General features: G+C 70.8%; 46 protein-coding genes and 10 pseudogenes (1 of these 56 running past the window's edge). 26 read left to right on the top strand and 30 right to left on the bottom strand.

Annotated features, from left to right (window positions below):
- Positions 1–210 precede the first annotated feature (210 nt).
- A complete protein-coding gene (locus IE242_RS28665) occupies positions 211–1161 on the top strand; it encodes an ADP-ribosylglycohydrolase family protein (RefSeq protein WP_189864267.1) in 951 nt (316 codons plus the stop codon).
- 31 nt (positions 1162–1192) lie between these two features.
- Here IE242_RS28665 and IE242_RS28660 read toward each other — a convergent pair whose 3' ends face one another.
- Positions 1193–1714, bottom strand: a complete 522-nt coding sequence (locus tag IE242_RS28660) for a hypothetical protein (protein WP_189864265.1) — start codon at positions 1712–1714, stop codon at positions 1193–1195.
- A gap of 290 nt (positions 1715–2004) precedes the next feature.
- Between IE242_RS28660 and IE242_RS28655 the strand changes: the two genes are divergently transcribed.
- The gene (locus tag IE242_RS28655; protein ID WP_189864263.1) at positions 2005–2148 is read left to right on the top strand and encodes a hypothetical protein; all 144 of its coding nucleotides are present in this window, start codon (positions 2005–2007) and stop codon (positions 2146–2148) included.
- A gap of 330 nt (positions 2149–2478) precedes the next feature.
- On the opposite strand, the gene IE242_RS28650 is transcribed toward IE242_RS28655, so the two are convergent.
- Complete coding sequence (locus tag IE242_RS28650; protein WP_189864261.1) at positions 2479–2655, bottom strand: hypothetical protein; 177 nt, start codon at positions 2653–2655, stop codon at positions 2479–2481.
- A gap of 770 nt (positions 2656–3425) precedes the next feature.
- On the opposite strand from IE242_RS28650, the gene IE242_RS28645 reads away from it, so the two are divergent.
- Together IE242_RS28645 and IE242_RS28640 are read left to right on the top strand one after the other, a co-directional pair.
- Complete coding sequence (locus IE242_RS28645) at positions 3426–4361, top strand: class I SAM-dependent methyltransferase (protein ID WP_189864259.1); 936 nt, start codon at positions 3426–3428, stop codon at positions 4359–4361.
- The gene (locus tag IE242_RS28640; RefSeq protein ID WP_189864257.1) at positions 4358–4870 is read left to right on the top strand and encodes a hypothetical protein; all 513 of its coding nucleotides are present in this window, start codon (positions 4358–4360) and stop codon (positions 4868–4870) included. Before IE242_RS28645 ends, IE242_RS28640 begins: the two co-directional genes overlap by 4 nt.
- A gap of 337 nt (positions 4871–5207) precedes the next feature.
- On the opposite strand, the gene IE242_RS28635 is transcribed toward IE242_RS28640, so the two are convergent.
- Both IE242_RS28635 and IE242_RS28630 read right to left on the bottom strand, forming a co-directional pair.
- Positions 5208–5480 carry a hypothetical protein gene (locus IE242_RS28635; RefSeq protein ID WP_189864255.1) on the bottom strand — a complete coding sequence of 91 codons (273 nt, stop codon included), beginning with the start codon at positions 5478–5480 and terminating at the stop codon, positions 5208–5210.
- 100 nt (positions 5481–5580) lie between these two features.
- Positions 5581–5787, bottom strand: a pseudogene (locus IE242_RS28630) (IS5 family transposase); the annotation flags it as partial.
- On the opposite strand from IE242_RS28630, the gene IE242_RS38690 reads away from it, so the two are divergent.
- Positions 5771–6190, top strand: coding sequence for a hypothetical protein (locus IE242_RS38690; RefSeq protein ID WP_308436792.1), 420 nt, complete (start codon positions 5771–5773; stop codon positions 6188–6190). The pseudogene IE242_RS28630 and the gene IE242_RS38690 sit on opposite strands and share 17 nt — an antisense overlap.
- Here the strand turns inward: IE242_RS38690 and IE242_RS28620 are convergent.
- From IE242_RS28620 to IE242_RS28610, 3 genes are all read right to left on the bottom strand, one after another.
- Positions 6148–6429, bottom strand: a complete 282-nt coding sequence (locus IE242_RS28620) for a hypothetical protein (RefSeq protein ID WP_189864253.1) — start codon at positions 6427–6429, stop codon at positions 6148–6150. The genes IE242_RS38690 and IE242_RS28620 overlap by 43 nt on opposite strands.
- Before the next feature lie 120 nt (positions 6430–6549).
- Positions 6550–7221, bottom strand: coding sequence for an HD domain-containing protein (locus IE242_RS28615; RefSeq protein WP_189864251.1), 672 nt, complete (start codon positions 7219–7221; stop codon positions 6550–6552).
- Positions 7222–7276: 55 nt separating this feature from the next.
- A complete protein-coding gene (locus IE242_RS28610) occupies positions 7277–7903 on the bottom strand; it encodes a TetR/AcrR family transcriptional regulator (RefSeq protein ID WP_229859571.1) in 627 nt (208 codons plus the stop codon).
- 45 nt (positions 7904–7948) lie between these two features.
- On the opposite strand from IE242_RS28610, the gene IE242_RS38105 reads away from it, so the two are divergent.
- On the top strand, positions 7949–8692 hold the full coding sequence (locus IE242_RS38105) for a 2-oxoglutarate/malate transporter (protein ID WP_229859569.1): 744 nt from the start codon (positions 7949–7951) through the stop codon (positions 8690–8692).
- Positions 8689–9684 (top strand): COX15/CtaA family protein, encoded by a 996-nt coding sequence (locus IE242_RS28600; protein ID WP_229859565.1) that lies wholly within the window; start codon positions 8689–8691, stop codon positions 9682–9684. The genes IE242_RS38105 and IE242_RS28600 overlap by 4 nt, the downstream gene beginning before the upstream one ends.
- Before the next feature lie 252 nt (positions 9685–9936).
- On the opposite strand, the pseudogene IE242_RS39320 reads toward IE242_RS28600, so the two are convergent.
- Positions 9937–10027: pseudogene (locus tag IE242_RS39320) on the bottom strand (transposase); the annotation flags it as partial.
- Positions 10028–10100: 73 nt separating this feature from the next.
- Entirely contained in the window at positions 10101–10322 is a 222-nt protein-coding gene (locus IE242_RS28590; RefSeq protein ID WP_189864245.1) for a hypothetical protein, read from the bottom strand.
- Between the two features lie 197 nt (positions 10323–10519).
- Between IE242_RS28590 and IE242_RS28585 the strand changes: the two genes are divergently transcribed.
- Positions 10520–11398 carry a polysaccharide deacetylase family protein gene (locus tag IE242_RS28585; RefSeq protein WP_189864243.1) on the top strand — a complete coding sequence of 293 codons (879 nt, stop codon included), beginning with the start codon at positions 10520–10522 and terminating at the stop codon, positions 11396–11398.
- 739 nt (positions 11399–12137) lie between these two features.
- Here IE242_RS28585 and IE242_RS28580 read toward each other — a convergent pair.
- Complete coding sequence (locus IE242_RS28580; RefSeq protein ID WP_189864241.1) at positions 12138–12788, bottom strand: FMN-dependent NADH-azoreductase; 651 nt, start codon at positions 12786–12788, stop codon at positions 12138–12140.
- Between the two features lie 125 nt (positions 12789–12913).
- Here IE242_RS28580 and IE242_RS28575 point away from each other — a divergent pair, with 125 nt between their 5' ends.
- Together IE242_RS28575 and IE242_RS28570 are read left to right on the top strand one after the other, a co-directional pair.
- A complete protein-coding gene (locus IE242_RS28575) occupies positions 12914–13267 on the top strand; it encodes a winged helix-turn-helix transcriptional regulator (protein WP_189864239.1) in 354 nt (117 codons plus the stop codon).
- A gap of 500 nt (positions 13268–13767) precedes the next feature.
- Positions 13768–13911, top strand: coding sequence for a hypothetical protein (locus tag IE242_RS28570; RefSeq protein WP_189864324.1), 144 nt, complete (start codon positions 13768–13770; stop codon positions 13909–13911).
- 62 nt (positions 13912–13973) lie between these two features.
- Here the strand turns inward: IE242_RS28570 and IE242_RS28565 are convergent, their stop codons facing one another.
- The 3 genes and pseudogenes from IE242_RS28565 to IE242_RS28555 all read right to left on the bottom strand — a co-directional run.
- Complete coding sequence (locus tag IE242_RS28565; protein WP_229859563.1) at positions 13974–14420, bottom strand: transposase; 447 nt, start codon at positions 14418–14420, stop codon at positions 13974–13976.
- Between the two features lie 74 nt (positions 14421–14494).
- A pseudogene (locus IE242_RS28560) lies at positions 14495–15088 on the bottom strand (FadR/GntR family transcriptional regulator); the annotation flags it as partial.
- A pseudogene (locus IE242_RS28555) lies at positions 15061–15436 on the bottom strand (transposase); the annotation flags it as partial. The pseudogenes IE242_RS28560 and IE242_RS28555, both read right to left, overlap by 28 nt.
- A gap of 2 nt (positions 15437–15438) precedes the next feature.
- Here IE242_RS28555 and IE242_RS39490 point away from each other — a divergent pair.
- From IE242_RS39490 to IE242_RS28540, 3 genes and pseudogenes are all read left to right on the top strand, one after another.
- Positions 15439–15606: pseudogene (locus tag IE242_RS39490) on the top strand (aldo/keto reductase); the annotation flags it as partial.
- Positions 15607–15756: 150 nt separating this feature from the next.
- On the top strand, positions 15757–16287 hold the full coding sequence (locus IE242_RS28545) for a GNAT family N-acetyltransferase (RefSeq protein WP_189864237.1): 531 nt from the start codon (positions 15757–15759) through the stop codon (positions 16285–16287).
- 651 nt (positions 16288–16938) lie between these two features.
- The gene (locus IE242_RS28540; protein ID WP_189864234.1) at positions 16939–17655 is read left to right on the top strand and encodes a hypothetical protein; all 717 of its coding nucleotides are present in this window, start codon (positions 16939–16941) and stop codon (positions 17653–17655) included.
- Between the two features lie 454 nt (positions 17656–18109).
- Here IE242_RS28540 and IE242_RS28535 read toward each other — a convergent pair whose 3' ends face one another.
- The 4 genes from IE242_RS28535 to IE242_RS28520 form a co-directional block, all read right to left on the bottom strand.
- Positions 18110–18427: an alpha-amylase inhibitor gene (locus tag IE242_RS28535; protein WP_189864232.1), complete on the bottom strand. Its 318-nt coding sequence runs from the start codon at positions 18425–18427 to the stop codon at positions 18110–18112.
- A 403-nt stretch (positions 18428–18830) separates the two neighbouring features.
- Positions 18831–19385 (bottom strand): hypothetical protein, encoded by a 555-nt coding sequence (locus IE242_RS28530; protein ID WP_189864230.1) that lies wholly within the window; start codon positions 19383–19385, stop codon positions 18831–18833.
- 89 nt (positions 19386–19474) lie between these two features.
- Complete coding sequence (locus tag IE242_RS28525) at positions 19475–19822, bottom strand: VOC family protein (protein WP_189864228.1); 348 nt, start codon at positions 19820–19822, stop codon at positions 19475–19477.
- Between the two features lie 336 nt (positions 19823–20158).
- Positions 20159–20905, bottom strand: coding sequence for an SDR family oxidoreductase (locus IE242_RS28520; RefSeq protein WP_189864226.1), 747 nt, complete (start codon positions 20903–20905; stop codon positions 20159–20161).
- A gap of 92 nt (positions 20906–20997) precedes the next feature.
- On the opposite strand from IE242_RS28520, the gene IE242_RS28515 reads away from it, so the two are divergent.
- The gene (locus tag IE242_RS28515) at positions 20998–21606 is read left to right on the top strand and encodes a TetR/AcrR family transcriptional regulator (protein WP_189864224.1); all 609 of its coding nucleotides are present in this window, start codon (positions 20998–21000) and stop codon (positions 21604–21606) included.
- A 335-nt stretch (positions 21607–21941) separates the two neighbouring features.
- On the opposite strand, the pseudogene IE242_RS38095 reads toward IE242_RS28515, so the two are convergent.
- Together IE242_RS38095 and pflA are read right to left on the bottom strand one after the other, a co-directional pair.
- A pseudogene (locus IE242_RS38095) lies at positions 21942–22301 on the bottom strand (IS5/IS1182 family transposase); the annotation flags it as partial.
- Positions 22302–23166: 865 nt separating this feature from the next.
- Complete coding sequence (gene pflA / locus IE242_RS28510; RefSeq protein WP_189864222.1) at positions 23167–23916, bottom strand: pyruvate formate-lyase-activating protein; 750 nt, start codon at positions 23914–23916, stop codon at positions 23167–23169.
- A gap of 119 nt (positions 23917–24035) precedes the next feature.
- Here pflA and IE242_RS38090 point away from each other — a divergent pair.
- The 3 genes and pseudogenes from IE242_RS38090 to IE242_RS38685 form a co-directional block, all read left to right on the top strand.
- A pseudogene (locus IE242_RS38090) lies at positions 24036–24575 on the top strand (Sua5/YciO/YrdC/YwlC family protein); the annotation flags it as partial.
- Positions 24559–25083 (top strand): annotated as a pseudogene (locus IE242_RS39310) (Kae1-like domain-containing protein); the annotation flags it as partial. The pseudogenes IE242_RS38090 and IE242_RS39310, both read left to right, overlap by 17 nt.
- A gap of 100 nt (positions 25084–25183) precedes the next feature.
- Entirely contained in the window at positions 25184–25309 is a 126-nt protein-coding gene (locus tag IE242_RS38685) for a hypothetical protein (RefSeq protein WP_268249503.1), read from the top strand.
- Between the two features lie 91 nt (positions 25310–25400).
- Here IE242_RS38685 and IE242_RS28500 read toward each other — a convergent pair whose 3' ends face one another.
- The gene (locus IE242_RS28500) at positions 25401–25646 is read right to left on the bottom strand and encodes an SHOCT domain-containing protein (RefSeq protein WP_189864220.1); all 246 of its coding nucleotides are present in this window, start codon (positions 25644–25646) and stop codon (positions 25401–25403) included.
- A 97-nt stretch (positions 25647–25743) separates the two neighbouring features.
- The gene (locus tag IE242_RS28495; RefSeq protein ID WP_189864218.1) at positions 25744–26655 is read right to left on the bottom strand and encodes a universal stress protein; all 912 of its coding nucleotides are present in this window, start codon (positions 26653–26655) and stop codon (positions 25744–25746) included.
- A 611-nt stretch (positions 26656–27266) separates the two neighbouring features.
- On the opposite strand from IE242_RS28495, the pseudogene IE242_RS28490 reads away from it, so the two are divergent.
- A pseudogene (locus tag IE242_RS28490) lies at positions 27267–27815 on the top strand (4Fe-4S dicluster domain-containing protein); the annotation flags it as partial.
- 58 nt (positions 27816–27873) lie between these two features.
- Here the strand turns inward: IE242_RS28490 and IE242_RS28485 are convergent.
- Positions 27874–28527 carry a TetR/AcrR family transcriptional regulator gene (locus tag IE242_RS28485; RefSeq protein ID WP_189864216.1) on the bottom strand — a complete coding sequence of 218 codons (654 nt, stop codon included), beginning with the start codon at positions 28525–28527 and terminating at the stop codon, positions 27874–27876.
- A 332-nt stretch (positions 28528–28859) separates the two neighbouring features.
- Between IE242_RS28485 and IE242_RS28480 the strand changes: the two genes are divergently transcribed.
- Both IE242_RS28480 and IE242_RS28475 read left to right on the top strand, forming a co-directional pair.
- Entirely contained in the window at positions 28860–30257 is a 1398-nt protein-coding gene (locus IE242_RS28480) for an MFS transporter (protein ID WP_189864214.1), read from the top strand.
- The gene (locus IE242_RS28475; RefSeq protein ID WP_189864212.1) at positions 30254–31480 is read left to right on the top strand and encodes an FAD-dependent monooxygenase; all 1227 of its coding nucleotides are present in this window, start codon (positions 30254–30256) and stop codon (positions 31478–31480) included. Before IE242_RS28480 ends, IE242_RS28475 begins: the two co-directional genes overlap by 4 nt.
- A 488-nt stretch (positions 31481–31968) precedes the next feature.
- On the opposite strand, the gene IE242_RS28470 is transcribed toward IE242_RS28475, so the two are convergent.
- Entirely contained in the window at positions 31969–32622 is a 654-nt protein-coding gene (locus tag IE242_RS28470) for a GNAT family N-acetyltransferase (RefSeq protein WP_189864210.1), read from the bottom strand.
- Positions 32623–32733: 111 nt separating this feature from the next.
- On the opposite strand from IE242_RS28470, the gene IE242_RS28465 reads away from it, so the two are divergent.
- Positions 32734–32991, top strand: coding sequence for a hypothetical protein (locus IE242_RS28465; protein WP_189864208.1), 258 nt, complete (start codon positions 32734–32736; stop codon positions 32989–32991).
- Between the two features lie 241 nt (positions 32992–33232).
- Positions 33233–33765 (top strand): annotated as a pseudogene (locus IE242_RS28460) (transposase); the annotation flags it as partial.
- On the opposite strand, the gene IE242_RS28455 reads toward IE242_RS28460, so the two are convergent.
- On the bottom strand, positions 33766–34377 hold the full coding sequence (locus IE242_RS28455; protein WP_189864206.1) for a TetR/AcrR family transcriptional regulator: 612 nt from the start codon (positions 34375–34377) through the stop codon (positions 33766–33768).
- Between the two features lie 120 nt (positions 34378–34497).
- Between IE242_RS28455 and IE242_RS28450 the strand changes: the two genes are divergently transcribed.
- Complete coding sequence (locus IE242_RS28450; protein WP_189864314.1) at positions 34498–35454, top strand: NAD(P)-dependent alcohol dehydrogenase; 957 nt, start codon at positions 34498–34500, stop codon at positions 35452–35454.
- A gap of 304 nt (positions 35455–35758) precedes the next feature.
- Here IE242_RS28450 and IE242_RS28445 read toward each other — a convergent pair whose 3' ends face one another.
- Positions 35759–37246: a carboxylesterase/lipase family protein gene (locus IE242_RS28445; RefSeq protein WP_189864204.1), complete on the bottom strand. Its 1488-nt coding sequence runs from the start codon at positions 37244–37246 to the stop codon at positions 35759–35761.
- 22 nt (positions 37247–37268) lie between these two features.
- On the bottom strand, positions 37269–38183 hold the full coding sequence (locus IE242_RS28440) for an MBL fold metallo-hydrolase (RefSeq protein WP_189864202.1): 915 nt from the start codon (positions 38181–38183) through the stop codon (positions 37269–37271).
- Between the two features lie 177 nt (positions 38184–38360).
- Here IE242_RS28440 and IE242_RS28435 point away from each other — a divergent pair, with 177 nt between their 5' ends.
- Positions 38361–41231, top strand: a complete 2871-nt coding sequence (locus tag IE242_RS28435; RefSeq protein ID WP_189864200.1) for a helix-turn-helix transcriptional regulator — start codon at positions 38361–38363, stop codon at positions 41229–41231.
- Positions 41232–41476: 245 nt separating this feature from the next.
- On the opposite strand, the gene IE242_RS28430 is transcribed toward IE242_RS28435, so the two are convergent.
- From IE242_RS28430 to IE242_RS28415, 4 genes are all read right to left on the bottom strand, one after another.
- Positions 41477–42007: a GNAT family N-acetyltransferase gene (locus tag IE242_RS28430; protein WP_229859561.1), complete on the bottom strand. Its 531-nt coding sequence runs from the start codon at positions 42005–42007 to the stop codon at positions 41477–41479.
- Positions 42000–42308 (bottom strand): FAD-dependent oxidoreductase, encoded by a 309-nt coding sequence (locus tag IE242_RS28425; protein ID WP_189864195.1) that lies wholly within the window; start codon positions 42306–42308, stop codon positions 42000–42002. The genes IE242_RS28430 and IE242_RS28425 overlap by 8 nt, the downstream gene beginning before the upstream one ends.
- 90 nt (positions 42309–42398) lie before the next feature.
- Positions 42399–42731: an aldo/keto reductase gene (locus IE242_RS28420; protein WP_308436791.1), complete on the bottom strand. Its 333-nt coding sequence runs from the start codon at positions 42729–42731 to the stop codon at positions 42399–42401.
- Between the two features lie 187 nt (positions 42732–42918).
- Positions 42919–43770, bottom strand: a complete 852-nt coding sequence (locus IE242_RS28415; protein ID WP_189864193.1) for an endo alpha-1,4 polygalactosaminidase — start codon at positions 43768–43770, stop codon at positions 42919–42921.
- Positions 43771–45043: 1273 nt separating this feature from the next.
- Here IE242_RS28415 and IE242_RS28410 point away from each other — a divergent pair.
- Both IE242_RS28410 and IE242_RS28405 read left to right on the top strand, forming a co-directional pair.
- Positions 45044–45610 carry a DM13 domain-containing protein gene (locus tag IE242_RS28410; protein ID WP_229859560.1) on the top strand — a complete coding sequence of 189 codons (567 nt, stop codon included), beginning with the start codon at positions 45044–45046 and terminating at the stop codon, positions 45608–45610.
- Positions 45611–45614: 4 nt separating this feature from the next.
- Positions 45615–46161, top strand: the 5' portion of a protein-coding gene (locus IE242_RS28405; RefSeq protein WP_189864190.1) for a response regulator transcription factor. Its footprint extends 206 nt past the window's final position; only the first 547 of its 753 coding nucleotides appear in the window; the start codon lies at positions 45615–45617; the stop codon falls past the right edge of the window.

Here is a 46161-nt window from a genome sequence, read left to right as displayed (position 1 = left end):
ACAGCCCGCACCCCGGTCGCATCAGGCACATCGCGAGAGATCACCCTAATGAGCCGAAGTCAGTATGTGACCTGTACGGGTGCTCAGACTCAGAGTGTCTCGGGCGGTACATCTGCCGTAGACAGGACGCGTTCGCCGCCGATGGTTCGGGGAGCCGAAGAAGGAAACAGGGCCGCGCGGCCGTCTGCGCGACACGGATAACCTGCGTGAATGATGCGGATTCAGCGGGCCGCCGGCGCGGTCGTCGGCTCAGCGGTGGGTGACGCTCTGGGCGGCCCCTTCGAGTTCGGTCCTCCGGGAGCGTTCTCCGCGCGGTTCCCCGAGCCTGGCGCCGGTGGCGAGATGTGCGGAGGCGGTGGCTGGGATCCCGGCGAGGCCACGGACGACACGCAGATGGCCGTCCTGGTCGCGGAGTTCCTGCTGGAGCGGGGCGGACTGGATCTGCCGGACGTCTTCGCCCGCTTCCAGCGGTGGGCGGCATCAGAACCCAAGGACATCGGCCTGCAGACCGAGGACGTCCTGACCAACGGCATGCCCTGGGACCTCGCCGCCGCGATCCATTTCCAGGTCAACCAGCGAGCAGCGGGAAACGGCTCCTTGATGCGGGCATCGTCCTCCGCGGTCCACTTCGCGGCCGCCGGCCAAGCAGCCACCATGGACGCGGCCCGCCGCATCGCCGCCCTCACCCACGGCGACCGCGCGGCCTGGGAAGGCACCGCGATCTTCCACGAACTCATCCGCCTCACGCTCGAGGACACCGACCCCCTCACCGCGATTCCGGACGTCCTGGCTCTCGTCCACCCCGACCACCGCGGCCGCTACGCCACCGTCCTCGCGCCCGCCTGGCACCCCGATCAGGCGACCGAGTTCAACGGTGCCGTCTGGCCCTGCCTGGGCTCCGCCGTCTGGGCCCTGCGCACCACCACCAGCTTCGAAGACGCAATACGCGCGGCGATCGACCTCGGTGGTGACACGGACACCGTCGCCGCCGTGACCGGAGGCCTCGCGGGGGCCTACTACGGGCTGGACGCAATCCCCGCCCGCTGGACCCGGCCGCTCCACGTCCCCCTTCCAGGATCCGACGGACGAGTGCTGCACCTGACAGACCTGCTCCACCTGGCACACCGCCTCGCAGAGGGGCTGTCGACGAGACAGGCGTAGTAACTACTGGGCGGCGATGCGGTCCTCCGTGCTACAGGACGTCACGCAGATCGACGATGGCCGTGTCGGCTCCGGAAGGTGTGCGGAGGTAGTTGCGGTAGCGCCCCTCGGCGAACACCTCATGCAGGAACATACCGGGATTGTCGAGGAGTTGCTCGCGGTCCGCCAGCGCAATGCGCACCCGGTAGTGACTGTCTCCGTCACGCACCAGGAGATCGCAAATCTGACTCGTGGGCGCTTCGAGCCCCGTAACGGCGATGTGATCGTCAGCCATCTGACCGCTGAAGGCCGCAATGTCTTCCAGAAGCCATGCCATGGTCATCCAGGCGGGGGCGTGGACGGCGGGCTGCCAATCGTAGGTACGGCGCCCCTGGCGGCTGGTGTCGGGCGGTTCTCCCTCCGCATAAAGAGGGGGCTGGAACGGACCGGGGATCAACGCGACCGTCATTCGACGCGAGGCCACGTCCAGATTCGTCAGCCGGAGGCGGTCCATGCCCAGGTCGAAGACGACCTCCGATACGTGAGAGAGGAACTCACCGTCTGTGCCGATCACGCGATCTCCTGAACCTGCTCCGTTGTGAGGGGGAAGTCCGGCGTGTGTCACATCTGGTATGGCGTCCCCACTCCGAGGCAGGCGTTCTCCCGGCTGGGTCCCGGCTTGCAGTCCGGACACAGTTCGCCTTCCGTCTCTGCGAAACACTTCATCACGCTGCTCCCCTTGCCTGGAAAGCCACGAGCCTGCCACGGACGATCACCGGCTGGCCAGAGCTTTCCCGTGAGGCGTCCGGCTTGGTGACCTCGCGGTCTGGCCATCGTCGGGGGTGACTTGTTCAAGGTGGGCCGGTGAGCAACACGTACCCCATTGAGATCACGGACGAGGTGCGCCAGTCCATGGGCACGGCCCGGCGGCAGGGCCTGCAGAGGGACCTGCGCACCCTCGCGGCCAGCATCCGGGGGCTTCGTATCTCAGTGTGGACGTCCTTCTGAGGTGACTGTGGGAGCCACCTCCTGGTCGAGTTCGCGGTGTCGGCTTGTTCTGACGTCACCCAGGGGCTTGCGATGGGGCGGATGAGTGTGCTGCCGCTGCAGAGGCCCGGCGTGGAGGGGGCGGGAGTGTGGGTGCACGCCTGGGACGTGCGATGACCGCTCCGCGCTGTCTGCGATCAGCGCGGAGCGGTCGCGGTGGTGCAGGGGCCGGCGGGCGAGGAGGAGTGCCCGATCATGCCCCGTCAGCGCCGGGTCAGAGGCCAACGACGGCGGTGGGGCTGGAGGCCTCGATGTAGTCGATGACGGACCAGTTGTCGGTGTGGCGCTTGATCATGCCTGCTCGCTGCCCTGGTGGTTGTCACCGGGGCCGGTGCCGGGAGAGATGACGGCGGCGGTGGGGCCGCTGATGTTGGAGGTCTGCTGACTCTTGTTGGTATCGGCCGCGGCGGCCAGGGCGACGGCGCCGGTCATGGCCAGCAGGGCAGTCGGGCGCAGGAGCACGTGCATGGGTTCCCCCTTCAAGGGAGGTTGACGCACAGGGTGGGCGGTGCCAGCACGAGGCCGAAGCCGGGCCGCGCGCGAAACGTCGGAGGGTCAGGGCAGCAGCCCGGCGATCGTCTCGACCTTGACGTGATCGACGACCGCGGTGTTGGCGGTGCCGTTTTTCACCACGTCCTGGCCGGCGACCTGGACGTTGCGGCAGCCGCCGACATCCGCTCCGGGCGAGAACCACGTTGCAGAGCATGGTGGATCTCTGGGTGCCGGTGGCGGTGTCGGCTGCCGCCACTCCCGCCCCTGCCGTGACCGCGAGGCCAGTCAGGGCTGCGGTCAGGATGGTGGCCGAGCCACGTTTTCAGAGCGCGGGCATACCGCATCGCGTCATGAGCTTCCTCTTTCGACTGGTGAGACCCGTGCGCCGTCCGGGTCTACCGGGACGACGGGAGCGGTGTTCAAGCGGTCCGCGCACGATTGATGTCATCGGCGGGTCGTCTTATGAGCACCTTTTGCGCTGATCAACGGCCAGACAGGCCCGAGGGGCACGGATGTGGAAGGCTCAACGGTGAGGCAGCCGTGTTGACGTCGGCTCAGCCGCGAACGCGGCCACGCGCTCCCAGTGACGTCGCCGGTTCGGGAGGCAGCCGGCACCCGCAAGCGAATCGAGATGTGCACGGGTCTCGACAGCACCGGTGTCGAAGGAGTGCGGGAGGTTGTGGACATTCCTCGGCAGGGGCAGCTGGCCCACGGGCCTCCGGGGGGAGGGCGTAGGGTTCTGCCCCGTGCACCAGCTTGAGATTTCCGACCTGATCACGGTGGTGGATCCGCACAGTGGTCACCGGCTCCCGGTCCGGCGCGCCGAGGTGATCCAGCAGCTCCGTGAGAGCGGAGACGAGCGCGCGGCCCGCATCGTCGCCGAGCTGCCCACGGACCGGGACGGCGTGCTCGACCCGCACGCCGTGGACCGCCTGCTCATCAGCGTCCACACCGAGCTCCAGCGCCTGAGCGAGGAGCTGCGGATCGGTGAACGGCTGGTCCACCTGCTCGGCCCGCTCTTCACCGCGATTCGGGAGACCACCGGGCAGCCCGGTCCGTACCGCCTGGTCGACGTCGGTTGCGGTCTGGGCTACCTGGTCCGCCGGCTGGCGACCACCAAGGCCCTCGGTACGGACGTCGAGCTGGTCGGGGTCGACCTCGACGCCGCGCTGGTCGGCGAGGCGGACCGCCTTGCCCGGGCGGAGGGGCTCAGCTGCCGTTTCGTCCGAGGAAATGCCTTCGACCTGCCGGAGGCCGCGACCGTCTACGTCTCCACCGGCGTGCTGCACCATTTCCGTGGTCCCGCCCTGGCCGAGTTCTTCCAGGCCCAGGCCGCCTCACCGGCGCATGCCTTCTGCCACTTCGACATCGCCGCAACCCGTCTCGCGCCCATTGGTGCCTGGATCTTCCATCGTGCCCGGATGCGCAACCCGCTCGGCCGCCACGACGGCGTCGTCTCCGCACGGCGCGCGCACAGCGACGAGACACTGCTGCGCGCCGCCGCGGTACCCGGCATCCGCGCACTGCTGTACGAGCCGCGCGGTGCGGCGAACCCGTTCTGCACCACGCTGCGCCCCATCATCGGAGTGCGCCCGCGACTGGAGGCGCCGTTTCGCCAAGCCCTCGGGCGGGACGCACACCGCATGGTCGGCCCGGAGCACCTCGCCGGGAGCATCCGATGACGCCCGCCATACCTCTTGTGCTCCTCGGTCTGGTCGACGCGGCGTTCAGCGGCTTCCGCGCCTATGCCGGCAGCGACGCCCGCATCCGTAAACAACGGGCCACCGCCCGAGCCGCCCTCCGCGGGCTGGCCGTCGGGGCCGTCCTGCTGCTCGCCCCCACGCTGACCGCCGCCCTCCTGCTGCTGACCGCAGGTGACCGGGCACGGACCTACGACACTCTGACCGCCGGCGGCCTCGGCTATCTGCTCCCGCTCACCGTCTACGCCCTCGCCGTACTGCTTTCACTCGCCGCCTACTTCGCCCTGTCGTTCCGCGCCGGCACCCTCGCGGTGGTCATCGGCCTCGGTCCACTGACCCTGCTGCGCCCGCTCGCCGTTGCCGCCGCCTGCCTCGGCGCGGTCCTCAACGGCGGCGGCGGGTCCGCCCTACTGGTCGGCGCGACCGCGGGCGCCGCTGTGCTGTGCGTCGAACCCGCGGTACACCGACGCTGGTACCACCACGTGCGGTAGAGGACCCGGGTGACGTCGTGCGGTTGCCACCGAGCGTCGCGGCGATGGCTGTGTGTCTCAGCGCGGGAGTCGTTTCGAGGTGACTGTGGAAGTCACCTCCTGGACGGATTCGCGATGGCGGTGTGTTTTGACGTCACCCAGAGGCTTGCGGTGGGACGGCCGAGTGTGCTGCCGCCGTAGAAGCCCGGTAGGGATCTCGGGTGTGGCAAGCATCGGCGCGCGCTGGGAGCATGCGGCGACCGGTCCGTGAGCCTGCGGACGTCGCGGACCGGTCACGGTGCTGCCGAGGCCGGCGCCGGGCGAGGAGGAACGCCCGATGATCCCCGTCAGCGCCGGGTCAGAGGCCCACGGCGACGCCCGAAAGGCTGGGGGCCTCGATGTAGTCGATGACGGACCAGTTGCTGGTGTGGCGCTTGATCATGGCCTGCTGGCTGCTCTGATGGTTGTCGCCGGGGCCGGTGCCGGGAGAGAGGACGGGCGCGGTGGGGCCGCTGATGTTGGAGGTCTGCTGGCTCTTGTTGGTGTCCGCGCTGGCGGTGCCGACGGCGGCCAGGGCGATGGCCGCGGCGGCCAGGGCGAGCGTGACCGAGCGCGCGATCGTCGTGTTCATGGGATGTGTCTGTCTTACGTATGGCTGTGGGCTGGGACGAGATGTGTGCCGACGGGCCGGGCGCCGCGACAACCGCTAGGGCCTGTTGTGAAAGTGCTGGTCACAGCCACTCGTTGATGGCTGCGACCAGCACGGTCGCTTCGTAGCGGACGGCGAGTTTGTCGTACCGGGTGGCGACGGCCCGGTGACGCTTGAGCCGGTTGATCCCGCACTCGACCGCGTGCCGCTGCTTGTAGTCGTCCTTGTCGAACTTTGGCGGCCGCCCGCCACGCGATCCGCGCTTGAGACGGTTGCGGACCCGATCCGCCGGAAAACGCATCACAGCGACCTTCGCCTACGCCGGCATCGACGTCGCCGCCACTCCCCTGTTCTCCGGCGTCCGCGGCGCCCAGCTCGCCGGCCCCCTCCCTGCCCGTCACGGCCGCACCCGGCCCTTCACCGACACCATCACCGACCTCATCACCGGCATGGAAAACGCCCTCGACCTCCACGCACACCGGCCCGGCACCTTCCGGGCCCACGCCCCCTACCTCCACCAGCGCACCGTCGGCCGCATCGGCAGCCTCGCCCGCCTCAACCGACAAGCCGCCGTCAGGAGCGACCCGAATCACCTGGCCAGAGGCGGCAGCACGACCGGCTCAGGGGTGCGCGGCACGGGCGGCGCGGCTCACGTGGCCGCCTGGGCGGTCCGGTTCTTCTCGGCGCGGTAGAGCCGGTAGGCGGCCCAGAAGCCCACGACGCCGACCGAGACCATGGCGGCGATCACCAGAGCCAGGGGCAACCGTCCGCAGTGGGCGGCGATCTCTGCCAGTGCGCCCGGGTCCCGGGCTGGGCGGGGGTCGTGGGGGTCGGCGCGGGTGAGGGCGTCGGCGATCAGGTCAGCGGCCGGGCCAGGTTTTCCCCGGGGCCTGCTGGTGATTCCGGCTGACGAGACTCGCGAAATGGGCAAGCGCCGCATCGTGGCCGTGCGCAGCCGCGTCGGCAACACCTGCGGAACCGACTGATGCCCCAGCCTGCTGGCCGGAACGACTGCGACGGCTACCGGTCGAAGAGCACCGGGGGTCTGTGATCACGTTCTCGGCTGGTAGCCGTCGTAGTCGTGCCGGCCGGAAGGCTGGCTCATCAGTTGTTGCCAGGTGGGCCAGGTCTCCTGGGTTCTCTGGCGGACGAGTTCGCCGGCCATGGTGAAGGGCGGGGCTTTGTGCGGCTTCTCGAGCGCCTGGCCGATGATCGTGTCGTAGAGCACGGCGGAGGCGTGCAGACGGGGCAGCAGGGCGTGGACGTGGTCGGTGCAGTCGGCCGGCAGGACGGGCGGGTCGTCGTCGCCGAGGTCGAGTCCGGCACCGGCCGTCACCAGGGCGATCTCGGGCCGTTTACGCACGGCGACCTCGTAGTGCAGGTGCAGGGCGACGGCGTCCCAGACGACCTCGATCCTCTCGGGCGACAGTCCCTGTTCGGTGAGGAAACGGGCGGCCAGATCGGCGCCGTCGATGTCGAAGGGCTGATCGCCGTTGCCCTCGGGGCTGAGGCCGGCGTCGTGCAGCAGACACCCCAGGAACAGCAGTTCGTCATCGTAGTCACGGTCGGGCAGCAGCCCCTGCCGCTCGCCGAGGAAACGCCCGTAGAGGTAGCTGCGCAGGCTGTGGTCGAAGATCGCCGGATCTTCGATGCCCTTCACGAAGTGCAGCGTGCTCAGCGCCACGTCGGTGCGCGGAAACGGTAATGCGTCGTATGCGTCCATCAGGTCGCTCCTTGAGAGAGAAACTGGGTCAGCCGGCAGAAAGGAAGGAACTGGGTCAGGCCAGGAGTTCGCGAACCAGCGCTCGTCCCCACCACTGCTCGACGCGGTCGGGTGACCAGCCGCGTTCGACCGTGAGCTCGGTGTAGACGTCGATGTTGCACAGGGCCCCGTAGACGTCCGCGGCGGACCGGACCTCCAGGCCGTGCCGGAGGACATCGGCCGGCCAGGACGAGAACACCTGGACGCGGGCCTCGTCGGCGCGCCTGCGGCTGTCGCGGTAGAAGGCCGCGAGCTCCGGATCGCTGCGTCCTGCCTCGCGCACCAGGGTGATGATGTCGCCCGCGCGCTGGAACAGCCGCCGGTCGAAGGCGGCCATCGCCGCCAGCTGGGAAGCGGGACCGGCAGCCGGGTCCTCCAGTTCCGCGACCAGCTGGGCCACGTCGGCCGAGAGGTCCGCCGCGTCGGCCAGCGCCCGGGTCAGTCCGGTCTTGTTCCCGTACGCCGCGTAGACGGTCGGTACGGAGACCCCGGCCTCACGCGCCACGTCCCGGACGGTGGTCGCCGCCCATCCTCGGGAGACGAACAGCCGCCGTGCGGCACGGGCGATGTCCGCACGTGTCTGCTGCGCCTGTGCTGTCCGGCGCAGCGAGTCGTAGCGGCGCCGGACCGGCTCATCGCTCACAACAACAGGCCTTCCCATTGAGTTTACGGTGCTTATAGTGAATACATGTTACGTCAATCACCTCCGCCGGTCATTCCCGCTACGGGCTTCTTCCGTATCAGCGGAATCGCCGCTCTCGGCTTCGCCCTACTGATCGTCATGGGCAACGTGATCGTGGTCCCCGCCGGTCTGCCGCGCACCGGCGCCGACCCCGATGCCGTCGACGCGTTCTTCAGCACGCGGGGCGATCTGGTCGGCATCGGATCCCTGCTCACGCCCGCCGCCTGGGCACTGGCCACGCTGTTCGGCGCGGGCGCGGTCCGCGCGCTGTGGCGGTCCGAGCGGGCGCGCACCGAGGCGTGGTCGCTGCTCGGATTCGCCGGCATCACCCTGCAGAACGCCGCCTTCGCCGGAGTGATCGCGATTCGTCTCGCCCTGGCGTCGACGGCCGCCGACGGCACCGAGGCGTCCGCGGGGCTGTGGGCTCTGCACGATGCGCTGTTCACCCTCAACGGCACTTTCCTGGCCCTCGCCCTCGTCGGACTGTCCATCGGCGGCCGGCACGCCGGAATCATCCGGCCCTGGCACCACGTCCTGGGGCTGGCCTCGGCCACCCTGCTGTTCACCTCGGCCACCCTCACCCCTCTGGTGATCGACCACAACGGCCCCTTGGGCCTCCTCGGCCTCGCAGGCTGGCTCCTGTGGGTCGTCTGGGTCGTCGCCTACGGCATCGTCCTGGTGCGCCTGGAACGGGACCGGGACGCGCGCTCCCGCGAGGCCGCTCGGCAGGCACACGGAGATGCCCGGTGACGGACAGCAGGCGCATGCGGACACCACTGTCCTGGGCGGCCGCCCACCACTCACTCGAGCCGCCCAGCGTCCGGCGGGCGTCGCTGGCCTCGGTCGTGGCGAGCGTCGCCATCATCGTCACCGGCGGCATCGTCCGCATCACCGGCTCCGGACTGGGCTGCCCCGAGTGGCCGGCCTGCGCGGACGAAACACTGGCTCCCACGGCCACGATGGGTCTGCACGGTGTCATCGAGTTCGGCAACCGGCTCCTGACCGGCGTTCTGTGTGCGGTGGTCGGCTGGGTCATCGTCACCGCCCGGCTGCAGCGCACTCCGGCGCCCTCGGTCCTGCGCGGCGCCTGGGCACAGTTCTGGGTCGTCGTCCTGAACGCGGTGGTCGGCGGAGTCACCGTGTGGATGCGGCTGGACCCCTACGTCGTCGCCGCGCACTTCATCGCCGCGATGCTGCTGCTCACGACCGCGGTCATCACCTGGGACCGCGCCCGCAGCCTGCGTACGTCCTCCGCGACGTCCTCCGGACAGCCCGCTGCGCCGCCCCCCTTCTGCCGTGCCGCCTCGGTCACCCTGCTCGCCGTGAACGCCGTGCTGATCCTGGCGGGGACACTCGTAACGGGCTCCGGCCCGCACCCGGGTGACTCCTCCGACGTACCGCGCATGCCCTTCGACTGGACGCTCGTCACGGGCGTCCACGGAGTGCTGGGCGCAGCCGTCCTGGCCGTCGGGGGCTGCCTCCTGTTCGCCCTGCCGAAGGACGGTTTCGCGGGCACCCGCCGGAAGGCAGCACTCCTTCTGGCGGCTGTCCTGGCCCAGGGTGCGTTGGGCCTGGTGCAGTCACTGACCGGCCTGCCCGCTCTGGCCGTGGGACTTCATCTGCTGGGAGCGGCGCTGGTCTGGGTCGGCGCTCTGCAGGTGCACCTCACCCTGCACGCGGAATCGGGGCGCCTGCCCCGTCCGAGCTGCAGCACCACCGATTCTTCCGTGATTCCCACATAGTCGGTGGTGAGCGCGGTGAATGGCTCTCCCTGCCGCTGCTGGCCACTTTCGACCGGTGAAGTCCCCGGCGGCAATGTCCCGGAAGGCCGGTGGCCGGCCCCGGCCGTCGCAGGCGAGGTGAGTCTTCGTGGTCAGTCTGCCTCGGGATCGGCCGAGGGCGTGATCAACAGGGCCCGGGCGAAGACCCCGTCGAGCGCGTAGCGGCGATGGGGGCGCCCCCGCGCGAGCGAAGCCGAGTGTGGGGGAGGGTGTGGACCGTCTGCCACGGCCCGTAGCACTCGGGCAGGTCACGCCAGAAGATCCCGGTCCGGACCTTGCAGACCATGCCGTTGATCACCCGGCGGGGCGCTCCTCCACACGCGGCCAACCAGCTAGCGATCTATGAAGACGGACCCTAGTACGGGGAAGCTTCAGGTTCAGCACTTGACCTGCGTTCGGGGCGCGTGAGGTGCGTAGCGATCGGCGATCCCTCCTTGGGCGGAGGTGCCTTCCTTGCGGACGTGCCACCAGATGGTGTCTCCATCGACGGAGGTGCCGTAGGTCCAGCAGTGGGCGTACAGGCCTGTGCCGTAAGCGATGCCGGCGATGGCGGTGCAGGAGGTGTGGGGTCCGGTGCCCATGTTGACGCCGTCGTACACGATCTGGTCTTACTGGGAGCTGGCGTTGCGCCAGGAGTGGCTGCAATCGAGCGCTGTCTGCGGTGCTGCCACGGCGTTCGATGTGCTGAGTCCGGTGGCCAGGAGGATGGCGGCTGCTGCGGCGTCAAGGGGACCCGGTTCGTCCCCGTCTTTGGTACGGGCTAAGGAGCGGACACCGGCCGGCCGATGACGACGGCATGGAACCACGTCCTCCCCTCGCCGCACGCCGCTGTGTATCCCGCCGCCGACTCGGGGCGGCCGCCGGGCTGCTCGCTGCCCGATGGGTGCTCCCCGAACCCTGGGCCGCAACGGCCGAGGCCGTCTCGCCGCCCCCGGCGGCGGCCGCGGACACCGCGGACACCGTGGACCAGAAGGGCCTACGGGCGCTGTTCGGTTCGGAGAACCGTGTCATCCGTACGCGCGAACGAATGGTCGCGGTGACGTTCAACGCGGCCTGGAACGACAACGGCCTGGACCGCATCCTCACCGAGCTCGCCCGCCGGCACACGCCCGCAACCTTCTTCCTCACCGGCGACTTCGCCGACCGGCACCCCGCAGTGGTGCAGAGGATCGCGGCCGCGGGACACGGGCTGGGCAACCACTCCTACAGCCACCCGCACTTCGCGAACGTGACCGCGGCCGTGAGACGCCGCGAGGTGCGGACAGCGGACCGGGCCCTGCGCGCGGCCGGTGCCGGAACGGCCCTGACCCCGTTCTTCCGGTTCCCCTACAGCGAGACCAGTCCCGCCCACATCAGGGAGGTCAACCGGCTGGGTTTCGCGGACATCGAATACACCACCGACACCAACGGGTGGAAGGGTACCGAGGGCGGCATGAGCGTGGACCACGCGGTGCGCAGAGCACTGGACGCCCTACGCCCCGGGGCGATCCTGCAGATGCACGTCGGCGCGTCCCAAGGCCGCACCGAGGTGATCGACGCCCAGGCCCTGCCACGGATCCTCGATGCGATCACCGCCCGTGGGCACCGCGCCATCGATCTGCGCGCCCTCCTCGCGCCTCGGGTGCACTCACCGTCGACCGCAGACCGATCGCGCGGGTTCTCTACCCTGCGGTGATGCCCTGATGTCCGCTGGGACGGATGCTGGGCTTCCTGCCGCAGCGCCGACGAAACCGCTGTCGCATCCGCCCTGGACACGGCCCGCACCAGAGGCTCTACGAGCCCCAGGCCCCCTGCTTCGAACAGGTGGGGCCGTGGCAGAAGCCGCCTCGGCCGCCGGGGAACATCTGCGCTGCCGGGGGTGCTGTGGAGGGCGTGGTGGTGAAGGGGACAGTGGGCTGAAGCCCTGCAGAGCCTTTCGCCGCGTAGGCGACCGCCCTTCACGACCGCGCCCTTCTGCTGGCTCGGTCCCGCCCGGTTCCAACCGGGCGGGACCGACTGCTGTGCCGGCGCCCCGATCCGGGGAGGGAGCCCCGGCGTCACCTGTCTTCGGCTCTTCGGCCTTGATCACCCGTTGCCCGTGTTGTACCGGTCCGAGAGCCGGGGAGGCCGGCTGGTGAGTCACCGTCGCGGTCCGGGCAGCCACCGGGGGCGTCGTGGAGTGCTGCCGGCTGAAGTTCCGTCAGCCGTCAGGGTCCTGCGGAGCGCCTGCTGCCGGCACGCTCGGCGGCGTGTCGAGCGACACGGTGCCGAGTACCACCCGCGCCATCGAGCACGCCGCCGAGGAAACGGTGGGGGCGCGGTGCGCAAGCTCTTCCCTCGTTTCGTTCCTCGCCAAGGGAACGCGGCCCAGCCGTCCGACGCCCTTCCGGAGGGGATGGACAGGGCGCGGGACGGTGGTCCTGTGGCCCTCCCGGTCAGGCGGGCAAGCGCGTGGTGAGCAGCTTGGCCTTGGCGGCGGCGTCCTCGAGGGCGCGGTCACGGGAGGCTTCGAAGAGCGGGACCAGCTCGGCCATCGCCGGGTTGTGCGGGGCCATGGTGAGTTCGGGGACGATGAGGTCGAGATCCAGGGCGAGCATGTCGACGAGGACGGCCTGCAGATAGTTCTGCACGTACTCGTAGCCCTCCTTCGGCGTGCCCGGCGCGTAGGAGCCGCCGCGGCTGGCGACGACCGTGACCGGGGTGCCCTGGGCAGAAGGGGCCTCGCCCGCGGTACGGCCGAACAGGATCACGTTGTCCAGCCACGCCTTGAGGGTCGAGGGGATCGTGAGGTTGTACATCGGGGCGCCGATCAGCACGGCGTCCGCCTGCTCCACCTCTTCGATCAGCTTGACGCGCGCGGCGAAGGCGGCGGCCTGTTCCGGGGTGTGGGCGGCCGGATCCGCGAAGCCGGCGGTGTGGGCGTCGGCGGTGATGTGCGGGACGGGGTTCGCGGCGAGGTCGCGGTAGATCACGGTGCCGTCGGGATGCTGCTCCTGCCAGGTCTTGCGGAAGGCGTCCGTGACGGCTCGGGAGGAGGAGGCCTCGCTCGGGAAGGCGGACGAGTCGATGTGCAGCAGGGTGGCCATGTGTATCTCCAGTAAAGAGGCGCCCCAGGACAGACCGCTGGGGGCTAAGTTTCCGTACCTAGCTGTCATTCACACTGTAGCTTACTTTTTTTCAGCCCCGCACGGCAGGGTAGTACGCTGGGGTCATGAAAGACGCACAGAGCCACGAAGCAGGGGCGTGCAAGCGGGTGGACGAGAGCATCACCCGGGTCTTCCAGCTGCTGGGCAAGCGCTGGACCGGACCGATCGTGGCCGTGCTGGTGGAGCAGCCCGCCCACTTCGCCGACCTGTGCCGGGCGATTCCCGGCATCAGCGAGCGGATGCTCTCCGACCGGCTGAGCGAGCTCGGCACCGCGGGACTGGTGGTGCGCCAGGTCGACGAGGGGCCGCCGCTGCGGGTCTCCTACCGGCTGACGGAGGCGGGGGCCGCGCTCAGGCCCGCACTCGAGGAGCTCGGGGAGTGGGCGAAGCAGCACCTGCCGGAAACTCGGCCGGTGTAACCGGGTCGGCCGCGTGCCCTCACGGCACCGGCTCGCCGGAACCCGTCCGGCCCCGCACACGGCCGCCCCGCAAGGCGATAAGCCCGGCCGTCGGCGCGCGTCCTTCACCCACGGCTCATCACCCCGGCGGCCGGCGTCCGCACCGCGACCCGGCCAGTGCCCCCGGCGTCGGCCGAAGGGCACGAGCCGGCCGGGCACCGCGCCGGCGGGCAACCGGGCCGCCGCCCCGCCGCGAAGAGGCTGCGGCAGGGCCGCCCGCGGCGGTCCTGGGCCTGCGATGTCCATCGCCCCCGCCACCGGCCTCCCCGTGGCTCTGATGCCCTGTTCCCCGGACGGGACCTGCCGGCATGTCCGGGCGGACAGTTCGACCGGCGGCGCAGGACATCGCCGGGGATCGCAGCCCCGCCACAGCTCCTCGTCGAGCCGGGTCCCAGCGCCGGTGGCGCACGCAGCGGTGCGGCCGCGGCGGGTGAGGCTTCCGCCAGGACCTGGACACCGAGGTGGCCCTGTTCCGGACCGGCGCCGTCCTGGCCGAGCAGCACGACGAATGGCAGGTCACCGACGGCCGCTACCTCTCCGAAGGGTCCATGGCCCAACTCGCCGCCGCAGAACCGGTAGCGGCCCCCGCACTCACCGACGCATAGTCGAAACACACCCTCTGAACGTCACGCGGCCAACCGAACTCCACCACTCAGCGGAACATGACCTAGCCTCTTCCGACCCGACCCGACCCGGGAGTTCTCCAGCACACTCTGGTCCGGCTGCCAGCCGTCCGCAGCCAGTGGCTGCGCGAGGTCCTCGAGAACCTTGCGGGTCGACGGCTTCGCCGGGCCGCCTTCCCGATAGACGAGGTCTGCACGCTCTGCGCGTCGATCACGGCCGCGGTCGGCTGCGGGCTGCGGCCGTGGGCTCGCCGGATCTTGTCCCGGAGCAGGCCGTGGACCTGCTGGGTGGTGCCGTCGGCTTCCCACTTGGCGTGGTAGTCGTAGACGGTCCTGTACGGCGGGAAGTCGTGCGGCAGGTACTCCCACGGGATACCGGTGCGGTTGACGTAGAGGACGGCGTTGACAAGCTCCCGCAGGTCGTGCACCCGGGCGACCGTGCCGGGCCCGGTCCGTCTCGTCCGCCAGGCGGCGAAGACCGGTTCGATCAAAGCTCCACCCTCCGTGCCGTGCCGATGAGGCGGCCGCGATCCCTCCGGGGACGTACTCCTTGGCTGCGGCCTGCTCAGTCCGACGCTGCGTTCTCCGTCCGCAGGTGTTCCCTCAGCCCCTGCTCGGTGCTGCTCACATGCAGCAGCGCCGCGGCCTGGCTGAGGGAGGCGTCCCGTGAGCTCAGCGCCCTGTAGACCGCTTCGTGTTCGGCGAGGGTTCGTTCGGCTGCCTGTGCGTCGACCAGGCCGCGCCAGATCCGGGCACGCAGGGTGCGGCCGGAAAACGCCTCCGGGAGAGCAAGCAGTGTGTCGTTGCCCGTGGCGGAGAACACAGCGCGGTGGAAGGCCGTGTCATGGACGTTGAGCAGCTCGACATCGTCGCGCGCTTCACGCAGGGCGTCCAGATGTGTCTTCACCTCGGCCAGCTGCTCGTCGGAGATCCGGGTCGCGGCCAGCGCGGTGGCGGCCGGCTCCAGCAGCCGTCGCACCTCCATCCACTCCCCCAGGGCCGCCGAGTCGCCCTGCAGCAGTTCCACCGCTCCGCCGAGGCCCTCGAACAGCAGACGGGGCTGCAGGCTGGTCACGTACGTGCCGTCTCCCCGCCGGATCTCCAGGACGCGAGCCACGGCGAGAGCCTTCACCGCCTCGCGCGCAGAGCGGCGACGAAGGAGTACGGCCAGCCGGGCACGAACTGGTCCGACGAGCGGCCGCTACGGCTGAATACGTGGCAGAACAGACGGTCTGCGCTGGTCGGCGCGTCCGGACGGAGCCAGTGGCTGATGTCGACCGCGAGAACCAGGCGCCCGTCGGCGGCCTGCGGCATGGGCAGCCCGGCCAGCACCTGACGCAGCCGCGACACATCGGCATACCCATGGTTCAGGGGCCTCGTACATGGCGCCATGCCCGCGTCGGTGCTCGGCCACCAACGTCAGGTCCACCGGCGTTCTCACCGGCCCCGTCCGCACACAGCATCGCGTCCACCAACCCTCGAACAGTTCGGTCCCACGCGCGGTCAGGCACCGCCCAGGTCCTGCTGGCGTGGACGCTGCACCGCGGCCCGCACCTCCTGGCCATTCCCGGCACCGGCGACCTCGACCACCTCGCCCAGAACGTGGCGGCCGCCTCTCTGCACCTTTCCAAGGACGAACCGGCCGACCTGAACTCCCTCAGCCACACAACCGTATGACCGAATACCGCCTCCGATCTGGACGCTTCACTGGCCGCGCTCGACCGCCACACCGCCGATCACCGAGAAGAATCCTCCGTCGCACCGGCAGCGTGATCAACTTTCGACAGGCTTTCGGAGCCGACCACTGCCGACCGCTAAGCTTCCGCCGTGATCGACACTGCGCATGACATACGCATCAGGCGCGGCGGCCTGGCCGACGCACCAGCCGTGCTGAACATGCTCGACTCCGCGGTGGCCTGGATGAACGCTCGCGGCAACACCGAGCAGTGGGGCACGACACCGTACTCGCAAAAGCCAGGCGGGGTGGCGCGAGTCGAGCGGTACATGACCGAAAACGCCCCGTACATCGCGGAGCTGGATGGAACACCGGTCGGAGCCCTGGTGCTGGACTTCGGGCCCAGCCCACAGATGCCGATCGCGCCGGCCGGGGAACCCGAGCGGTACGTCCGGCTGCTGGTCTCCGACCGACAGTACGCCGGTCGGGGCATCGGAGCGGCGCTGCTGGCCCATGCGGCAGAAGAGACCCGGCACGCCGGGGTGGCGTTGCTGCGGGTCGACTGCTGGGCGGGCGGCGGGGGTGAGCTGGTCGCCTTCTACGAGCGCAACGGCTTCACCCCCACCGACCGCTTCCTGTCCGGGACATGGCCCGGACAGGTGCTGGCCCGGCGGATCGGCTGACAGCGCGGGCAGGACACCCAGCGACAGGCTCGTCCGGCGGTTCTGGTAAAGGGTTCCGCCGGCCAATCCTGGGTGGTCGCGTTACTGAAGGGAAAACCTGACCACTACGGACGGACGACGACGGTCGGGTACGGCCATCACACCATAGGCCCCACGCTGCTCAGGGCGATCCCCAACAGATACTGATATCTCCTGCGACCAGTACAGCGCGGAGCTGTTCGTCGGCGACCACGCCCGCGCATGGCACGGCACGGCAGGGCATGGCACGGCAAGGGCATGGCACGGCAAGGGCATGGCACGGCAAGGGCATGCGTGCCGTGCTGCATGCCGCCTTCGCTGTCTTGCCGGCCGACCACTGCCTGCGCAAGGAGCAGTCAGTTGCGGTTTCTCGCCGGCGCCTTCCGCATTCTTCTCGGCTCGTCCGCGTTGATCCCGCATACCGAGCGATCAAGAGCACCCCTGTGCGACCGTGCCCTACGCGCATGTTGTTCGTTGGAGTGAGCGGGTCGCTTCGCGACGGCCCCGGCTGAGCGATGACGGCCCGTGACCGGCTTCGCCAGGAAGGCCGACATACGCCCCGCGTAATCGCCCATGACCACCTGCGTCGCCTCAGTCGGCGTCGGGTCACGGGACCGGCGCGGGAGCCACACGATGCGTCCTTCCAACCAGGCACGGGCCAACGAGGCCAGACGCCGTCAAGCCGAGACCGGAGAGAGCTACGCGTCCGCACTCGCCGCGGTGCGGCGAGATCGGCTGCGAGCCGCCGACTCACTCACAGCAGCTTCCGGCAAGCCCGGCGATCCTCCGGACTTCCATGACGTGCCTGTACCGCAAGAGCTGCCTGAACTGGTTCGTTACCACGCACATCGGATCGTGCGGTACCTCGCCCAAGCAGTCGACGAAGGACGCTGGGCGGACGGCGACTTCGCCGAATGGCAGCGCATGACCCTGTACAAGCTCACTGACGGGCTTGAACACCTGCACCTGCTGATCGGCACCATCAGCGCCTACCTCCGCGACGCCGACGTGCCACCCAGCCACCTCCGGCGATACCTGCAGGTCGGAGAGGACCGGCACGTGCAGGCCTTCCTCACCCCCCGCGTCGAGGAGCACCTGGCCGGTCTCACCCAGCGGCCGAAACCCGAGAACAGCATCGTCTGGCACAGCGTGGGCGCCGACATCGCCGCCAGGGAAGGCTGGTGCGATCCGGACCGGCACGACACCCTCGAGGTGTGGCTCAATGCGCTCTGCTCCAGCTATCCGGACGATCCACAAGCACTCGACCACCTGCCGCCCCGCCTCCGCGAGCGCGTGCTCGCCCTCGTCCCGCATCTGCGCATCACGGGCCCGGCAGAACAGGGCACCTGAGAATAGTGGGTCCCGGGGTTACCGCCGTCCCGCACGGCGCTGGTCCCGGGACGGGTCCACCAGCGAGGTCGGCAGTGCGACACACCCGTCGCAGAGGAGCCGAAGCACTACGTCACCGCCGTCTCCCGAACCTTGTATGAACACCCGCCCCTTCACGGCGCCCCCTGGGCCACGCGCTCCTCGAGACCAGGCGGCAGCTCCTGCACATCACGGGCGCCCCACTCGGTCTCGCGTACGTGACGCGCGGGTTGGAAAGGCTTCGGCGGCGCCGGCGAGGGCTTCAGCGAACTGCGCGTCGTCGAGGGAACGGCTGTCCTCGGAAATCTCGTACTCGGCCATGGGACGGATCTCCAGCAGTCCATCTTGGAGACCCGGCCCATGACCAGCAGTCGTCAGGGCTGCATCTTGGCCCGCAGGTGTCCTTGACGACCTTGCACGCGTCGATGGTTTGACGTCAGCAGACGGCCGTCCGGTCGTAGACGCCCGTGATGCCGCGGTAGGTGTAGAGCTTGCTGGCACCCGCTGACAGCGTGTAGCAGGAGCTGTCCGGGGCGTACGCGACAACGACCTGCACTCGCATGGTCTTGCCGCAGTTGTTCTCCAGGAGGACGGTGAAGCCGTCCGGATCGCCGTCGACGTACCGCCCGATGCAGGCGGGTGCGGTACCGCCTGCGGCGGGCGCTGCCGAAGCAGTCGGCGCCGTGACGGCGAGACCCACGGTGGCCGCTGCTGCGGCCACCGTACAGGCGGCGATCTTCCTACCGATACGCATGATGTACCCCCGTACGTCAGGTCTGGCATGGACACCTTCATGGTGAGCACACGGGTATCCCGTAGTAACCCCAGGCACACGGAATGTCCGATACCTGCCTGATGGGTGTCCGATTCACCTGTCGCAACGACGCATCTGACCCAATGAGCCTCACCGTTCGCCGGGCCAGATGCGTCGCGCGCCGTGTCTACGCGATGGACTGGTCGACCGTCTCGGGCGCCTTCACCGCGTTGGTGTGGACGGTCTCACGGGTGGCCTTGTCCTGGACCTTGCTGCCCGGGTAGCGGCCGGAGACGCTGACGGCGGTCGGCTTGCTGCCGGAGGAGAGAACGACCTTCCCGACCGTGGTGGCGACCCGATCTCGAAGGTCTGCCGGTTCTTGTTGCCGCAGTTGCAGCCCGCGTCAGTCCCCTCCGTTCCGTGCGGGAACGAGGGTGGAGGGGGTGTCGGTGACGAGCGCGGCCATGCCTTCGGTCTCGGCTCGTCGTTCCGTCTCGTGACGCTGCAGAGCGTCGGCGAGGAAGTCGAGGAAGGGCCCCGCTGGTGAGCGCTGCGGCGAGCCGCTCGGCGTCGATGCCCGAGTCCTGTCCGGACACGCTGTCCGGACGCTGTCCGATGTCGTTGTAGTGGCCGGTCGCCGACGCGGCGAGGGCCAGGTTCGACCGTTCGGCGACGGCGGTCGCGGCGACGAGGAGTGCCCGGGTACGGGCACGGTGAGGGCCGCGCGGAGCTGCCGGCTCCCGCCCATGCCCTGCCGCATGTGGCGGCTGGGCCGGCAGGCCGCGAAGACGGCGTGGTCCCACTCGGACAGCCACGGCGCGGCCGCGCCCGAGAACCAGAGCCCGCGCTCGTTCACGCCGACGGTGACGATCGCCCCGGCGGTGCGGGTGTCGTCGAATCTGCAGCCGGCGGTCTCGCACTCGGCGCCGTCGTGGTGGTGGCCGACGTTCATCGTCATGGCACCGGCCTTGACGTACTGGCCGTCGTCGAGGAGGAATCCAGCCCGCGGGAAATGTGCAGTGCCGATCTGCCCGAGGGACTCGATCGTCAGATCTTGCCCTGGCCGGTCCGCTCGATCAGCTCGACGACCGGACCGTGCGCCAGGCCGTCCAGGTACACGAAGCGCGCCCGGTCCGCGATGGCCCCGTCGAAGACGACACTCGGGTCCTCGCCCGCCTCGCGCAGCGCCGCGAGATGCCGGTCGATGCTCTCGACGGCGTAGGCGAGATGGTGGACGCCCTCGCCGTTGGACTCCAGGAACTCCGCGTACGGCGAGCGGCCGGTGAGCGGCTGGATCAGTTCGATCTCCGACGCTCCGGTGCTGATGAAGCCGTAGCGGGCCGAGCAGGAGACCTCCTGCCCGTGGAACCGGGCGCCGGTGAAGCGGAGATCCATGATCCGCTCGGTCCTGACGGCTCACCGTCGCTCGTGGTCCGCGGCGGCACGGTCGAGGTCCGCCACGACGATGCCGACGTGGAACAGGGGAGGAAGAGTGGGTGACGTGGCGATCTCCTTCATTCGGGTCGAGGCTGGCGCACCGGGCTGCCGGACCTCCTTGCCGGCGAACCAAGTCGTACGAGGCGACGCCGGGTGTGCCGGGGCCCTACCGGTCGGGGTGGATCTTGCGCTCCGTGTCCGGTCCGGGCGCGCTGCGCGGGTGCTCATGTCGGCCAGGCGGAATGCCGCGGGCGGTGACTCGCCCGCGGCCGGCCTGGACTCCGCGTGGCGGGGTCAGAACTGGTTCTCGCCGCCGTTGACGTGCAGGGTGGTGCCGAGCATGAAGCTGCTGTCCGCGGAGGCGAGGAAGGCCACGGCGGCGGCGACCTCCTCCGGGCGTCCCCTCCGGCCGATCGGCACTCCCGCGGCGAGTTCCGCCTTGACGGCGGCCGCGTTCTCCTCGCCGATGGCGATGTCGACTCCGGGGGTGTCGATCGCGCCCGGCGCGACCGTGTTGACCCGGACGCCCCTGCCTTTCAGCTCGTTGGCCCAGGTCCGCGCGAGGGACCGGATCGCGGCCTTCGAGGCCGCGTACAGGCCGAAGGCCTCCCGGCCGTCGTCGGCGCGGATGGAGTCGTTCAGGATCACCGAGGCGCCGTCGTTGAGCAGCGGCAGCGCCTTCTGCACGGTGAGCAGTGTGCCCCGGACGTTGACGCCGAAGATCTGATCGAACTGTTCCTCGGTGGCCTGCGCCAGCGGTGCGAGCGTGGCCATGCCCGCGTTGGCGAAGAGCACGTCCAGGCCCCGGCCGCGGTCACGGATCGCGTCGTACAGCCGGTCCAGATCGGCCGGCTCCGATATGTCGCCCGGCACCGCGGTGACCGCGGAACCGATCGACTCGACGGCCCTGTCGAGCGCGTCCTTGCGCCGGCCGGTGATGAACACATGGGCACCCTCGGACGCCAGCCGCGCGGCGGTGGCCAGGCCGATTCCGGTGCTGCCGCCGGTGACGACGGCGGTCTTGCCTTCCAGCTGTCCCATTGCTTGAACTCCCGAGACTTAGATACCGATCGGTGCAGAACAGCACCGTAGCACTTCTGCACCGATCGGTATCGAGGCGGTAGGATGGAGCCGTGGAGATCACCCGGAGAGCGCCGATCGGCCGGCCGAGAGGCTTCGACGCCGACGAGGCCCTGGAACGGGCGATGCTGGTCTTCTGGGAGCAGGGCTATGAGGGCGCCAGCCTGACCGACCTCACCCGCGCCATGGGCATCACCCGCAAGAGCATGTACGCGGCCTTCGGCAACAAGGAGGAGCTGTTCCGCAAGGCTCTGGAGCGCTACACCGAAGGCCCCGCCGCCTATGCGGCCCGCGCGCTGGAGAAGCCGAGCGCCCAGGAGGTGGCCACGGCGTTCCTCGCCGGCTCGGTCAGCACGACCACCCGCCCCGGCTGCCCCGCCGGGTGCCTGGGCGTGCAGGGCTCGCTGGCCTCCGGCGAGTCCGGACGGGTCGCCCAGGACGCCCTGATCGCCTGGCGCGACGACGGCCGTGCTCGCCTCCGCCACCGGTTCCAGCGGGCCGTCGACGAGGGTGATCTGCCCCCGGGCGCGGACCCGGAAATGCTCGCCCGATACATCATGACCGTGGCGAACGGCATCGCCGTCCAGGCCGCCGGCGGCGCCACCCGCTCCGAACTCCAGCAGGTGGCCGACGCGGCGCTGCGGAACTGGCCACCCGTCTGACACCAGGCCCCCGCGGGAGCGTGTCACGACCCCGGAAGCGAGAACCGCACCCAGATCGACATCGCCGGCTGTCGAGGCCCACCCGCTTGGTCGACGAAGTCACTGCGGTTGTGGGCGTGATGCCGTCGGGGGCTGACGGCTGGTGACGGTTGCGGTATGCCCGAACCATGAGATACCCGCAGGGCGGTGGCCTGACTGCGGAGCGGCGGGCCTTCCGCGCGAGGCTGCGCCTGGGGCGAGGAACACAACCGCTCACACCGCACGGTTCGCGCCCGCGTGGCCGGGGAGTTCGCTCTGGCCGGGGTCGCGACGGTGCGGGATGACCAGCACAGTGCACGGTGCGGGATGACCAGCACAGTGCCACGGTAGCCGCCGTCAGCGATCACTGTCGTGTGGCCGACAGCGGCCTTCGCACCGGACAGCTCCCATGCCTGGCAGTCGTTGCGGTTACCGGGCAGAGGCCGGCCGACCGTGACCAAGTGCCTCGACTGCTCGGCCACCGTGTGGTCACGCGTGGAGACCGGGATCCCATCCGCGATGAGGACGGCGTCCTCGCGGAAACGGCGACGTGGCCGGAGTGCGAGAAGAAGGCCGAAACGGTCGACTGTGCGGCCGGCCGCAAACTCAGAGATCCCGAACAGCGGTGCCGGCTCTTGCATGTAGCGGCACTCGGGCCAGTTGGCCCTTATGTGTAGACCGAACGGCCTAACTTGCTGTGCCGTGGTGGGCGGTAGGAAGTAAGTGAAGGCATCGCCCTTCTCAGGGAACGGCGGGTGACGCGCGGTGGTAGCCCCGCTGTTCGGCCGCCACTCACGAGACCCGCCGGGGAAGTCACCGCGGAGTCGGTGCCGTCGTGGCTGCGGCCGGGAGCAGGCACGAGCGCGACTGGCCACGTGTCCGTGCGGGCTGCCCGCACGGACACTCCCCTGTACGGTGATGCGGTGGACACGAGGGCGGCCTCCGTTCGGGATGGCGATACGGGGGCCGCCGGCGCGAGAACCCGCGTGGCCTCCGCCTCGGGGGTTCGGGCGTGCGGGAGATCGCCCCGGCCCGAACCGGCCGGGAGGACAGGGACCGCTGGTCCCTCGTCCGGGCCCGACGGCCCTGCCGGGAACCGGCACGGTGGGCCGTCCGGAGGCCCGGTCAGGCGCCGGTGGTCACTAGGGATGCGCGCGGCCCGATGTTCCTCCCGCCGGCTGTCGCCGTCCCCTCCTCCGGGGACAGCGCGGCCCGCTCCTCCGGGGGCAGCGCGACCCGTCCGGCCCCGGACGGACGACCGGCCGACGGCCTGGGGGCCACTGGCCCGGTGGTGGCGGAGCCACCGTCGTCCACGACGCCGGTCCTCGGGGTGCGGCCCCGTCCGCCCGTGCCCCTGACCGGGACGGCCAGGGCGGATACCGTCGCCGCGGGCTGACCGCGACGGCGACGCGACCGCAGCCGGACGGGCCCGGTCGTGTTCCGCCCGGTTCCGTCCGGCCGGGGAGGTGTTTCCGGCCGGGCACGGTGGAGGCCGACGTGCCCGGCCGTACGGGTTCGGCGCGCACCGGCGCGGTCGGCGGGTCAGTAGGCGCTCAGGCCGTGGGCCCGGAACTGTTCGCGGACCCGCCGCACCAGTGCGGCCCCCGGGGCCGGGGTGTCCCGCAGCGGGAACGGCAGGCCGAGGGCCTCGTACTTCGCCGCGCCCAGCTTGTGGAACGGCAGGACGTCCACCCGGTCGACGTTGCCGAGCCCGGACAGGAAGCGGGCGAGGCCGTCGACGGCTGCCGGGTCGTCGGTCCAGCCCGGTACCAGGACGTACCGGATCCAGGCGGGCACGCCGAGCCGGTCCAGGCGGGTGGCGAAGTCCAGGGTCGGGGGGAGTTCGCCGCCGGTCAGCCGGCGGTAGGTGCCGGTGTCGAAGGACTTGATGTCCAGCAGCACCAGATCGGTGTCCGCCAGCAGCGCGTCGCTCGCGCGGTCGCCGAGGAAGCCGGAGGTGTCCAGCGCGGTGTGCAGTCCGGCCTCCTTGCAGCGGTGCAGCACGGCGCCGGTGAAGGCGGGCTGGAGCAGGGGCTCCCCGCCGGTGAGGGTCACCCCTCCCCCGGCCGCGGTGAGGAAGCCCCGGTACCGCTCGATCCGGTTCATCACCTCGTCGACGGTGGTCTCCCGGCCGTCGCGCATGTGCCAGGTGTCCGGGTTGGCGCAGTACAGGCAGCGCAGCGGGCAGCCGCTGACGAAGAGCACGTACCGGGTTCCGGGACCGTCCACGCCGGTGGACAGGTCCCAGGAGTGGATCCGGCCGGTGACCGCGGCGTTCACGGTGCCGTTCACGAGGCCGTTCACAGCGATCCGTGGAAGGTGCGGCTGATGACGTCGAGCTGCTGCTCGCGGGTCAGGCGGACGAAGTCGACGGCGTACCCGACCCCGAGGACCGCCGCTTCCACGCCGAGCCCGTGGCCTGCCCGGTCCGCGGGCCGCGGCTCGCCTGGGAGGCACTGCGCGGCGAGGACGCGCTACGGGCGGCGGTGAAGACGGTCACCGACGGCGGCATTGCCGCGCTGCAGGGACTCGGCGGATACCAACTGGTGTGCGACGCGACCGACTCCGCTGCCGTAGCGGGGCTGCGCGACCGGAAACGCCACCCGGCGAAGCCGTTCGCGGTCATGGTGCGGGACGACGAAACGGCGGCCCGGTCGGCGCATGTCGGCAGCACCGAGCGTGCGGTGCCCACCTCACCGGCGCGTCCGATGCTGCTGGCACCTTGCCACGGGCGCGCCCTCGCGCCCGGCGTTCACGCGGGTGCGCCGCACCTCGGCCTGATCCTGCCCACCACCGGCCTGCACCACCTCCCGCCCGGCGAGTTGACCTGCCCCCTCGTGGTGACCGGCGGGAACCTGAGCGACGAACCGATCGCCGTGGAAGACACCGGGGCCCGGACCGCCCTCCCCTCCGTCGCCGACGGCTTCCTCACCCATGACCGGCCGATCCGCTCCCGCCACGACGACTCCGTGGTCCGGCTCACCGGCCGGACACGGATCACCGTCCGCCGGGCGCGCGGCCTGGCCCCCGCGTCGTTGCGTCCGCGCCCCGCCGGCCGGAGCCGGCGCCCGGCTCAGGCCCGCCTTCACGCTCGCCGCCGACGACCGGGCCCAACTCGGGTGGCACACCGGGGACCTGGCCGATGTGCCGACGTACGACGCGTTCCACCGGTCGTACGACGACCTCGAGCGGCTCTCCGGCATCGAACCGGCGGTGCTCGCCCACGACCCGCACCCCGGCTGTGTGTCCACACAGTGGGCGCAGGAAGAGCCGTTGCGGCGGACCGCGGTGCAGCACCACCACGCGCACTTGGCCGCGGTCGCGGCCAAGTGCGTGGTGCGCGGCCCTTTCCCCGGCGTGGCGTACGACGGGCTGGGCCTCGGGGACGACGGCACCTCGTGGGGCGGCGAGATCCTCGTCGCCGATCTGAGCGGCTACCGCCGCGTGGGCAGGTTCGCGACCGCGCCCCTGCCCGGCGGCGACACGGCGGTACGCCATCCCTCCCGCACGCCACACCGTCATCGCCCGCATATCGGCCGCCTCGCAGGTGACCGTCAGCGTGACCGAGGGCGTGGTGGCCCTGGGCGGTGCGTTCCACGTCAGGGCACCGGTGCCGTCACTGGCACGGGCGGCGCGCGCGGTGGAGGGGGTCGCCGACATCCGTATCGAGCCGGCGCGCCCGTGACGCCGCACGAGGGGTGCTTGCGCACGGGATCCGCCGTGCCCGCCCACGGAGTGATCCGAGCCGCGTCAGTCGATCGTCGGACGACCGCCGGTCAGTGTTCGGCCAGGCCGGAGCCGTTCCCCCGCAGTACGGCCAAGCGCCGCTGGTACTCCTCCTCGTCGATCTCCCCGCGGGCGAACCGTTCGGCGAGCAACTGCCCGGGCGGCGCCGAGGCCGAGGTGCGCGGTGGTCCGGACGCCCGGTTCCGGGCGCGGATGATCAGGATCGCGATGGTGATGAGCAGGGCCCACAACACGACCGTACCGATCGACATCGTGAACCAACCCCATCCGGTCATGCCACGGCCGTTCCAGTACATCGCTGGTCACTTCCTCGGTACACGGACTCCGGACCACGGACGCGGCTCGCCCGGTGGGCGATGCAGGCCCACACTTTCACCGTCCACCTCCTCCGATCGCATCGGCAGGAGTTCGGACGCGCTGGGGCACGATCACCACCGGGCACCGGGCATGGTGCAGCAGCGTGTGTCCCACGCGGCCGAGCTGAAGGCCGTAGTGGCCGTGCCTGCGCCGGGCCCCGATGATCACTAGGTCCGCTGCGGCGGAGCGGTGCGAGAGCACCTTGTGCGCAGGCCCTTCGACCGTGCTGCGACGTACCCGGACCCGGGGATGGTCGGCCACCGCGTCGTGGAGCAGGGCGTCGAGGTGGGCGGACGCCTGTTGTTCGTGGCGGTGAGCCGGTTCTCCGACCAGCAAGGGGTGATCGGCGGTCTTGTGCGCGGGACAGCGCCAGGCGCGTACGACCTCGAGGAGGCACGCGCGTGTCTCGGCCTCGCGGAAGGCGAAGCGCACCGCGTCGCCGCTCGTCCCGGCCTCGCCCGCGCCGAGCATGATCCGTTCATGTGCGCCGGCCAGGCCCGCCTCGTCGCCACGGACCACGAACACCGGACAGCGGGCACGACCTGCCACGGCCAGGCCGACCGCACCGAGCAGCAGCCCCTTCAGCTCTCCGCGGCCACGGGACCCCGTCACCAGAGCCGAGGCGTTGTGGGCTTCGCGCAGCAGGGCGGACACCGCTTCCTCCGCCAGTACCTCGCCGGTCACCTTCACATCCGGGTTGCGCCGCCGGGCGCGCTCCGCCGCGGATCCGACGATGTCCTCCCCCATCACACGCTGCGGTGGACGCTCCACGCTGCCCGGCGACGACAGCCCTTCATAGCGTTCCCACCACGAGGCGTACACCAGTCGCAGCGGCCATCCCCTCCGGGCGGCCTCGTCCACCGCCCAGTCGACCGCCAAGAGGCTCGGTTCCGATCCGTCGACACCCACGACCAGGGGCAGCTCCATCGTCCCCACCGCCTTCCGTCGGGCTGCTGCGAAGGCGCAGCACGGGGCCGCACCTTCACCGTCGCACCGCTGACCGAGCAGGACGAGGGGCGATCAGGCCCTCGTCGGGGACGTCGGGCCCCTGTCCGTCCGTACCGGGACGGCAGCAGACCGGTGGGGGCTTCGAACGTGGCCGCCGCGAAAGCCGCGGTGACCGTGTCAGGGGCAGAAGGCCCCCTCTGCCGAATGACCCATGGCCCCCGTGCCGGCGCGGGGCCGATGCCGCCGGTATCAGCAGCCCGCACGGCTCGGCTTGTGGAGGGAACCATGGCAGCCAGCCCCGCGACCGCTGTCCTGGACCGCAACGGACTCGAACGCCCTGGTCGAGGCACTGGCCGCGCGGAGCCGTACGGTCGTCGGTTTCGCGCGCTGCGGGTGCAGGAACGTCTTTCACGACTGGGGGCCCGTGGTGTGGGCGATGACCGCGCCGTCCTCGCGGGGCACGAGACGGTACGAGCCGGTTTCGTACGCCTTCCTCGGGGTGTGGGCATGCGATCTGGGGGCCATCGCCGTACAGGGTCGGCCGAATCCTGACCGGCGACCACTTCTCGGACGGGCGGTTACGCGGGGCGATGCATAAGGGCCTTCTTGATCTCGGCCGAGTGCACCGAGCCCGGTGCCACCTGTTTCTGTGTGTCCATGGGCAGCGGCCCGGCGGCCGACGCGGGTTTCGATCTGGCGCTGACCGAGGTCGTGGACGACGCCGGTCACCGCTTCTTCGTCCGTGCCGGGAGCACAGCCGGCGCGGAGCTGCCGACCAGCCTGCCGCACCGTCCGTCCGATCCGGACTCGCGGGCGGCGGCCGTGCCGCGGTGGAGGCCGCCCGGGACCGGATGGGCCGCGCCATGCCCCCGGTGAGCCTGCGTGACCTCATGGGCGCGAGCCTGGAGGCGAGCCGCTGGGACGATGCCGCCGCCCGCTGCCTGACCTGCGGCAACTGCACCATGGTGTACCCGACCCGCTTCTGCACGACCACCGAGGAGGTCACCGACCTCACCGGCGACCACGCCGAGCGGTGGCAGCGCTGGGAGTTCTGCTTCGACCTCGACCTCTCCCACCTCCACGGCGGCCCGGTGCGCGTCACGCCGCGCAGCCGCTACCGGCAGTGGCCCACCCACGAACTGTCCGCGTGGTGCGACCAGTTCGGAGGGTCCGGCCGCGTGGGCTGCTCGTGCTGTCTCAGCCCTGCATGGTTCGGTACGCCCGGAGAAAGGTCCGCACTCCCTCGACGACGAGTGGCCGGACGCGGGTGTCCTCCGCGGCGTTCGCGGAACCGAGCCTGTCCAGCGCGACGCCGAAGGTCAGCGCGATGAACTGGTCGGCCGCGAGGCGGGGGTCGGGGACGTCGAGCAGCCCGGCCGCGGCGAGGGCGGCGAACCGCTCGGCGAGCGCCTCGTCGGGGGTGTCGGCCATGGAGTTGTAGCCCTGGTGCGGCAGGTGGCCGGATTCCACCCGGACCAGTCGTTGCAGCGTTGCGTACTCCGCCGAGCCGAGCATGTCGGTCGCGATGCGCATCGAGAAGGTGACCAGGGCGTCCTCGAGGTCGGCGTCCTCGGTGAGGCCGGTGAGGGTGTCGTCGAGGGTGTGCCGGATCGTGGTGATCAGTGACTGGCCGACGGCGTCGACGACTGCTCGCAGCAGCGTCTGCTTGTCGCCGAAGTAGTCGTAGACCGTCCGCTTGGACACTTCGGCCCGGGCGGCGACCGCGTCGACGCTGGACCGCTCGAAGCCGTCGGCGAGGAACAGTTCCCGGGCCGCCGAGAGGATGGCGGCCCGCTTCCGGGCGGACCCCTCGCGCAGTGTCTTCGTGGTCGGCGTTTTCGCGGTCGGCATGGGCACATCCTAACCTTACTACACTGCACGGTGTAGTGTAATCTCGACTCATGGAGCGTGCCGCACTTGTACGCCCGCTCCGCCCGGCGGAGCCGTGCACGCGCCGCCTCGAATACCGCTTCCCCGGGTTCACCCCGTCGGACGACCTCTGACCTGTCCACGTCCACGCCCACGCCCACGTCCACGTCCACGTCCACGTCCACGTCCACGAAGCACCGTGCACACCGCGCCCCGCGTGAAGGGCCGCCATGCCCGCGCCGGGCCCGGCAAGGCGGCAGCGTCATGCGTGCGGCCGACCCCTTCCTCACCCGGCCATGACGGAAAGGACGTCCATGACCACGACCCTGGCTCCCCCGGTCCGCATCGGGAAGGCCGCTGTCGGCACCCTCGGCCTGCTGGCAGTCGCCACCGGCGCCCTGGAGTCGGTGGTGACGCCGACGCTCCCGCTCCTGCAACGCGAACTGCACATGAGTCCCGCCGAAGGGGCGTTACTCAGCATCGTGCTCCTCATCACCGGCGCGCTCGTCACACCGGTCGCGGGCAAGTTAGGCGACCGCTACGGCGGGAAACGGGTCCTGGTCCGGCTGATGGCGGTGGTCTGTGCCGGTGGTCTGGTGTCCGCCCTGGCGCCGAACCTGCCGGTGCTGCTGCTCGGTCAGGTCCTGCAGGGGGCGATGGTGGGTGCGCTGCCCCTGTCGTTCATCCTGGTGCGCGCACACCTCCCCGCGGGAGAGTCGAAGGTGGCCATCGGGGTGGTCAGCGGGCTGTTCGTGGGCGGCGGGATGGCGGGGACGCTGTCGGCCGGGCCCGTGGCGGAAGGGCTGTCCCGGCACTGGATGTTCGCGCTGCCGACGATCGCGGTCATCGGGGCCACCCTGCTGGTGAACAGGCTGATGCCGCACGATCCGCCGGGCCGGTCGGACGACGCCGGGACCGACTGGCCCGGCCTGGTTCTCCTGAGCGGGACGCTGGTCACGCTCATGCTCGTCCTCGCGCTGGCGCCCGACATCGGCTCGCGGCCCCTCGTGCTCGGCGCCCTCGTCGTGGTGCTGGCCGCCTTCGTGACCGGATGGACGGCCGTCGAGCGGCGTGCGGCCTCACCGATGGTCGATCTGCGCATGCTGGCACGGCCCGCGGTGTGGAAGTCGTGTGTGCTGACGTTCGTGATCTGCGTCGGTACCTCGGTGGCGGTCTATCTCGTCCCGCAACTGCTCGCGGCGCCCGCCGACGCGTACGGCTTCGGGGCCGACGCCACCGAGATCGGCTTCTACCTGCTGCCCGGCGCCGTGGCCGCGACGCTGGCCGGGCCGGTCAGCGGGATCGGGGCGCGGCGTTTCGGCTCGCGTGCCGTGGTCACCGCCGGGATCGTCCTCATGGCCGCCGCCCTGCTCGCCCTGGCAGCCGTGCACACCGAGGTCTGGCACCTCGTCGTCGGCAAGGCGATGATCTCGCTCGCCAACGGCCTGTGCGTCACGGCGATGGTGACCGGCACCGCCACATCCGTCGATCGAGGGGACACCGGCATCGCCACCGGCCTGGTCCTGGTGACCCGCGTGCTCGGCTACGCCGTGGGTGCGCAGGCCGGTGGTGCGCTCCTCACCGCCGCGACCCCTTCCGGATCGGACGTCCCGGCCGAATCGGCCTTCGTCACCGGCTTCGTCATAGCCGGCACCGTCACGGCGCTGTCCCTGCTCGTCGCCCGCACCATGAGCAAAGGAGTCAAGGAATGACCGGCACCGACCTGGCGAGGAACACCCGTACCACGCCGAGGCGCAAGATCCTGATATCCGGGGCCGGTGTCGCGGGGCACGCCCTCGCGTTCTGGCTGAACCGCTACGGATGCGCGGTCACGGTGGTCGAGAAGGCGGCCGCACTCCGTGACGGTGGTTATCCCGTCGACGTGCGCGGCACCGCACTCGAGGTCGTCCGGAGGACGGGGATCCTGCCGCGACTGCGGGACGCGCACATCGACCTGCGCCGGCTGACCTTCCTCGACGAGGACGGCGGCGAGGTGGCCACGGTCGCCCCGCACGCCGTCACCGGCGGTGTCGCGGGACGGGACCTGGAAGTGCGGCGCGGGGACCTGACCGACGCTCTCCACACGGCGGTCCGTGACGACGTGGAGTTCCTGTTCGACGACTCCGTCGACACCCTCGACCAGTCCGGCCACGGGGTCGACGTCACCTTCCGTGGGGGCGGCAGGCGTACGTTCGACATGGTGGTCGGTGCGGACGGTCTGCACTCACGTACCCGCACGTTGGTGTTCGGCCCCGAAGAGCAGTTCCACCGGTACCTCGGCTACTGCTTCGCCGGGTTCACCCTGCGCAACGCCTTCGGGCTCTCCCACGAGACCGTGATGTGGAACGCCCCGGGCAGGGCCGCGGCACTCTACGCCGTGGGGGACAACGACGACGTGCACGCTCTCCTGACCCTCGCCCACCCGGAACCGCCGTTCGACGCGTTCCGGACCCCGGAAGCCCAACGGCACCTGGTCGCGGCAGTCTTCGCCGACGCGGGATGGGAGGTCCCGGGCATGCTGACCGCCCTGCGCGACGCGGACGACCTGTTCTTCGACGCGGTCGGCCAGATCCGCATGCCCCGCTGGTCCAGCGGCAGGGTCGCGCTGGTGGGCGACGCCGCGTACGCGCCCTCGTTCCTCACCGGACAGGGCACCAACCTCGCGCTCGTCGGCGCGTACATGCTCGCCGCTTCCCTGGCCGACCGGGACCACGCCGCGGGCTTCGCCGCCTACGAACACCACACCCGCGCGTTCGTGACCGTGAATCAGGATCTGGTCGGCGAGGGTGATGCCACACTCTTCCCGACCACCGCCCGGGCACTGGAGCAGCGCAACGACCTGCTGCGCAGTCTCAGCGCCATGCCTGCCACGGCCACGGAGGGACGACCGGCCCATTCAGCCCTCACCCTGCCCGCACGCGTCCCCATGGCGTGAACCCGGGTACGCGCGCCCATGACGGGGGCGTCACCGGCGCCCCGGACCAGAGGTCCGGACCCGGCGCTGGTGGCGGCTCCCCTTCCCATACCTCTTGTACGCCGGACAGTCCGCCTCACAGGCGCGCGTCGGCGAGGTTGCCCAGCTCCTCGCGCGCGAGGCGGTGCGACCGGCAGGACTCGCCGACGCCTTCGACGGCAGCAGTCACGGACCTCCGGCCGACAGCCGCTCCCTGGGCGACGTACCGCCGGACGAGAACACCGTGGAAGCAGGCCGGGGAACGGACGACGTACTACGTGGCCGAGACCTGCGGTGACCGGCACCGCTACCGGATGGCCATGAGGCGTCACTGGGAGGTGCAGGACGAAGGCAGGACGTACCCATCGCGGTCCGGAAGCGGTGCGGGGGCACCAGCAGGGTGCACGCGTGCCTGTCACAAGGACATGCAGGACTCGTGCTCCATCCATGACGTGGAGGAGCCATACTGATCACTCCCCGCGGTCCGCCCTGGGGCGCCACATGGGCTGGAGCAGCGGGCCGCCGTCCGGCAGTACCACCGGTCCCCCGAGCGCCCGGAACCCGTGCCGCTCGTACAGCACCCGGTTCCGCGGCGAGCTGGCCTCCAGGTAGGCGGCCGTGCCCTGCTCGTCCACCCGCTCGAGCTGGTGGCGCAGCAGCGCCCCGCCCAGGCCGCGCCCCCGCAGCTCCGGCACGACCACGATCTGCGCGAGATACCAGTACGAGACCCCGGCCGGATGCCGCTCACCCACCAGTTCGTTCACCAGGAGGAGCCGGGGAAGGTCGTCGCCATACACCCGCCGCAGGACGTCGTCCGCATCGTCCCCCGGCGCCTCGGCCGCCGGCTCGACCCTAGGGCCGGCCCCAGCGTCCGAGTACTGCCACAGTGCCAGTCCGGCGACCGCTCCCCCCGCCTCGACGAGATGCACCTCGCCCGTACTCATCATCGCGGTGAGCCAGGCGGCGAAGTACTCACCCGCCTCCTCGGCCCGCCGCCGCCGGACCGCCGGGTCAGGTGTGATCCACTTCACCACGGCCTCGTCCTCCGCCGCCCGGGCCAGCGCTGCCGCCGCGGCAGCGGCGTCCTCCGGCACCGCCCGCCGGACCCTGCCGTCAGTCCTCATGTGCGTCCCCCGTGTACGTCGCTCATCTCCGCTCTTCGCGGACCGGCTGCTGTGCGCACTACAAGGGACGCCGTAACGACGGCCGAAGTTGACGGTGCCGGAAGGTCAGGCATGGACGATACGACGCTCGCTGCAGGAGGGAGGCGGGAGCCGGGCGGCACGGTCACCGCGGCCGTCAGCTATCCGCAGGTAACGGCGCCGGGGCTGACGGACGAGCGTGGTGAGCACCAGCTTCCCGCCGCGGTCGCGCTGCCGGCCGCCGCGCCGTCGGCACACGCCGACGGCAGAGGCGCCCTGGGCTCGCTGTGGCGAGGGACACACACCACCGCACACACCGTGGCCGGGCACAAGTTCGAGCAGCTCTCCTGAGAACTGAGCACCGAAGAGCTCCCTGACGAAAGCCGACTCTGCACGCAGTTCGCCGGCCACAACCGGCTGGCCCGCGTCACCATCCAACGCTGGGACCACAGCCACCGACGCTCCGGATCTCCTGGATACCCGCCGGTCGAAGCTGTCGTTCATCCGGTCGGTACCTCTCCCCCCGGAACCGGGAACTCATGACGCGCAGTTCTGGCACATCTTGGAAGCACTACGGGGTTTCACCCGGCGGCCGCCCGAAGCACGCACCTGGGGCCGGCGCCGCCGCACCCCGGTCGTGACCGTCAGCGGACGACGCTCGGGGCGCCTGTCGGTGGCCGGGCTGATCGCGATGCGGCCCGGTTGCCGGACCCGGCTCCGTCACCGCCTGCGCACCCGTCCCGCGGGCAGGGGCAGGCGCCGCAGCCTGGGCGAGCGGGACTTCATCGCGCTGGTCGACGGTGTCCACCAGCTCCTCAGGGCACCGATCGTGCTGGTGTGGGACCGGTTGAGCACCCATGTCTCCCACGCCATGCGCGAGCTGACCGCCGAGCGGGAATGGCCGACGGTGTTCCTGCTGCCCGCCTACGCACCCGACCTCAACCCGGTCGAGGGGGTATGGGCGCACGTCAAACACAGCCTGGCCGGCCTCGCCGTCGTCGCCCTCGACCGGCTCGAGTCGAGGCTCTCGTACGCAACCGGCTCAAAGGACTTCAGTACAGACCCGGCACCCTCGACGGCTTCACAGCGGGCACCGGACTGACTCTCGACGATCCAGCGTCACCTTCACGAGCCGAAGTCAGTAGTGCGCTCGCACGGGTGCGAACGCATACCCCTGATCGCCATGTCCAGCAACCGCCGTCCCGCCTGCGCGTCGCCCTCGTGGCCCTCCGTGGCGAGCGAGAGGGCGCTGACGAGCACGAGCAGATCCTCGGCGTGCATGCCGGGACGCACCTCGCCCGCCTGCTCGGCCCGTTGGAGAAGTTCGCCGGCCGCGGCAGTGATCATCTTCTTGCAGTCGTCGTTCTGCTCCAGCAGGTCGGCGTCCCGGCCGTCGTGCAGCAGCGAGGCAACCAGGCCGTGACTGGCTGCCGCATAGGCGTTGAGGTCGTGCAGCCAGGAGAAGAGTGCGGCAGCGGGGCCGCTCGATCGGGCGTGTTCCCGGGCCCGTGCGCACAGCGCTTCGACGCGGTCGTGGAAGACGGCTTCCAGCAAAGAGCGCCGGGAGGGGAAGTGCCGGTGCAGGGTCGCCGACCCCACGCCGGCCCGGCGGGCGATCCCCTCCAGGGAGGCGTTGGCGCCGTGGTCCGCGAAGGACTGCTCGGCGGCGGCAAGGATGCGCTCATAGTTGCGCCGGGCGTCCGCGCGCATGGGCCGTCGCGCTGCAGTGCCGGCCACGGTGACCTCCTGTGTTTGCTAACCGGGGTGGCTCTCCGGTTATCGTAGCGAAGATTAACTGGGGGGCCACCCCACTTTTTGGGAACCGAGAAAGCCCGGGAGGAACCGCTCATGTGTGCCATGCGTGCCGTGCAGTACGACCGTTTCGGTCCGCCGGAGGTGTTGCGCGTCAACGAGGTGCCCACGCCACGCCCGGGTCCGGGCGAGGTACTCGTCGAGGTGCACGCCGCCAGCGTGGACGCCGGGGAGATCGCCTTCCGCGCGGGCAAGATGCGCAGGTTCACCCGCGCCGGCCTCCCCCGCGGCGTCGGCGGCGACTTCGCCGGCCACGTCGCAGCGGTAGGCGCCGAGGTGCGCACCTGGCAGGCCGGAGACGCGGTGTGGGGAGTCATGCCGCACTTCGCCTTCGGCGCCATCGCCGACTACGTCGCCGTACCCGAGCAGCGGCTGGCCAGAGCACCCGGGAACCTGAGCCTGCTCGAAGCCGCCGCCCTTCCGGTGTCGGGCACCACCGCCCTGACCGCCCTGACGGACAAGGCCCGCCTCACACCCGGCGAGCGCCTCCTGGTCCGCGGGGCCACCGGAGGTGTCGGCAGCGTCGCCGTGCAACTGGGCAAGGCCCTCGGCGCCGACGTCACCGCCCTCGCCGGCGCCCGCAACCTCGACTGGGTCAGGGAACTCGGCGCCGATGCGGCCCTGGACTACCGCACGACCCGGCCGGAAGACCTTGGCCGCTTCGATGTCATCCTCGACATGGTCGGCACCGACCTCGGCGACTACCAGGCCCGCCTCACCCGAAAGGGACGCATGGTCGCACTCGCCTTCGACACGGACAGCGTCCTCACGTCCATGCTCGGCACGGTCCTGCGGGCCGCCGTCCGGCCCCGGCAGGTCAAACTCTTCAGCAACAACCCGTCCCCCGGCCGCATCGCCGAACTCACCCAGTACGCCGAGACGGGAGCCGTCCGTCCCGTGACCGACACGGTCTTTCCCATGACCGACGTCGCGGAGGCGCACCGCAGGCTCGAAGCAGGCGGCGTCCGCGGGAAGTACGTCATCGACATGCGGCGCTCATAGCGCGGCGGCGTCTGCCTCAGCAGGTTGTACGCCATCCCGTCGATCATCTCGGTGGCGTACCTCTCGCTGTTGTCGTCGGCAGTCCGGTCCAGGGGTGTCGGGGTCGACTCCGACACTTCCAGAAGGACGTCCGCGAGGTCGGCCAGGCTGCGGTACAGCACGGCGCTTACCGCATCGGCGTGGTGTCGACCCCAGTGGCACGCGGACCGTTCGGCGATCTCCTCCGCGAGGGTGTGCGCGGCGAGTTCGTCCAGAAGGCCTCCGTTCCCAAGACGTCCCTTCCTTGGGAACGGTGGCCGGAGGGTCAGCGCCAGGCCTGTCGTTCCTGGCTGCGGGGGTCGTCGACCTGGGTCCACTCGGCGTCGATGCGCATCGTGGCCCGGCGCTCGTCGTCGTACGGGTCCCAGCCGGGGTTGCCGGTCCTGGCGAACCGGACCCATGTCTCGTGCATACGGGCGGCGAGATCCGCGGGGGGCTTGTCAGGGCCGAGCAGGGCGGCGGATCCGTGCAGCTGCGGAAGGTGGGCGACATCGAAGACGAAGGGCAGCTCGACCGCGTGGGTGGCGCCGAGCTCTCCGTCCAGGGCGTGCGAGCGCCAGGCGAACTCGTAGGCGTAGGTGGCGGATGCGGGGCGGCCGGCATGAGCGCCGGCCAAGGCCCAGCTGCCTGCGCCGAACAGCGCGTCGCCCATGATGGCGGAGCGCAGCTCGCCGAAGGACGCCTCGGGGCGTGCCTTCCGGTACGTCTCGACGAGTCGCGCCGGCTGCGGGTGCGAGCGCGCCGCCGCATCGTCGACGTCACCGGCGGTCGAGGTGGCGTACTTGCCCACCGGAACCAGATAGAGGTGTCCCTCTTCGGTGTTGGTCCCGATGAGCAGGTCGATGTCGGCACCGAGGCCGGCGGCGACGGATTCGGCGGGCTGTGTGTCGAGGACCAGGCTGAAGGGGCTGAGTCCGATCAGCGGGTCGTGGTGCGTGCCGGTGTGCAGGTCGATGCCCGCGAGCCGGGAGGCGGCCTCGACCAGGCGGTCGTCGGAGATGTCCGCGAAAGCGTCGACCTGGGGCTCGATGCCCAGGACCTCGGCTGCTGCCCTGGTGACGCGGGCGGCCTGCTCGGTGGTGAACGCCCCCAGGCCGCTGCCGCTCTGGACGATCGCCCGGCGGAAGAGACCGGCGGCCGCCGGGGCGGCGAGGACGCCGCCGACGACGGTCGCCCCGGCCGACTGGCCGAAGAGGGTGACGTTCTGCGGGTCTCCGCCGAAGGCGGCGATGTTCTCCCGCACCCAGCCCAGCGCGGCGACGACGTCGAGCAGCCCGCGGTTGGCGGGCGCGCCGGGGATGTCGAGGAACCCGGCGATGCCGAGCCGGTAGTTGAGGGTGACGAGGACGACGCCGTCGCGGGCGAAGGCGGAGCCGTCGTACAGTGCGGACCGCGTCGATCCGGCGACGAATCCGCCGCCGTGGACGAACACCATGACGGGCAGGTCGCCGCCGACCTCAGGCGTCCAGACGTTGACCGTGAGGTAGTCCTCGCCGCGGCTCCAGCCGGTGCCGAAGTAGGGGGACATGTCGACGCTGCCGAGCTTGCGCTCGGACTGCGGCGCGTTGGGTCCCGGCGCGGTGGCGTCCCGTACGCCGTCCCACGGCTCGTGCGGCCGCGGCGGCGCGAAGCGGCCGGCGCCGCGGGGCGGGGCGGCGTAGGGGATGTTCAGGAAGGCGGTGGTGTCGCCCTGGCGCAGGCCACGGACGGCCCCCTGTGCCGTGGTCACGACGGGGTCGGGGTGATGGTTCACAGTGGTGCCTTTCCGCAGGGTCTCAGCCCTGCTCGGTGTACGGGGCGAAGGGGGCCCAGCCCTTGATGGCGAACGTGTCTCCCTCGCGTGCCACTTCGGCGGCGCCGTGGCCGCCGAGGTGCGCGGGGATCACGAGTGCGTTGTTGTCGGCCGCCCAGCCCAGCACCTTGCGGCGGGTGGCGCGGGCGCCCGCGGGGTCCTCGCAGAAGCAGCTGTTGGAGTCGGGCTCGAGGATCTGCACGGGGCTGTGCAGCATGTCCCCGACGAACACCGCGCGGTCCGTCCCGGAGGTGAGAGTCAGTACGGAGGAGCCGGGGGTGTGTCCGGGAGCGGCGTCGAGGCGGAGGTCGGCGTCGATCTGGTGGCTGTTCTCCCACAGCAACGTCTGGCCGGCCTGGTGCACCGGGGCCACGCTGTCCTCGAAGACGTTCTGGTTGCCGCGGCCGAGCAGTGGCTGGTGGCCGTTTCCGGGATTCCAGAAGTCGAAGTCGTCCTTCGGCATCAGATAGGTGGCGTTGGGAAAGGTAGGTACCCACTGCCGGCCGTCCAGGTACGTGTTCCAGCCGACGTGATCGATGTGGAGATGTGTGTTGATCACGATGTCCACGTCCTCGGGCTGGACGCCGGCGTGCGCGAGATTGGCCAGGAAGCCTGTTTCGAGGCGGTTCCAGACCGGCGCGTACGGGCGGTCCTTGTGGTTTCCGACGCCGGTGTCGACGAGGACGGTCTTGCCTCCGCTGCGCAGCAGCCAGGTCTGGATGGCGGTATTGACGATATTGGTCTCGGAATCGAGGAAATGCGGGGTCAGCCAGGAGGCGCTGTCGTTCCACACTTCCTTCGGACTTCCAGGGAAGAAGGTGTCGGGCGTCATTTCGGCGGAACCGAAGTACTCCCATACCCGTGTGATGGTGACGTCGCCGAGCGTGATTTGTTCCATGGGATGTCCTTGGTGATGAGGAGGTATCACTGGAACCGTACGAGCGGCCTCGGCGTGCGCGGTATCCGTAACGTGACTGCACCTGTGCGCATGGCCCGGCACCGGACCGGCCGCTTGTAGCCTGGATGGGCCAGAGCAAGGCGGCTCCGATCGAGAGCCGCATTTCCAGGAGACTCCGTGGACAAGCACACAGGCGACCGCGGTGCGGTCAGGGGACCGGAGCCGCATCCGGGAGAGCTGATCGTCGGCCGGGACGCGGAACTGGCACGCCTCTTCCGTGCGGTGGACTCGGTGTCGGCCGACCCGGTGCTGATGCTGGTCGGTGATGTGGGCACGGGCAAGAGCGCGCTGCTGGAGCACGCGGTGCGCCGGGCTGAGGCCGGCGGTGCTCGCGTACTGCGTGCCGAGGGGAGCGAGTCGGAGTCGAGCCTGGCGTTCGCCGCGCTGCATCAGTTGCTGCGGCCGGTGCCGGCCGAGGTGGACGGACTGCCGGGGAGGCAGCGCGCTGCGCTGCACGACGCCTTCGGCAAGGGGCCGGCCACGCCGGAACCCGATCTCATGCTGGTCGGGGTCGCCGTCCTGAGCCTGCTGTCAGGCCTGGGCGACCACCAACCAGTGCTCGTGGTGCTGGACGATGCGCAGTGGTTCGATCGTGCTTCCCTGGACGCGCTGTCCTTCGCCGCCAGACGGTTGGAAGGTGAACCGGTCACGATGCTGATCGGGGCCCGCGGCGGCGATCACCTTCCGGGATTCGACCGTCATGTGCCGACGCTGACCCTGGAACCGCTCGACAACGCTGCGGCCGCTCAGCTGCTGCGCCTGCAGCCGAAGAGCCCCACTGGCCACATCAGGTCGCGGATCCTCGACCAGGCAGGCGGCAACCCGCTGGCACTGGTGGAACTGACGAGGACAGCATCGGCACAGGACACGGCTGCGGGGCTGCCGTCCGCAGGTCCGCTTCCGCTCACCGAGCACCTGGAGCGGATCTTCGCCGCCCGCCTGAACGGCCTCCCCGCCGCCACCACGCGGGCTCTGCTGCTCCTGGCCGCCATGGACAGCGCCGACTCCGCGATCGCCCTCTCGGCCGGGCTGCCGCACGCCGGGGACGAGATCTGGCCGCCCGCCGAGCGGGCCGCACTGGTCCGGCGGACCGGCCACGACGTCCGGTTCCGCCACCCACTGGTCCGGTCCGCCGTGTATCACGCCGCCTCCCTGGGCGACCGGCGCGAGGCCCACCTCGCGCTCGCCGAGATGCTGCGGGACGAACCGGACCGGAGTGCCTGGCATCGTGCGGCCGCCTGCCCGCACCCGGACGCGGCCGTCTCGGCGGAGCTCGAACGGACCGCCGGACGGGCCCGCCGCCGCGGCGGCCATGCAGCGGCGGCTCAGGCCCTGCAGCGCGCCGCGGAACTCGCACCGCAGCGCGAGGACAGTGCCCGGCTGCTGGTCGAAGCCGCCGCGGCAGCCGTGTTCACCGGAGACATCGCCTGGGTCGAGGAACTGGTCGCCGCGGCACGCACGCGCACGGCTGACGCAACCCTGCTGGCCTCCGCCGCCGTGCAGGCCGGACGGCTGGCGGTCCTGACCGTCCGCCACCCCGTGGTCTTCTCCCGGCTGGCCGACGCGGCCGAGGAGTTGACGGTCTCCCAGCCCGCGGCCGCGCTGGACCTCGTGGCCGGCGCCGCCGTGGTCCGCTTCTACTCCGGGGAGGACACCCAGCGCCACCGCATCCAGGACATCCTGCGGCGCCTTCCCGAGAACGCCCCACACGCAGGCTTGCGCACCTGGGTGAGGACCGTGTCGGGCCCCTTCGACGACCGGGACCAACTCCTCTCTTCGCTGCCGCGGTTGATCGCCGAGGCGAAGGACCGGCCGGAGCGGCTCACCGCCGTCGGGATCATGGCGTGGCTCCTGGACGAGACTCCGCAGGCCGTCCGCGCCTTCGACGAGGCCTTCGACCGCTGGCAGGTGCGGGGAGCGCTGCCCGAGGGACTGGGCGGCGCGGTCGCCTGGGCCTATGCGGAGCGAGGACGGTGGGAACAGGCCCGTGAGGCCTGCGCCCGCACCACCGCCATCGGCCGGGTGGCCGGCCTCGACCACGCCGTGGCCTGCGCGGCCGCGGTGGACGCCACCCTGCTGGCCTTCCAGGGCGATCCGTCCTCGGCCCGAACCCGGGCCGAGGACGCGCTCACTCTGATCGATCCGCTGGAAAGCCGCTCGGTCGCCGTCTACGCCCATCGCGCGCTCGGTGCCGCGGCAGCCGCGGAAGGCGCCTACGAGACCGCGTACGGCCACCTCCGCATGGTCTTCGCGGCAGACGGCGCGCCCATGCACTACCACGCCTCCTACCCGGCCCTCGCGGATCTGGCCGCCGCCGCCGTGCGCTGCGGCCGCCACGAGGAGGCTGCCACGATCGTCGAGCGCTCGGCGGCTGCGCTGGCGGACCACGCTTCGCCTCGTCTGCGTGCGCTGATCAGCCGAGCCCGTGGCCTGCTGGCGGACCCCGAGGACGCCGAACCGCACTTCCGGGCGGCTCTGGCGGACCCGGTACTGGAGTACTGGCCCTTCGAACGTGCACAGACCCTGCTCGACCTCGCCGAGTGGCTGCGGCGCCGTCGGCGCATCGCAGAGGCGCGTGGGCCGCTCACCGAGGCCCTGGAGATCTTCCGTCGCCTGGGCGCGCGCCCGTGGATCGAGCGAGCCCGGGCCGAATCGCGCGCCGCCGGCCTCGACGCCACGGATGCGGCCCCCGACGCGCTCGCCGAACTGTCCCCGCAACAGCAGCAGATCGTCCGGCTCGCCGCCCGCGGGCTGACCAACCGTGAGATCGGCGAAAGGCTCTTCCTCTCCCCGCGCACGGTCAGCTCGCACCTCTACCGCAGCTTCCCCAAGCTGGGCATCACCGCCCGTTCCCAGCTGCGCGACCTCGTCGAGGGGACCCTCGCGACTGCGGCCCACCAGGAACAGGGACACCGTCGGGGTGCAGGTCGGCGATCAGCAGGGTGGGTTTGTCGACTGGATCCGACACCACCTGTCGCTCAGAGCTGAGAACGCCCGGTTTCGACGGAGGGCGATGTCTCTGAGTTCTGGCGACACCCGAGGACTTGCGGTGGGGGCAGGGACGTGCTCTGCGGGATGAGGCAGCGATGGCGCCACCGAAGTCCAAGGTCGACCCGTACGCGGCGATCCGCCGCAGGGCCCGGGCCAAGATGCCGTACCGAGCCTTCATGCGTGCATACGGAGTCGGGTTCCGCACGGTCAAGGCCGCAGCAGGCGGGCTCCTCCGGCCATAGTCACTCAGCCCTCACCGCAGGCCCGCAAGTCTTCTCGAGGAGCGTGAATGACTTGGGCGCACCGCCCGGCTGCGGCTTGCCTGCCTTGTGGCCAACGACCCGGTATCCGGCGTCCAGGTAGTAGGCGTTCAGGCGTGTGTTGTCGGCCAGGCAGTCCAGACGCACGACCGCCCGCCCCGCCGCAGCAACGCGGCGCTCCGCAGCGCTCAGCAGAAACCGCCCCGTCCCCGGCCGGGCGCTGCTGCGGTCCACCATCAGCCGATGCACGTAGCCGGCCACCGGCGGCTGTGGTCCCCAGGCGTCCTCGTCCTCCCACCACAGCTCCCAGGCCCCGGCCACGCGGCCATTGGCCTCGGCAAGCCAGACCTCACCAGTCGCCATGGACCGGCGGAAGTGGTCCTCATCCAGCTGGCCGGGCTGCCACTGGCCGGTAATGCCCTGGGCAAGCATCCAGCGGGCAGCGTCGTCGCGCAGTCGAACCAGAGTGGCGAGGTCGGTGTCGCCGGCGAGGCGCAAGTGCAGATCATTCACGTCGCGATCCTCGCACGGGCCCGCACGGGCGCTCGACACCGTCCCTGCAGTCACAGCTGCGCCAGCGTTGCCAGCTCTCATCGACATTTTCGAGCTGCCTGATCGCGTGTTCCGGGCCGAGGATGGTGCGCAGCGCCGACTCACTGACGGACAGCGCGGCGCCGGACGGCCGGTGGCGGTCGGCGCGCTCCAGGAGTATGACCTCGTGGCCCTGCCTGGCCAGCGCGATGCCGGCCATCAGCCCGGCCAGGGAGCCGCCGATGACGAGCACATGGGCGGTCGAGGCCGCATCGTGGTGCATGGAGTCCTTCCTTGCGTGGGCGGGGGGAGGCGGGTGAGGCGGGGCCGCACGAGTCCCGTGGCCCGTGCGGCCCCTCAGCGGTTGCGCCGGTCAGGCCTCGGGGATCTCCGCGCCGTGCTCGGCGAGGGTGATCGACTCGGGGTCCGGTCCGCCGCGGTGGCCGGTGTCGAGCGCGTCGATCGCCGCGAGTTCGTCGCCGGTGAGGGCGAAGTCGAAGACGGCGAGGTTCTCGCGCATGCGCTGCGGGCGCACGGTCTTCGGGATGACCGCGATGCCGCGCCGCAGCAGCCAGCGCAGGGCCACCTGCGTGACGGTCTTGCCGTGTGCCTCGGCGATCGCGGTGAGCACCGGGTGATCGAACAGATCGGCGCGGCCCTGGCCGAGCGGGCCCCAGGCGGTCATCTGCACGCCGCGCTCGCGCATCACCTAGAGGTCGGTGTGACGCTGGAAGAAGGGGTGGGCCTCGATCTGGTTGACCGCGGGCCCCACCTCGTTGTGGTCGACGAGTCGGTCCGGGTAGAAGTTCGAGGTGCCGATCGCCCGCGCGGTTTCGTCCGCGTCAGCGTGGGACCAGTGGACCGGCGGGCGGCACAGCGGAGCAGGCAGGTCCCTACACGTCGTCGCAGGTTTCGCGTACGTAGCCGGAGTCGCCGTCCGTCACGACGTCCAGGTCGCGGCGGACGATGCTGATGTCGTCGCTCCAGCTCTCACACGCGCGCTCCAGTCCTCGCTCGGTGTACTCGATCACCATCACGTTGTCGCGGAAGGCGTCGACGTAGTCACCGCACTCCTCGTACGCGCCGCACTCCTCGACCACCGCGAAGTCGAGGCCCACCTCCTTGCGGGCGGGAGCCAGGTCGACGGTGTTCTTCTGCCCGATGGCCAGACCCTTCTTATGGGCATGAGTGGCGAGCAGGGTGAGGAACGCCTTGGCGTCGTTCGCGCTGAGCAGGTCGTCGGGGGCCCGCGTGTAGCTGTCGTAGTTGTCCGGCTCGACCGCCTGGAAGCCCTTGGACGCGCACTGGTCGATCCAGCCGTCGACCTTCCTGGCGATCCGCTCGCGCTTGGCGGCGGTGCCGATGTCCAGGATCGCCTCGCCCCAGTCCTCGTCCATGACGACGTCGCCGTCGCCGTCGCGCAGCAGCAGATCGGAGTCCCAGTCCTGCTCCGCGTCCGGCTGGGCCTGGAAGGCATTGACGTAGCAGATGTTGTAGAGGCCGGGCACGGGCGACGCCGTGCGGTCACGGGTGACGATCTTCGTGCCGTTCGGCGGGACGTAGGGGCCGCCGAGCTGGTAGTCGAACCCGGCGTGCACCGGGGGAAGCGTGACCTTGTCCGTGCCACCCGCATCCTGGGCGTCGTCGGAGGCGTCGCCCGAACAGGCCGTGAGGAAGGAAGCGAGTGCGGCCGACGCCGCGAGCAGCGTGGCGGCCCGACGGGCGGGAAACCGGTTGTGACGCATGACTGGCGGGCTCCGTATGAGGGGACACGTCCCCGCCTCGGACGCGACAACGGTCCTGGCGACTCGGTCCGGGCTTACGGCGCTGATGCCGCTCTACCGGCTGGGCGTGCCTGTGGGCCGACGGCTTGCCGACGGCCGCTGACGACGCTAAACGATCAGGAAACCGCACGTCAAACCAGGTGACCGAATCCGGTATCGAGACGGGAGCCAGGACCGGGACCTGCCCGGTGCCCCGGCGGCCGGCTGACCGCCGGGAAGTACTTGAGGTCGGAGGCTGTACAGGCGTTCTCAAGCGCTACGGGCTTCGGTGCGGGCACGGCCGTACGGACAAGGGCCGGCTCAGCTGCGGACCGACCGGCCGCCGGTCACCGGCCACCGCGGCATCCTGTGGCAGGGAAACGCACAGCCGCGCAGGCAGGGCCCGGTCACGGTACGGCCCGGTGCGGCGGTCGAGGACGACATCGCCGCCGCCCCGAGCCCCTGCCGGTCGTCGGCTCCCTCAGAACCCCGGGACGGGGGCGATGTCCGGCCACCACGGGGGTACGCCGCTGGGGCAGTCGTAGGTGGGCCGCTCCAGAAGAGCGAGAGGGCGCACCAGGAAACGGCGAGGAGTGTCACCACGAGGGCGAGGAAGTGAAGGAAGGGACGGTTCCCGAGGAGGGCGCCGACCGCCACCCAGCTCAGCAGCAGGACCATCCATCGGCTTCAGGGAAGCACCGCAGCCGCACCGCTCATCGCTGTATCCACCCCGCTCCGCACGCCTGACCAGCGGAGGACCGGCCCGTCCCGGGACGGACGGGCCGGTGTCGAGCTGCCCCACCCGTCCCCTTGAGTCTTCATCACAAGAAGCCGTGAGGATCATGTGGTGGTTGATCTTGCTGGTCAAGGAAGGCGCCACCACTTCCCCGGCGCCACGGGCGAGTATCTCCCGAGGACCGAACGCGTCACCACAAACAGCCGCCATCATCCCGGAAGTAATCACCGACAACGAGGGCGATGCCCTGCTTCAACACAGCATCGCCTGTCCACCGAGGTTTCTACGACAGACGACGTGGGCTCCGGCGGTGTCGGAGAGGACGGTGGTGCCGTCCGGGGCGGTGTAGGTACGGTCTGTCCCGGGCCAGGATTCCAACTGCCCGTGCCGGCCCGGCTGATTACCGGTGTATTACGAGGCATGCTCGCCGGTACCCCGGCGAAGAGTGTGCGGGTTTGCTGGGCTCATGATGGGGCGGCCGTGAGCGGTCGGCCCGCTCCCCCCTTGCAGGAGGTCCAGGTGTTCCGTGTGTCCCGCCGTACCGTCGTGCCCGTCGTTCTGCTGCTGACGTTCGCCGCCGGTATCGGGCTCTGGCTCTTCCAGCCCTGGAAGGCGTTCACCGACACCACGGTGAACGAGGCCCTGCCGACCGCCGCCGGCCCCGCGGTGCAGGAAGGGACGCAGAGGGAGGACGAGGCCGGTATGAAGGGCGGCGAGCCGTCGACGGGGGACCGGCATCCGGTGGACCTCACCGAAGGCCGTTTCGTCACCCATGAACACGACACCAGCGGCATCGCCCGCACGGTCCGGCTCCTGGACGGAAGCCAGGTGCTGCGGTTGGAGGACCTCATGACCTCCGAGGGGCCGGATGTACGGGTCTACCTGTCGACCCGGGACGCCGACGCGGTGAAGGAGGGGCTCGGGGACGGGGCGGTCGCCCTCGGGAAGCTCAAGGGCAACCTGGGCAACCAGAATTACACCGTCCCGGCCGGTACAGACCTGTCCGCGTTCCGCAGCGCCGTGATCTGGTGCGAGCGGTTCTCGGTCTCGTTCGGCGCCGCCGACCTCGCCCGGGTGACGGGCTGACCCGATGAACGCCCGCCCCGCTCCCGCCCGCCGCGTCCTCGTCGTCGAGGACGACCCGACCGTCGCCGAGGTCGTCACCGGCTACCTCACCCGCGCAGGCTATGAGATCGCGCACGCCGCCGACGGCCTCGCCGCCCTGGAGCTGACCGCGGCCCTGCGACCGCAGCTGGTCGTCCTGGACCTGATGCTGCCCGGTCTGGACGGCCTGGAGGTGTGCCGCAGGCTGCGGGCGGGCGCCGGGCCGCCGGTACCGGTGGTGATGCTGACCGCGCGCGGTGAGGAGGCGGACCGGATCCTGGGGCTGGAGCTGGGCGCGGACGACTACCTGACCAAGCCGTTCAGCCCGCGCGAACTGGTCCTCCGGGTGGCCGCCGTGCTGCGCCGCGCCGAGGCACCGCCGCCCGCTGCCGCCGCGGCGGCCCTGCGCGCCGGTGACCTGGCCGTCGACCCGGCCGCGCGGCGAGCCGTACGCGGCGACCGGGAGCTGGCCCTGACAGCGCGCGAGTTCGACCTGCTGCTCTTTCTGCTGCGCCATCCCGGCCAGGTGTTCT

The sequence above is a fragment of the Streptomyces poonensis genome (assembly GCF_014650915.1).
GTDB classification, from domain to species: domain Bacteria; phylum Actinomycetota; class Actinomycetes; order Streptomycetales; family Streptomycetaceae; genus Streptomyces; species Streptomyces poonensis.
This window is presented reverse-complemented; position numbering and strand designations above follow the sequence as displayed.

Excerpts from the sequence above, each read along its gene's own strand:
- IE242_RS28665 (WP_189864267.1), top strand. The coding sequence starts at position 211 with ATGATGCGGATTCAGCGGGCCGCCGGCGCGGTCGTCGGCTCAGCGGTG.
- IE242_RS28650 (WP_189864261.1), bottom strand. The coding sequence starts at position 2,655 with ATGCACGTGCTCCTGCGCCCGACTGCCCTGCTGGCCATGACCGGCGCC.
- IE242_RS28640 (WP_189864257.1), top strand. The coding sequence starts at position 4,358 with ATGACGCCCGCCATACCTCTTGTGCTCCTCGGTCTGGTCGACGCGGCG.
- IE242_RS28635 (WP_189864255.1), bottom strand. The coding sequence starts at position 5,480 with ATGAACACGACGATCGCGCGCTCGGTCACGCTCGCCCTGGCCGCCGCG.
- IE242_RS28615 (WP_189864251.1), bottom strand. The coding sequence starts at position 7,221 with ATGGACGCATACGACGCATTACCGTTTCCGCGCACCGACGTGGCGCTG.
- IE242_RS38105 (WP_229859569.1), top strand. The coding sequence starts at position 7,949 with ATGTTACGTCAATCACCTCCGCCGGTCATTCCCGCTACGGGCTTCTTC.
- IE242_RS28585 (WP_189864243.1), top strand. The coding sequence starts at position 10,520 with ATGGAACCACGTCCTCCCCTCGCCGCACGCCGCTGTGTATCCCGCCGC.
- IE242_RS28580 (WP_189864241.1), bottom strand. The coding sequence starts at position 12,788 with ATGGCCACCCTGCTGCACATCGACTCGTCCGCCTTCCCGAGCGAGGCC.
- IE242_RS28575 (WP_189864239.1), top strand. The coding sequence starts at position 12,914 with ATGAAAGACGCACAGAGCCACGAAGCAGGGGCGTGCAAGCGGGTGGAC.
- IE242_RS28540 (WP_189864234.1), top strand. The coding sequence starts at position 16,939 with ATGCGTCCTTCCAACCAGGCACGGGCCAACGAGGCCAGACGCCGTCAA.
- IE242_RS28535 (WP_189864232.1), bottom strand. The coding sequence starts at position 18,427 with ATGCGTATCGGTAGGAAGATCGCCGCCTGTACGGTGGCCGCAGCAGCG.
- IE242_RS28530 (WP_189864230.1), bottom strand. The coding sequence starts at position 19,385 with ATGACGATGAACGTCGGCCACCACCACGACGGCGCCGAGTGCGAGACC.
- IE242_RS28525 (WP_189864228.1), bottom strand. The coding sequence starts at position 19,822 with ATGGATCTCCGCTTCACCGGCGCCCGGTTCCACGGGCAGGAGGTCTCC.
- IE242_RS28520 (WP_189864226.1), bottom strand. The coding sequence starts at position 20,905 with ATGGGACAGCTGGAAGGCAAGACCGCCGTCGTCACCGGCGGCAGCACC.
- IE242_RS28500 (WP_189864220.1), bottom strand. The coding sequence starts at position 25,646 with ATGACCGGATGGGGTTGGTTCACGATGTCGATCGGTACGGTCGTGTTG.
- IE242_RS28495 (WP_189864218.1), bottom strand. The coding sequence starts at position 26,655 with ATGGAGCTGCCCCTGGTCGTGGGTGTCGACGGATCGGAACCGAGCCTC.
- IE242_RS28485 (WP_189864216.1), bottom strand. The coding sequence starts at position 28,527 with ATGCCGACCGCGAAAACGCCGACCACGAAGACACTGCGCGAGGGGTCC.
- IE242_RS28480 (WP_189864214.1), top strand. The coding sequence starts at position 28,860 with ATGACCACGACCCTGGCTCCCCCGGTCCGCATCGGGAAGGCCGCTGTC.
- IE242_RS28475 (WP_189864212.1), top strand. The coding sequence starts at position 30,254 with ATGACCGGCACCGACCTGGCGAGGAACACCCGTACCACGCCGAGGCGC.
- IE242_RS28470 (WP_189864210.1), bottom strand. The coding sequence starts at position 32,622 with ATGAGGACTGACGGCAGGGTCCGGCGGGCGGTGCCGGAGGACGCCGCT.
- IE242_RS28465 (WP_189864208.1), top strand. The coding sequence starts at position 32,734 with ATGGACGATACGACGCTCGCTGCAGGAGGGAGGCGGGAGCCGGGCGGC.
- IE242_RS28450 (WP_189864314.1), top strand. The coding sequence starts at position 34,498 with ATGCGTGCCGTGCAGTACGACCGTTTCGGTCCGCCGGAGGTGTTGCGC.
- IE242_RS28440 (WP_189864202.1), bottom strand. The coding sequence starts at position 38,183 with ATGGAACAAATCACGCTCGGCGACGTCACCATCACACGGGTATGGGAG.
- IE242_RS28425 (WP_189864195.1), bottom strand. The coding sequence starts at position 42,308 with ATGCACCACGATGCGGCCTCGACCGCCCATGTGCTCGTCATCGGCGGC.
- IE242_RS28420 (WP_308436791.1), bottom strand. The coding sequence starts at position 42,731 with ATGCGCGAGCGCGGCGTGCAGATGACCGCCTGGGGCCCGCTCGGCCAG.
- IE242_RS28415 (WP_189864193.1), bottom strand. The coding sequence starts at position 43,770 with ATGCGTCACAACCGGTTTCCCGCCCGTCGGGCCGCCACGCTGCTCGCG.